The sequence below is a fragment of the Methanoculleus sediminis genome (assembly GCF_001017125.1).
GTDB lineage: Archaea > Halobacteriota > Methanomicrobia > Methanomicrobiales > Methanoculleaceae > Methanoculleus > Methanoculleus sediminis.
Window position 1 is genome coordinate 1 of record NZ_JXOJ01000003.1, and the last position, 56830, is coordinate 56830.

Annotated in this window: 54 protein-coding genes, 2 tRNA genes and 1 pseudogene (1 of these 57 cut by a window edge); 22 read left to right on the forward strand and 35 right to left on the reverse strand. The window is 57.1% G+C overall.

All coding sequences use genetic code 11. The features are described from left to right. Window positions 1-198 precede the first annotated feature (198 nt). On the reverse strand, window positions 199-693 hold the full coding sequence (msrA, locus tag SZ63_RS07560) for a peptide-methionine (S)-S-oxide reductase MsrA (RefSeq protein ID WP_048183855.1): 495 nt from the start codon (window positions 691-693) through the stop codon (window positions 199-201). An 85-nt stretch (window positions 694-778) separates the two neighbouring features. Between msrA and SZ63_RS07565 the strand changes: the two genes are divergently transcribed. Continuing rightward, a complete protein-coding gene (locus SZ63_RS07565) occupies window positions 779-1330 on the forward strand; it encodes a ferredoxin domain-containing protein (RefSeq protein WP_048183858.1) in 552 nt (183 codons plus the stop codon). 12 nt (window positions 1331-1342) lie between these two features. Continuing rightward, window positions 1343-2425: a GHMP family kinase ATP-binding protein gene (locus tag SZ63_RS07570; RefSeq protein ID WP_048183861.1), complete on the forward strand. Its 1083-nt coding sequence runs from the start codon at window positions 1343-1345 to the stop codon at window positions 2423-2425. Window positions 2426-2922: 497 nt separating this feature from the next. On the opposite strand, the gene SZ63_RS07575 is transcribed toward SZ63_RS07570, so the two are convergent. The 3 genes from SZ63_RS07575 to SZ63_RS07585 all read right to left on the reverse strand — a co-directional run bounded on the left by SZ63_RS07575 (window position 2923) and on the right by SZ63_RS07585 (window position 4996). Beyond that, window positions 2923-3321, reverse strand: coding sequence for a hypothetical protein (locus tag SZ63_RS07575; RefSeq protein WP_048183863.1), 399 nt, complete (start codon window positions 3319-3321; stop codon window positions 2923-2925). A 201-nt stretch (window positions 3322-3522) separates the two neighbouring features. Next, window positions 3523-3711, reverse strand: a complete 189-nt coding sequence (locus SZ63_RS07580; RefSeq protein WP_048183866.1) for a hypothetical protein — start codon at window positions 3709-3711, stop codon at window positions 3523-3525. Between the two features lie 103 nt (window positions 3712-3814). Further along, on the reverse strand, window positions 3815-4996 hold the full coding sequence (locus SZ63_RS07585) for a bifunctional 5,6,7,8-tetrahydromethanopterin hydro-lyase/3-hexulose-6-phosphate synthase (protein WP_048183870.1): 1182 nt from the start codon (window positions 4994-4996) through the stop codon (window positions 3815-3817). 239 nt (window positions 4997-5235) lie between these two features. Between SZ63_RS07585 and SZ63_RS12425 the strand changes: the two genes are divergently transcribed. Next, window positions 5236-5733 carry a DUF421 domain-containing protein gene (locus tag SZ63_RS12425; RefSeq protein WP_052959095.1) on the forward strand — a complete coding sequence of 166 codons (498 nt, stop codon included), beginning with the start codon at window positions 5236-5238 and terminating at the stop codon, window positions 5731-5733. 280 nt (window positions 5734-6013) lie between these two features. Here SZ63_RS12425 and SZ63_RS07595 read toward each other — a convergent pair. After that, a tRNA-Trp gene (locus tag SZ63_RS07595) sits at window positions 6014-6167 on the reverse strand. 94 nt (window positions 6168-6261) lie between these two features. Between SZ63_RS07595 and SZ63_RS07600 the strand changes: the two genes are divergently transcribed. Beyond that, window positions 6262-7962 (forward strand): AMP-binding protein, encoded by a 1701-nt coding sequence (locus tag SZ63_RS07600; RefSeq protein ID WP_048183874.1) that lies wholly within the window; start codon window positions 6262-6264, stop codon window positions 7960-7962. A 20-nt stretch (window positions 7963-7982) separates the two neighbouring features. On the opposite strand, the gene SZ63_RS07605 is transcribed toward SZ63_RS07600, so the two are convergent. Together SZ63_RS07605 and SZ63_RS07610 are read right to left on the reverse strand one after the other, a co-directional pair. Continuing rightward, the gene (locus SZ63_RS07605; RefSeq protein WP_048183877.1) at window positions 7983-9290 is read right to left on the reverse strand and encodes an amidohydrolase family protein; all 1308 of its coding nucleotides are present in this window, start codon (window positions 9288-9290) and stop codon (window positions 7983-7985) included. After that, a complete protein-coding gene (locus tag SZ63_RS07610) occupies window positions 9287-9958 on the reverse strand; it encodes an MTAP family purine nucleoside phosphorylase (protein ID WP_048183880.1) in 672 nt (223 codons plus the stop codon). The genes SZ63_RS07605 and SZ63_RS07610 overlap by 4 nt, the downstream gene beginning before the upstream one ends. A gap of 154 nt (window positions 9959-10112) precedes the next feature. On the opposite strand from SZ63_RS07610, the gene SZ63_RS07615 reads away from it, so the two are divergent. Together SZ63_RS07615 and SZ63_RS07620 are read left to right on the forward strand one after the other, a co-directional pair. Next, a complete protein-coding gene (locus tag SZ63_RS07615; protein WP_048183883.1) occupies window positions 10113-11240 on the forward strand; it encodes a nicotinate phosphoribosyltransferase in 1128 nt (375 codons plus the stop codon). 58 nt (window positions 11241-11298) lie between these two features. Then, window positions 11299-11370, forward strand: a tRNA-Ala gene (locus SZ63_RS07620). A 280-nt stretch (window positions 11371-11650) separates the two neighbouring features. Here the strand turns inward: SZ63_RS07620 and SZ63_RS12950 are convergent. The 6 genes from SZ63_RS12950 to SZ63_RS12720 all read right to left on the reverse strand — a co-directional run bounded on the left by SZ63_RS12950 (window position 11651) and on the right by SZ63_RS12720 (window position 23763). Then, on the reverse strand, window positions 11651-14986 hold the full coding sequence (locus SZ63_RS12950; RefSeq protein WP_156168427.1) for a hypothetical protein: 3336 nt from the start codon (window positions 14984-14986) through the stop codon (window positions 11651-11653). Further along, a complete protein-coding gene (locus SZ63_RS12705) occupies window positions 14983-15786 on the reverse strand; it encodes a phospholipase D-like domain-containing protein (protein ID WP_082122702.1) in 804 nt (267 codons plus the stop codon). The genes SZ63_RS12950 and SZ63_RS12705 overlap by 4 nt, the downstream gene beginning before the upstream one ends. Beyond that, window positions 15786-17726, reverse strand: a complete 1941-nt coding sequence (locus SZ63_RS12955) for a DUF1998 domain-containing protein (RefSeq protein ID WP_156168429.1) — start codon at window positions 17724-17726, stop codon at window positions 15786-15788. The genes SZ63_RS12705 and SZ63_RS12955 overlap by 1 nt, the downstream gene beginning before the upstream one ends. Further along, entirely contained in the window at window positions 17719-21003 is a 3285-nt protein-coding gene (locus SZ63_RS12710; protein WP_082122703.1) for a DEAD/DEAH box helicase, read from the reverse strand. Before SZ63_RS12710 ends, SZ63_RS12955 begins: the two co-directional genes overlap by 8 nt. A 247-nt stretch (window positions 21004-21250) precedes the next feature. Next, window positions 21251-22660 carry a DGQHR domain-containing protein gene (locus SZ63_RS12715; protein ID WP_162199196.1) on the reverse strand — a complete coding sequence of 470 codons (1410 nt, stop codon included), beginning with the start codon at window positions 22658-22660 and terminating at the stop codon, window positions 21251-21253. Window positions 22661-22677: 17 nt separating this feature from the next. Then, entirely contained in the window at window positions 22678-23763 is a 1086-nt protein-coding gene (locus SZ63_RS12720) for a B12-binding domain-containing radical SAM protein (protein ID WP_082122705.1), read from the reverse strand. Between the two features lie 208 nt (window positions 23764-23971). Between SZ63_RS12720 and SZ63_RS07635 the strand changes: the two genes are divergently transcribed. From SZ63_RS07635 to SZ63_RS07645, 3 genes are all read left to right on the forward strand, one after another. Then, a complete protein-coding gene (locus tag SZ63_RS07635; RefSeq protein WP_048183891.1) occupies window positions 23972-24289 on the forward strand; it encodes a ribonuclease III family protein in 318 nt (105 codons plus the stop codon). Window positions 24290-24325: 36 nt separating this feature from the next. Continuing rightward, window positions 24326-24673, forward strand: coding sequence for a putative dsRNA-binding protein (locus tag SZ63_RS07640; RefSeq protein ID WP_162199197.1), 348 nt, complete (start codon window positions 24326-24328; stop codon window positions 24671-24673). A 147-nt stretch (window positions 24674-24820) separates the two neighbouring features. Next, window positions 24821-25039: a type II toxin-antitoxin system HicB family antitoxin gene (locus SZ63_RS07645; RefSeq protein WP_048114588.1), complete on the forward strand. Its 219-nt coding sequence runs from the start codon at window positions 24821-24823 to the stop codon at window positions 25037-25039. 70 nt (window positions 25040-25109) lie between these two features. Here SZ63_RS07645 and SZ63_RS13285 read toward each other — a convergent pair whose 3' ends face one another. The 9 genes and pseudogenes from SZ63_RS13285 to SZ63_RS12965 all read right to left on the reverse strand — a co-directional run bounded on the left by SZ63_RS13285 (window position 25110) and on the right by SZ63_RS12965 (window position 31660). Continuing rightward, the gene (locus SZ63_RS13285) at window positions 25110-25463 is read right to left on the reverse strand and encodes a hypothetical protein (RefSeq protein ID WP_048183896.1); all 354 of its coding nucleotides are present in this window, start codon (window positions 25461-25463) and stop codon (window positions 25110-25112) included. After that, window positions 25460-26962 (reverse strand): ATP-binding protein, encoded by a 1503-nt coding sequence (locus SZ63_RS07655; RefSeq protein ID WP_048183899.1) that lies wholly within the window; start codon window positions 26960-26962, stop codon window positions 25460-25462. The genes SZ63_RS13285 and SZ63_RS07655 overlap by 4 nt, the downstream gene beginning before the upstream one ends. 181 nt (window positions 26963-27143) lie before the next feature. After that, window positions 27144-27518 carry a hypothetical protein gene (locus SZ63_RS07660; RefSeq protein WP_052959096.1) on the reverse strand — a complete coding sequence of 125 codons (375 nt, stop codon included), beginning with the start codon at window positions 27516-27518 and terminating at the stop codon, window positions 27144-27146. After that, entirely contained in the window at window positions 27515-27772 is a 258-nt protein-coding gene (locus SZ63_RS07665; protein WP_241481284.1) for a hypothetical protein, read from the reverse strand. Before SZ63_RS07665 ends, SZ63_RS07660 begins: the two co-directional genes overlap by 4 nt. 342 nt (window positions 27773-28114) lie before the next feature. After that, window positions 28115-28477, reverse strand: a pseudogene (locus SZ63_RS13265) (HepT-like ribonuclease domain-containing protein). Then, window positions 28437-28766 carry a type VII toxin-antitoxin system MntA family adenylyltransferase antitoxin gene (mntA, locus tag SZ63_RS07675; protein ID WP_048183905.1) on the reverse strand — a complete coding sequence of 110 codons (330 nt, stop codon included), beginning with the start codon at window positions 28764-28766 and terminating at the stop codon, window positions 28437-28439. The pseudogene SZ63_RS13265 and the gene mntA overlap by 41 nt, the downstream one beginning before the upstream one ends. Before the next feature lie 117 nt (window positions 28767-28883). Next, entirely contained in the window at window positions 28884-30053 is a 1170-nt protein-coding gene (locus SZ63_RS07680) for an ORC1-type DNA replication protein (protein ID WP_052959097.1), read from the reverse strand. A gap of 90 nt (window positions 30054-30143) precedes the next feature. Further along, window positions 30144-30650, reverse strand: coding sequence for a hypothetical protein (locus SZ63_RS07685; RefSeq protein ID WP_048183907.1), 507 nt, complete (start codon window positions 30648-30650; stop codon window positions 30144-30146). Window positions 30651-31492: 842 nt separating this feature from the next. Further along, on the reverse strand, window positions 31493-31660 hold the full coding sequence (locus SZ63_RS12965) for a hypothetical protein (RefSeq protein WP_156168431.1): 168 nt from the start codon (window positions 31658-31660) through the stop codon (window positions 31493-31495). 381 nt (window positions 31661-32041) lie between these two features. Between SZ63_RS12965 and SZ63_RS07690 the strand changes: the two genes are divergently transcribed. The 7 genes from SZ63_RS07690 to SZ63_RS07720 all read left to right on the forward strand — a co-directional run bounded on the left by SZ63_RS07690 (window position 32042) and on the right by SZ63_RS07720 (window position 38107). Next, complete coding sequence (locus SZ63_RS07690; protein WP_048183910.1) at window positions 32042-32692, forward strand: B3/B4 domain-containing protein; 651 nt, start codon at window positions 32042-32044, stop codon at window positions 32690-32692. Window positions 32693-32746: 54 nt separating this feature from the next. Next, window positions 32747-33139, forward strand: coding sequence for a VOC family protein (locus tag SZ63_RS07695; protein ID WP_048184194.1), 393 nt, complete (start codon window positions 32747-32749; stop codon window positions 33137-33139). Between the two features lie 144 nt (window positions 33140-33283). Further along, window positions 33284-34471 (forward strand): ATP-binding protein, encoded by a 1188-nt coding sequence (locus tag SZ63_RS07700; protein WP_048183913.1) that lies wholly within the window; start codon window positions 33284-33286, stop codon window positions 34469-34471. Next, complete coding sequence (locus tag SZ63_RS07705; RefSeq protein WP_048183916.1) at window positions 34455-36008, forward strand: AAA family ATPase; 1554 nt, start codon at window positions 34455-34457, stop codon at window positions 36006-36008. The genes SZ63_RS07700 and SZ63_RS07705 overlap by 17 nt, the downstream gene beginning before the upstream one ends. A gap of 73 nt (window positions 36009-36081) precedes the next feature. Further along, window positions 36082-36825, forward strand: coding sequence for a 4Fe-4S binding protein (locus SZ63_RS12430; protein ID WP_052959098.1), 744 nt, complete (start codon window positions 36082-36084; stop codon window positions 36823-36825). 154 nt (window positions 36826-36979) lie between these two features. After that, window positions 36980-37567, forward strand: a complete 588-nt coding sequence (locus SZ63_RS07715) for a class I SAM-dependent methyltransferase (protein ID WP_048183919.1) — start codon at window positions 36980-36982, stop codon at window positions 37565-37567. A gap of 60 nt (window positions 37568-37627) precedes the next feature. After that, window positions 37628-38107, forward strand: coding sequence for a GNAT family N-acetyltransferase (locus SZ63_RS07720; protein WP_052959099.1), 480 nt, complete (start codon window positions 37628-37630; stop codon window positions 38105-38107). A 14-nt stretch (window positions 38108-38121) separates the two neighbouring features. On the opposite strand, the gene SZ63_RS07725 is transcribed toward SZ63_RS07720, so the two are convergent. Beyond that, window positions 38122-38424 (reverse strand): DUF4405 domain-containing protein, encoded by a 303-nt coding sequence (locus tag SZ63_RS07725; protein WP_162199198.1) that lies wholly within the window; start codon window positions 38422-38424, stop codon window positions 38122-38124. Window positions 38425-38737: 313 nt separating this feature from the next. On the opposite strand from SZ63_RS07725, the gene SZ63_RS12435 reads away from it, so the two are divergent. The 3 genes from SZ63_RS12435 (at window position 38738) to SZ63_RS07740 (ending at window position 41802) form a co-directional block, all read left to right on the forward strand. Further along, window positions 38738-40921, forward strand: coding sequence for a BMP family ABC transporter substrate-binding protein (locus tag SZ63_RS12435; RefSeq protein WP_052959100.1), 2184 nt, complete (start codon window positions 38738-38740; stop codon window positions 40919-40921). A 99-nt stretch (window positions 40922-41020) separates the two neighbouring features. Continuing rightward, window positions 41021-41407 carry a hypothetical protein gene (locus SZ63_RS07735; RefSeq protein ID WP_048183924.1) on the forward strand — a complete coding sequence of 129 codons (387 nt, stop codon included), beginning with the start codon at window positions 41021-41023 and terminating at the stop codon, window positions 41405-41407. Window positions 41408-41490: 83 nt separating this feature from the next. Next, window positions 41491-41802 carry a hypothetical protein gene (locus tag SZ63_RS07740; protein WP_048183925.1) on the forward strand — a complete coding sequence of 104 codons (312 nt, stop codon included), beginning with the start codon at window positions 41491-41493 and terminating at the stop codon, window positions 41800-41802. 80 nt (window positions 41803-41882) lie between these two features. Here SZ63_RS07740 and SZ63_RS07745 read toward each other — a convergent pair whose 3' ends face one another. From SZ63_RS07745 to SZ63_RS07755, 3 genes are all read right to left on the reverse strand, one after another. After that, a complete protein-coding gene (locus SZ63_RS07745) occupies window positions 41883-44276 on the reverse strand; it encodes a DUF362 domain-containing protein (RefSeq protein WP_162199199.1) in 2394 nt (797 codons plus the stop codon). Window positions 44277-44518: 242 nt separating this feature from the next. Further along, the gene (locus tag SZ63_RS07750; RefSeq protein ID WP_048183928.1) at window positions 44519-45127 is read right to left on the reverse strand and encodes a hypothetical protein; all 609 of its coding nucleotides are present in this window, start codon (window positions 45125-45127) and stop codon (window positions 44519-44521) included. Continuing rightward, a complete protein-coding gene (locus SZ63_RS07755) occupies window positions 45124-45759 on the reverse strand; it encodes a hypothetical protein (protein WP_048183931.1) in 636 nt (211 codons plus the stop codon). The genes SZ63_RS07750 and SZ63_RS07755 overlap by 4 nt, the downstream gene beginning before the upstream one ends. A gap of 368 nt (window positions 45760-46127) precedes the next feature. Here SZ63_RS07755 and SZ63_RS07760 point away from each other — a divergent pair, with 368 nt between their 5' ends. The 3 genes from SZ63_RS07760 to SZ63_RS07770 all read left to right on the forward strand — a co-directional run bounded on the left by SZ63_RS07760 (window position 46128) and on the right by SZ63_RS07770 (window position 49052). Then, entirely contained in the window at window positions 46128-46889 is a 762-nt protein-coding gene (locus SZ63_RS07760) for an acetoacetate decarboxylase family protein (protein ID WP_241481287.1), read from the forward strand. 15 nt (window positions 46890-46904) lie between these two features. Beyond that, window positions 46905-47735: an SDR family oxidoreductase gene (locus SZ63_RS07765; RefSeq protein WP_048183947.1), complete on the forward strand. Its 831-nt coding sequence runs from the start codon at window positions 46905-46907 to the stop codon at window positions 47733-47735. Between the two features lie 156 nt (window positions 47736-47891). Further along, window positions 47892-49052 carry a PQQ-dependent sugar dehydrogenase gene (locus tag SZ63_RS07770; RefSeq protein ID WP_048184204.1) on the forward strand — a complete coding sequence of 387 codons (1161 nt, stop codon included), beginning with the start codon at window positions 47892-47894 and terminating at the stop codon, window positions 49050-49052. A gap of 4 nt (window positions 49053-49056) precedes the next feature. Here SZ63_RS07770 and SZ63_RS07775 read toward each other — a convergent pair whose 3' ends face one another. From SZ63_RS07775 to SZ63_RS07805, 9 genes are all read right to left on the reverse strand, one after another. Then, entirely contained in the window at window positions 49057-49530 is a 474-nt protein-coding gene (locus SZ63_RS07775) for a VOC family protein (RefSeq protein ID WP_052959101.1), read from the reverse strand. Between the two features lie 56 nt (window positions 49531-49586). Next, on the reverse strand, window positions 49587-50207 hold the full coding sequence (locus SZ63_RS12440; RefSeq protein WP_052959102.1) for a GNAT family N-acetyltransferase: 621 nt from the start codon (window positions 50205-50207) through the stop codon (window positions 49587-49589). Window positions 50208-50453: 246 nt separating this feature from the next. Further along, window positions 50454-51542, reverse strand: a complete 1089-nt coding sequence (locus SZ63_RS07785) for a hypothetical protein (protein ID WP_156168435.1) — start codon at window positions 51540-51542, stop codon at window positions 50454-50456. Between the two features lie 59 nt (window positions 51543-51601). Further along, window positions 51602-53122 carry a PEGA domain-containing protein gene (locus tag SZ63_RS07790; RefSeq protein ID WP_156168437.1) on the reverse strand — a complete coding sequence of 507 codons (1521 nt, stop codon included), beginning with the start codon at window positions 53120-53122 and terminating at the stop codon, window positions 51602-51604. A gap of 95 nt (window positions 53123-53217) precedes the next feature. Further along, complete coding sequence (locus SZ63_RS07795) at window positions 53218-54681, reverse strand: MFS transporter (RefSeq protein ID WP_048183956.1); 1464 nt, start codon at window positions 54679-54681, stop codon at window positions 53218-53220. Window positions 54682-54745: 64 nt separating this feature from the next. Further along, a complete protein-coding gene (locus tag SZ63_RS12970; RefSeq protein ID WP_156168439.1) occupies window positions 54746-54922 on the reverse strand; it encodes a hypothetical protein in 177 nt (58 codons plus the stop codon). Further along, window positions 54909-55685, reverse strand: a complete 777-nt coding sequence (locus tag SZ63_RS07800; protein ID WP_048183959.1) for a CPBP family intramembrane glutamic endopeptidase — start codon at window positions 55683-55685, stop codon at window positions 54909-54911. The genes SZ63_RS12970 and SZ63_RS07800 overlap by 14 nt, the downstream gene beginning before the upstream one ends. A gap of 1 nt (window position 55686) precedes the next feature. Beyond that, window positions 55687-55848 (reverse strand): hypothetical protein, encoded by a 162-nt coding sequence (locus SZ63_RS12975; RefSeq protein WP_156168441.1) that lies wholly within the window; start codon window positions 55846-55848, stop codon window positions 55687-55689. Between the two features lie 154 nt (window positions 55849-56002). Then, on the reverse strand, window positions 56003-56830 hold the 3' portion of the coding sequence (locus SZ63_RS07805; protein WP_048183962.1) for an alpha/beta fold hydrolase. It continues 144 nt past the right edge of the window; 828 of the gene's 972 nt are visible here — the last part of the coding sequence; its start codon lies off the right edge, out of view — the gene reads right to left on this strand; it ends in the stop codon at window positions 56003-56005.

Below are 56830 nucleotides of genomic sequence, written 5' to 3' on the forward strand. Positions count from 1 at the left end.
CCACCCCCCTGCGTGGCGATATTCCCACGGTCCACTGCATCGGATTTACTCTCGTTTCTACTATCCGAGAAGCATGAGAATGGCTAGACGGAGCGCGGGAATCCCAGCACCGGGTCATAACCCTCTAGCATAAGAACGCCCGATCCCTCTAACCGCAGCCCGACAGAGATCCAGCCTAAACTTACCCCTCCTGTCCCCCTACCACACCGTCCGGCACTGCCCGCCCCCGCGCTTCGCGAAGTACTGCTGGTGGTACTCCTCCGCCCGCCAGAACGTCCCCGCGGGCTCGATCGCGGTGACGATGGGGCGGCGGAACCTCCCCGAGCGTTCCATCTCTTCCTTCGACGCCCGGGCCTCGGCCTCCTGCTCGGGGGTGCGGTAAAAGATCACCGACCGGTACTGCGTCCCGATATCGGGCCCCTGCCGGTTCGGGGTGGTCGGGTCGTGGGCGTTCCAGAATACGTCGAGGAGCTCCCGGTACGAGACCCTGCCGGGATCGTAGGTCGCCTGCACGACCTCGGCGTGCCCGGTCCTTCCGGTGCAGACCTCGGGGTAGGACGGATTCTCGACGGTGCCGCCCATGAACCCCACTGCGGTATCCACGACGCCCGGCACGCGCCGGAACGTCTCTTCGACGCCCCAGAAACATCCCGCGCCGAACGTGGCGGTTTCAAGACTCTTCTCCGGTGCCATGACAGATCCGCCATAGATGGATCTGTAAAAAAGGTATCGACCCCTCCGGGCATACCCTTATCTGGGGTCGGGGCCACGTACACACATGGTCTTTGAATCAGACGCCGTAGAGGTGGTCGCCCGGCTGATGGCGCTCTCTGCCCGCACCGCCCCGAAGGCAAAGGGCACCGACGTCATCAGGACGATGATCGTCACGGGTGGGGAGAAGGAGCAGCTCGCCGGGGCGATGCGGGAACACGGCGAGAAGCACGATTTGGGTTTCTTCATCAGGGACTCGGGCAACGTCGCGGCAAGCGACGCCTGCCTCCTCATCGGCTCGCTCCTCGCCGACGCCGTGGGCCTGGACTGCGGCGGGTGCGGCTACGCAACCTGTGCGGAGATGCTCGACGCCCAGCGCGAATTAAACCCGCCGGCCACCCCGTTCCGGGGCCCGAACTGCATCGTCAGGATGGCGGATCTCGGGATCGCGGTCGGTTCCGCGGTGAAGACCGCGAGCCTCCACAACGTCGACAACCGGGTCATGTACTCGGCCGGAGTCGGGGCGCTCTCGCTCGGGTGGCTGGACGGCTGCGGGGTAGCCTACGGCATCCCGCTCCGGGCATCGGGAAAGGATATCTTCTTTGACCGTACACGCTAACCGGGTATCAGCATGCCTGTTATGAAGATCCGGGGCGGGGACCTCGACCTCGTCGAGTACGAGTTCACCTCCTTCTCCCCCGGCGAGAATATCCGCCCGTGCGGCCTCAAAAAGGACTACCGGCTCGCGCCGGTCTCCGGAACCGTCGTCGCACGCGCCCCGGCGAGGATTCACCTCACCGTGCTCGACATGAACCGGTTCTCTCCCGACCGCCCCGGGGGAGGCGGGATCGGGTTTGCGATCGGGGTCTACTGCACCGCCGAGGTCGAGTGCACGGATTCGGGGCTCGAGATCGACTATACCCGCGAACCGATCCTCCGGCACTTCGCGGAGGCCTTCCGGCAGGTCGTCGGATACGAGGGCGGTTTCAAGATCCGCGCACGCGACCACCAGTACGAGCACGTGGGGCTCGGGTCGACGAGCACCATCCTGATCGCGGTCGCGAACGCTCTCAACGTCGCCGTGGGCTCGCCGCTGACGAGCGACCAGCTCCGCCTCCTCCTCGGCTGCAACTTCGTCGAGGAGACGGTGGCCGGGAACGTCGCGTTCGGGTTCGAGACCGGTGTCGGTCCCGCGGCGAGCACCCACGGCGGCATGGTGGTAATGGGCGACGAACTGGCGCTCATCTACCGGCACGCCTTCGGGATGGGCAAGAACGTCTACATTGCCATCCCGTCCTCCGAGATCTCGTCGGCGGGGGAGAAGGAGTTCGACCTCCTGATGAACAAGGCCCGGACGCTCGACTACCGCGACCGGGAGCTGAAGTCATACCTCGTCCTGATGGACCTCATCCCCGCGCTGGAGCGTGGGGACCTCAGAAAGATCGGCGACGTTATCTGGGAGATCGAGTTCCGGGGCTCGAAGCGCGCCGAGGTGGAGCACCACGGGTTCGAGATCTACCGCTACATGGCGGCGCTCCGTGACGCCGGCCTCGAGTTCGTCGGGATGAGTTCGGTCGGCCCGTCGATCGCGGTCATCACCGGCCGGCCCGAGGAGGAGGTGGCGAAGATCCTCGCGTCGGCAGGCCTCCGGATCGCGATCGCCACGACGGTCGAGAACGAGGGGCTGAAGGTCCACCTGGAAGAGCGGGCGTGAGGGGGGGCCGTCAGCCCGAAACCTCTTTTTTGAACCTTAACGGCACGTTCTACCCGTCCTCTGCCAGAAGAGCCTGCACCTCGCCGGCGAGAACCGGGAGGTATCCCTCGACGACACCCCAGACAACTTCGTCCGATACGCCTGTGGACAGTCGTCAGGGTTGGTCGCTCGTCTAACTTCCCCCGCGCCTCGCACTGAAAAGAGCGATGCCAATCCCGGCAATGGCCGCAACCGCCCCGCCCGCGGCTCAAGAGGGTGATCCGCCCGCGATGGGCTCACAATCCGCGACACAGAGTATCGGGCGCATCTCAATTATTTGCCATACCCTGGAGAAACCGGAGCAGACCCGGAGTTCCAATAAAGGCGCCGGCGAGCACGCCCACAACCTGTATGAATCTCATTCCCAACCCGGCTATCCCGGCTTGTTTTTATTAATATTACGAACATCGCCGATGCCATCCACACTGCAGTCTCCGGACTGCAAAAAAAGGGTTGAGTCAGGGGAGAACCGTGAACGATCTCGTCTGGCTTATTGCAGGGTTCGGAAGATTCCAGGGCGGGAATCCGACCCAGGGAGCCGAAGCCCAGACGCTCCACCTCCCCTCGCCCAGGTACCTGGAATCGATAGTGGCCGTGTAGCGGTTGTTGACGACAGGCGCCGAGAGCGGTACAACGGACTTCTGTGCACTCTCAAAGTTAAGGTCCAACATATATCCGTCAGGGATATTCTTCGTCTTTCCGGATATCACAAAGAAGTCCCCGACATGGCATGTGCCTTTTATCGGGTCCATCTTCACGTGACATTTCTGCCCGTGCTGTGCTGCCAGGCAGGGCGTGACCAGCAGCAGAGCAACGCATACGCACACGATCCCTGCAAGGAGAATCTGTCTCTTCAAACCATCGTCCTCCTGCCCCCACGGGGCATACCCTGATGCGCCACCGGGACATAATACTTACCGGCCAACCGGTAAGCCTGTTTTAAACCGGCCCCGGCAATGAGGTAGACCGGCAGGGGAGAAGGCCTTGCCGGGGCTTGAATGTCGGGCCTTCTGATTTTTCGGGGCGGGTACTCTGCCGGAACCCCTTTTCCGCCCAGATCAGATACTGTTCTTCCGGCAACCCTCCTCCCCGCTCGCGATCCGCTCCATAACGGTCTCGCCGATGGCGGCAAGGCGGCTCCCGGAGAAATATCCCGAAGATATGCTCGCTTTCCCGACCGCCGAAAGCAGGTACACCTCCCCCCGGGCAACGCCGAAGAGCCGGGCTACCTGGCCGGGAAACGACATGGTTATCCGTTGCCGTTTCGCTCACGCTAACCTATTGTCCGGGACGGTTTCTGTCGCCGCAACACCGGCTCCTCTCCGGCGGGAAAAAAAGATATCGGCCGACTTAGAAGTCGGTCATGATTCTGAACTGGTCGATCTCTTCGGTGCTCAGTTCCTGGAGGAACTCTTCGGCCGCGTGCTGGATGTTCTTGCTCGCGGTGATGGCGCGGCCGACGACCAGGATATCGGCGCCCGCCTTCCTCGCGTCCTTCACGACGCCCTGCCGGATGCCGCCCGCGGTCGCGACCAGCAGCCGCTCGCCGCCGGCCTTCTTGATCGCGGGGATGTCTCCCCAGGCGTAGGCGGTATCCTCGACGTCGATGCCCCGGTGGAGTTCCACGACGTCCGGCTTCACCTTCAGCTGCTTGACGACGGCGACGGGGTCTTTGACGTTGAGCATGTCGATGACGGTGTAGATGCCGGTCTTCCGGGTGTCTTCGATAGCCTTCTCGATCGTCGAGATGGGCGCGAGACCGGAGATCACGACGGCGTCGGCGCCGGCGTCGGCGGTCATCCGGGCCTCGAGGTTGCCGGTGTCGAGGGTTTTGAGGTCCGCAACGATGAACGCGTTCGGGCGGCGTTCACGGATCTCGGAGATGATTGAGAGGCCGAACTTCTTGATCAGCGGCGTCCCGGCCTCGATGATCAGGTGGTCGTTCTGGGGCAGTTCGTCGAGAACCCTGTTCATGTGGTTTCTGTCGACGAGATCCATAGCAACCTGGAGGTACGGCGGATCCCAGAGCCGCTGGACCTTGAATCCCATGACCGCGTGGGCCGCCCGGTCCTTCTCGTGCAGGAGCGTCTCGACGTCGGGGAACCGGTCGAGCGCCCGGCGGAGCGCGAGTTTCATTGCGCCGTAGTTGAACCGGTAGATCTTGTTGTAGTCCTCTGCGGTCGGGTGAACGAAGACGCTCGCCATGACGACGGTGTCCTCGATGTCGATCCCCTCAAAGACGCCCTCCTCGACCGAGTCGGCGACGGCTTTCGCCACCGCGGCCTGGACGGGCCCGAACATCTGGTTCACCTGGTACTCTTTCTTTAAGGTGACCTTCGGGATGATGAGCGTCGAGGGTTTCGCCGGCAGGTTCGGCCTGACGACCGCGAGGAGCGGTGTGTGCCCCTTCGAGAGCTGCGAGATGGAATTCGCAAACGCCTGCCCCACCGCGCCCTCTTTGTTTCCTATTAACAGATCTATGTGCGCAAGTTCTGCGCCGTCTCCAACCAATGCTTCACCGATGAGATACATATGGATGCCCTCAGATAGTGCTGAAATATTGGTGAAGCAGGTATTAAAGACCTCCCGGTCAGGGCGAAACCATTATGTGCGGGACATCCGGTTTGAGAGGAAGCGTATCCTGCCTGTGGGTATAGGTAGGCGTCTCCGGGACGGGTTGCCGGGTTTCGCATGCCCGCACCCCGGCACCGGACGCGAACGTCTCTCTAAAACAGGGGAAGGTATAATCCGGCCCCGGTTCACTCACGCTCATGTCGGAACTCTTCGTCCTCCAGACGCCGCTCCCCGAACTCATCCTCCGGGCGGCGGTGATCTACTTCTTCCTCCTGCTTGTCATGCGGGTCATCGGCAGGCACGAGTTCGGGCGGCTGACGCCCTTCGACCTGATCCTCCTGCTGATCATATCCGAGAGCATCTCGGAGGCGCTCACCGCGGGCGACGACTCGCTCCTTGCCGGGCTGGTCAGCGCATCGACGCTGCTCCTCCTCTCGGTGCTCGTCTCCTTTGGGCAGTTCAAGAGCAGGCGGTTTCGCAGCATCGTCTCCCCGGACCCGCCCAAGAACGGCCACGTGATCGAAAGAAGCCTCAGGCGGGAACTGATGACCCACGACGATCTCTTCGAACGGCTCGCACTCTTCGAGTGCTCGAGCTCCGGACGTCCCGTCCATCGCACTCCGTGCCCGGGGCATCGAGAAGGTGCGGGTGGCCTATATCGAGAGCGACGGCGACATATCGGCGCTCACCTATAAGGAGAGCCGCCGGCACCGGGCGGCCGCGGCCGCAGAGGAGGAGAAGGCGGAATGATTTTTTTAGGATATCTTCGCGTTCTTCGCGGCTTCGCGTGAACTAATTGGTGCCGATAACGATACGGTCTCACGCGAAGGACGCGAAGCCGCGAAGGGTATTACAGAACCCCTCTACCGATCTTCGCGTGAGTCATTAGTATAGATAAACGATACAGCCTCACGTGAGGTACGAAGGAGAAGTTCCCGGGATACCCTGCGGTATCGGATTAAGATCGTAAGAATGTGGGGTCGGTGAGATTTGAACTCACGATCGACGGGTCTCTCCGAACATGCATCAGTGCTCCAACGGGTCATCATCTCGTTATCAGGAGACCCATTGTTCATCACGTGCAAAGACCGCTGGAGCCCGTCGCCATTCCGGACTAGGCCACGACCCCCTTGCCCTCTATACCTTTGACGGCCATGCAGTATAAGGATTGCGCCGGAAAAAACCAGTAATCATATAACCGTCCCGGCACCCATTTATATAGAATGGTTGAGGGCAGTTACGCGTGTGGGAACTCGCAGATACCCCTGCTCGGCATCACCATCGGTGAAATGCTGAACCGTATAGCGGCGGAGCATCCGGAGAGCGAAGCACTCGTCTCCGTCCACCAGGGTACCCGGTGGACGTACGCGGAGTTTCTCGAGCGCGTCGATATCCTCGCGCGCGCCCTCATGGCGCTCGACGTGGAGCGCGGTGACCGGGTCGCCATATGGGCGCTGAACTACGCGGAGTGGGTGCTCGTCCAGTTCGCCACGGCAAAGATCGGCGCCATCATGGTGAACATCAACCCGGCATACCGGACCTACGAGTTCGAGTACGCCATGAAGCAGTCGGAGGTGCAGACGCTCTTCATCCAGGGGCGGTTCAAGACCTCCGACTACGTCGGGATGTTCTACGAGTCCTGCCCGGAGGCGTTCGAGGCGAAGCCCGGCCGGATCAACAGCGACAAGTTCCCGTTCCTGAAAAACGTCGTTTTCCTCGGCGACATCCCCTACAACGGGATGTACACCTGGGACGATCTCATGGAGAAGGCCGACCTCATCAGCCCCGAGGAGCTCCGGGAGCGGGAGGTCTCGCTCGACTTCGACGACGCGGTCAACATCCAGTACACCAGCGGGACGACCGGGTTCCCGAAGGGGGTCGTCCTGACCCATCACAACATCTTAAACAACGGCTTCATCATCGGCGAAGGGATGAAGTTCACCCACGAGGACCGGCTCTGCATCCCGGTGCCGTTCTACCACTGCTTCGGTATGGTCCTCTCGAACATGGCGAGCGTCACCCACGGCGCCGCGATGGTGCTCCCCGCGCCGGTCTTCAACGCCGAAGACGTCCTCCGCGCCATCCAGGACGAGCGGTGCACGGCGGTCCACGGCGTGCCGACGATGTTCATCGCCGAACTCTCCCACCCGGACTTCCCGAAGTACCGGCTCGAGACGCTCCGCACCGGGATCATGGCCGGGTCGCCCTGCCCGACCGAGGTGATGCGGGAGGTCAACAGGAAGATGCACATGTCCGAGATCGTGATCGTCTACGGGCAGACGGAGACCTCGCCCGGCGTCACGATGACGACGACCGCCGACCCCCTGGAGCGGCGGGTCTCGACGGTGGGCAAGCCCTTCCCCCACACCGAGATCAAGATCGTCGACCCGCACACGAAGAAGATCGTCCCCCGCGGGGAGACCGGCGAGATCTGCGCCCGCGGCTACTGCGTGATGCGGTGCTACTACAACAACCCGAACGCCACCCGGGCGACGATCGACGAGCACGGCTGGAACCATACCGGCGACCTCGGGACGATGGACGAGGAGGACTACGTCAAGATCGTCGGCCGCCTGAAGGATATGGTGATCCGCGGCGGGGAGAACATCTACCCGCGCGAGATCGAGGAGTTCCTCCACAACCACCCGCAGATTGCCGACGCCTACGTGATCGGGGTGCCGGACCAGAAGTACGGCGAGGAGCTGATGGCCTGGATCAAGACCGACAACGGCGCGGTCCTGACGGAGGCCGGGGTGAAGGAGTTCTGCCGCGGCAGGATCGCGCACTTCAAGATCCCGCGCTACGTCAAGTTCGTCGACGACTTCCCGATGACGGTCTCGGGCAAGATCATGAAGTTCAAGATGCGCGAGATGGCGATCGAGGAACTCGGGCTCGAGAGCGAGTCGAAGATCGAGACGGCGTAATCACTTTTTTAAAAATAGGGTCAGGAGGCCTCTTCTGCCCGGTCGACAAGCGACCGTGCCGCGGCGGCGGCTTCCCGGACGATCTCCTCTTCTCCGGGGACCTCCCGCTCGTGCATCAGGATCCTTCCTCCGCAGAGGACGGTCATGACCGCGCCGCCGTTGCAGGCGTAGACGGCGTTCGAGTCGGCGTGGAAGAGCGGGGTGTTGCAGACCGCACGGGCGTCGAGGAGGACGATGTCGGCCGGGGCCCCCACGGTCAGGGTGCCGGGGCCGGTGCCGAGCGCCCGGGCGCCTGCACTCGTCGCCATGCCGATGGCCTCGCCCGCAGGCAGCAGGGTCGGGGAGTTCCAGGCGAACTTCTGCAGGAGCGCTGCGAACTTCATCTCCTCGAGCATGTCCAGGTTGTTGTTCGAGGCGCAGCCGTCGGTCCCGAGAGAGACGTTCGCCCCGTACTGTTTCAGCCAGTGGTAGGGCATCGCCCGGTTGACGGCGAGTTTCATGTTGCTTGCGGGGTTGTGGGAGGCGGAGACGCCGCGCTCCCCGAGGAGCCGGCACTCGGCCTCGTCGAGCCAGCAGCAGTGCGCGGCGACCGTCCGGGGGGTGAGGCAGCCGCACTCGTCGAGGAGGTATGCCGGGCGTTTGCCGAACTGCGCGACGCAGTCGACGACCTCCTTCTCGGTCTCGGAGAGGTGGACGTGGATGCCGATATTCTGTTCGGCCGCGTATTCGCCGCACCAGCGGAGGCCCTCGGGGGAGACGGTGTAGATGGAGTGGGGGCCGACGGCGGCTTTGATCCGCGGGTTATCAAGCGATCGGATCCGGGCGACCAGGGCTTCCGTCGCTCTTATCTCGGCCTCCCGCTTCTCCTCCATCCCGAGGTCGATGAACCCGTAGGCGAACGTCGCCCGCATGCCCATCTCGTCGACCGCCGCTGCCGCCCGGTCCATGAAGAAGTACATGTCGTTGAACGCGACGGTGCCGCTCCTGATCATCTCCAGGCACGCGAGTCTGGTGCCGGCATAGACGTCGTCGCCGGTGAGGTGGGCCTCGAGCGGCCAGATCTTCTGCGAGAGCCAGTCCTGCAGCAGCATATCGTCCCCGTAGCCCCGCAACAGGGTCATCGCGGCGTGGGTGTGGGTGTTGACCATGCCGGGCATGGCGAGCCGGTCGGAGCCGTCGATGACGGTATCGGCGTCGATCGTCTTCCTCGCGTCCTCGCCGATTCCCGCGATCAGGCCCTCCTCGTCGATCGCGATATCCGCAGTCGATCCGTCGATGATGACCCCGGCGATCAGGACCGATCCCGGGGCGGTGAATATCTCGTTCATGCAAGTCGCTCCACGATATTTTCGAGGATGATCTCGGTTCTCCGGCAGTTCGCCCGGGAGGTCGCGAGGATGTGCTCGTAGGTCAGGGTCTCTTCCCCGAGGCCGTTGGCGTAGTTGTCCACGGTGCAGACGGCGGCAAACCGCATCCCGAGCTCGAGGGCGAGCGTCGCCTCGCTTGCAACCGTCATCCCGACGATATCCGCCACGCGGGCAAGCGCGTTGACCTCGGCGACCGTCTCGATCCGCGGCCCGCGGGTCTGGGCGTAGACGCCGCCGGTCCGGGCGTCCGGCACCAGTTCGGCGAGGGTGCGGATCAGGTCTGCGTCCAGTTCCGGCCGGACGTGGTCGATGGTGCACTCGTGGATGGACGGGATGTCGGTGACGCTTAAATAATCGGTGGGGATGACGATCGAGCCCGGCGGGATCTCGTGCTTCAGGGACCCGGCGGAGCCGAAGGCGACGACTTCGTCCACCCCGAGGACGGCGAGCGCGGCGAGGCACGCGCGGTAGTTGATCCGGTGCGGGGGGAGGTTGTGCTGGTGGCGCAGGAGGAGCGCGAACTCTCCGGTATGCACCTCCGCCTTCCCGTAGGGCGTGGCGACGGCCGTCTTCTCGAGCGGCGGCAGGTCGGCGAAGAGGAGGCTCGTGCCCCCGATGATCCCGAGCATCAGGCCCGCCCCCGGCCGGCCGGTATTGCTGTGTACGCTTCTCCGTGCGACATTCTCGTTAGAGTGTGTGACGTCCTACTGCAAAAGATTCACCTTTGCGCCGGCGCGGGATCGGTTCAATAAGGATTTACGCCATCGCGATAACCGGAATATCATGGGCTGGTTTGAGGTGGTCGGCGAGGACGCCATCAAGAACGGAAAGTGCACGGATATCTACTTCCGGCGGGTCGTGGAGGTGATGGAGCGGGACGGCATCAACCCGCACGTCACGATGGAGGTGACGGCGTCGATGCTCCCCGACCCATGGGGGGTCTTCTGCGGGCTTGACGACGTCATAAAACTGCTCGAAGGCCTTCCGGTGGACGTGGACGCGATGCCGGAGGGCTCGATCTTCTTCAAAAACGAGCCGGTGCTCCGGGTCTCCGGGCGCTACCGGGACTTCGCGGTCTACGAGACGGCCATCCTCGGGTTCCTCTGCCACGCCTCGGGCGTGGCGTCGGCGGCCGCCCACATGAAACTGGCCGCGGGGGGCCGGCCGGTCTTCTCCTTCGGCTCGCGCCGCCAGCACCCGGCGATCGCGGCGATGATCGAGCGGGCGGCCTGGATCGGCGGGGCGGACGCCGTGAGCAACACCTGCGCGCCGGACGGGATCCCGCTCGCGGGCACGATGCCGCACGCGTTCGTGATGTGCTACCCGGAGCAGGAGGACGCCTGGCTCGCGTTCGCCCAGGGGGCGGGCCCGGAGGTGCCGCGGATCATGCTCGCGGACACCTTCTCCGACGAGACGGACGAGGCGGTCAGGGCGGCGGCATGCGGGGCGGCGGCCGTCCGGCTCGACACGCCGCGGTCGCGCCGCGGCGACATGCGGGCGATCATCGAGGAGGTGCGCTGGGAGCTCGACGTCAACGGCTACCCGGACGTGAAGATCTTCCTCTCGGGCGGTCTGTCGCGCGCAGAGGTCGCCGCCTACCGCGACGTCGCCGACGCCTTCGGGGTCGGGGGCGCGATCGCGAACGCCCCGGTGATCGACTTCGCGATGGACATCGTCGAGATGAAGGGCAGGCCCTACGCGAAACGCGGGAAGCGCAGCAGCGCAAAGCAGGTCTACGACCTCCCCGGCGGCCGGCGCCTCGTGCTCCCCGCCCGGACCCCGGCGCCGAAGGGCGCGGTGCCGCTCCTCGCCCCCTGCATCAAGAACGGCATCGCCGTGGTGCGCCCGAAGATGGAGGATGCGCGGGAACGGGTGCTCTCCCGGCTTTCCGGCCTTGCCGGGGAGGGATAGGGGGGCGGCCCGCCCCAATCCTTATTATGTGATCACGATCAACATTGTAGGGTAACAGGGGCCGATAGATCAGGGGTAGATCGCTACCTTGGCATGGTAGAGGCCGCGGGTTCAATTCCCGCTCGGTCCATCTTATTTTCTGCAAGAATTGTTATTGATGGTTGAATCGATAGAGTAGCGTTGCGGATAGCCGTACCGATGAATTAGCTGAGGTTGCTGGCGCGGTTTTTCGGGTGGTCGTGGACGTCGGGTGTCACGGTGATGTGGAGCCGTTTCTGTATACGGTGCTCTTGGGATTTGTTGTCATTCTTTGGTAATTAGGGCTTGATGGTTGGGAGGGTGAAGAGAGATTGGATGCGCTATGACATGCACTCGGATGCCCGTACTGGGTTTTTCTTGGAATGACTGTCTCATGAGTCAGTTTCATTAACGACCACACATTTTTTGATTAAGCCCTCAATACCCATATCCAATTCACTAAGTAATTCGGAATTCCCGCTGGTTACTCTTGAAATGCTTCGACCAATTATTTGTAATATCCTACCAACTTTTCGGCCCATTTCGTTAATCATTTCATAATCGTCACAGATTTCTGTATGCCCAATTAACCGGCCGAGAGCAAATAGATCATCCGGGTTTTTGAAGTAATAGTGATTTTGTTCATTTAACGCTAGAGAGCAGTACTGCTTAAATGTATTTTCTGCGATTGAAATCCCTAATTTCTTCGCAACTTTATACAGTTTTGAATACGTTATGATATTATTCCCTTCGCCAAATATTTCCTCTAATTCATTAAATGAAATAACTGGAGCCCAAAATATATTTTTCTCAACTTCGTTGATCAGGTTGTCCTCGTTATAGGGATTTACAAGAGATGTAATTGTAATAACTAACTTTTCTTTTTCTTCGTCAGAGAGCCAGTAAATTTTTTCCAGTTCGGACATAGTATTTGTTTCTTGCTGGTTTATGGATTTTAAGGCATTATAGAATATTTTAAGGCATGTGAATGGTTCTAAAATTTGCTCAATCGATAAATCTTGGGTATCAAAAAAGTCGTTCAATACATAGTTGTCAATGGTTAGCTTATCGCTCGTTTCGATGTATAGAATCTCGTCACCTGTTTTTAAATCCTCTACTGGGCAAAGTAGATAGAGGCCATCAGTTTTCCTTCTAATGAGAGTGTCTTTTGAAAAGGCGATTTGTTCCGTTGTCCCATTATCAAATTGGACCTTAATGGACAACATATCACGGTTGGAATGAGGGCAGTATCTATTCGAGAAAGAGAGTTTTTCCTTTCGTGCGGATCTATCTTTCAACCTATCCCAAATACTTTTTAGGGTTATTATCTCTTGCCTTTCATCATCATCGTGCGCATTGCGCTCATTAGTTAACTCTTCCCTTACTGCAACATCAAAAGATGTATCTTCGATAATTAGTTGGTCAATAGGTTCATCCAACTGCTCTATTGGCTTTGGCAAGTCGATAGTGTGACAGTTGTGTGTTTGCTGAAGTGAATACGAAAGGTCTCTAATGGAGATGTCGGTGAGTTCTTTTTTGAAGAATGGGTCAATTGCCTTTAATTGACGAGTTATTCGTTTAAAATTGATGCCTGGATATGCTAAGAAGATAATTTTTTTGAATGGCAATAATAGCGATGCATATCCTTTGGTAATTATGATGCCTCTATCAGTTATCGTTTGAAATGGAATAGGGCCTGGAATCAACAAGATAGATTGTTTTATTTCATCCTTATCTAATGTATATAAATCTGATAAATCATGATGTGAAAAATGCATAGAGGCCATTGTTTTCTTTGTGCCTCTTGGATCTTTCACGCTTATGTCAAGAGATACTTCAAATGTTTTGGTGTTGAGGTTAGATTTCATCATTGTGTTTGAAAGGGTATATTCAGAATAGTATCCATCTGTTTTTATGTGCAATCTGTAGATATCCAGCCTGTCAAGAATTTGTCTCGTTAATTCTGGATTTTCGGATATATTCTTGATTTTTATAAATCGTTCATCGAGTTTAATCGAAACGGAAATGATTAGTGAACCATCACAGATATATTGAGAGACTTCCACGGGGAACCTTAAATATCGATTTAATTCTTGCTTAACAAAAATATTTTTAGGCGTCAGTTTTCTTCCATCAAATATTTCTGCCTCTTTTTTATGAACCTTTAGAAATATCCTCTGCCCTCTCTTGATTATTCTTGGTAGTTCTGAAGAACTGAGTATATCATTAAGACCTGAGAAAAAATAACGAATCGAATCGAAAATGCCTTTACGAGTTTCAAAATAGGGATGATTTTTTGCGATAACGAATTTTATCAATGGACCTTGTAACTGTTCATCATGACTATTCTCATCCAATAGATTTTCAATGCTACTTTGAAGCCACTCAAATACACACATTTGAAAAAGCGTTTTTTTACTCGGTGAAGCATTAGTATGGAGGCCCCGCAGATAGCGGGAGAGATCCTTACAGGAGTCTAATTCTGAAAAGATGCCAAAAACAGGGCGTAAAAACTTTTCATCAATCGTTGTTTGACTTAGTAAGTAATCCCTTATTGGAATATATCTCCAGGAGTGAATATCCTCAATATAACTCCTAACTTTAAGTTCAGACGGGTGAAGAAAGACATCTATTACTGGAGGGAATCTTAGAATGTTCTTTGCCACGTTTGAAGATATATCTCCGCTTGTATCCATTTTCCATATATCACGTAATCGCTCATCAATGGGCCACGTTGTATTAATGATACTAGCAGCGCTGCTTTCACTATTAATTCGGTCGGTATAAGGCAAATAGACCTCTACCAAAAATCTACCTGTATCATTTGGATAATATAGTTTATCCCACTGATTTCCCTCTAATGAGAGATGTAAAATAGACTCTGGAGGTTTTCTGAATTTCTCTCTCATCTCAAAACAGAGTCGCTTCCCAAGATGAAACACTGCAACATTGTGCCGATGAGTTTCTTTTAGTTCACTTAAAAGAGAATTGAGCCCTCCTAAATATGGCCAAGAGAAATGAAGAACAATCTTTTTACCAGAACCGATAATGTTTTCAGAAATTTTTAAGAGGTGCTCAAATTCAAATCTTCTTTCATTAATTGATTCGAGGAATATCAAATGGGGGTCGTAGTTGAGTGGCTGATACTCCTCGCTGATAAATGTGATCTCTTTTTCTCCAGTCATATTTGAGGGTATAGATGTTTCAATTGGTATGCTCAATATAATTGGATTTTGAGTCAGTTGGCTGTTAGTGAGCCTTTCTCTCATTAGGAGATTATATTTCTCTTTGAACTCTCGTTTACCCTGAGTAGGATATGTCTCGATATCGATATTATTTACAGCATCAGTAGAAAGATCAATTTTTCCCTTACACCAAAATAGATCACTATAGAAGAAAAAAGGGTTGGAAATAATCCTGTTAATAATTTTTTGATACGTAAGGGAAAAATAAGCCTGAGTATATCCCTTATATACTTCGTTGAATTTCTTTTTTGGTATACCAATTAATACATCATGGTTTTGTTTATATGCGTATAAACACGCAATTAAGGGAGTGATATTTAGTGAACTCTGGGATAATATTATTGTAACCTGATGTTCAAAAATTGCATTCATGATTTCCAATGAAAAAGGGGATAAGTTCGAAGAAATGCCATTACTCTCTGTTTTCAATAATACTTCAGAACAATCCTTGTCAATATACTCTATCGAACGTAGTTTCTTCATAGAATAACACGTCCATTAGAATACATTGAATCAAACACTTCACAAAGCCCAAACACAACGGGGCCAGAGAGTAAACAACCGACTTCAAAGTTAGCAATTAAACTATTACGTCTGAACTCCGCACTTCCGATGTACGCAACACCACTGTCAGCAATTAGCATCTTGGCGTGTGTACTTGAAACCACCTTCCCAGTATCAGAGGTATGATGATAATCAACAATTGTGACACTATTCTCTAACTCTAATGCTCTGGCGAGTTCTTTTATCCAGGACACTTCAGCATATCGCCTTTCAATAAGTTCTCGAGTCAATATCCGGATCTTTACACCCCTAAGCAGCGCCTCCGATAAGTGGTGCTCTAATTCAGGATATGCGTCCTCCTGAATTACGTCCTTTTGTAAAAATGGTGAACAGATCCGTAATACACGATGTGCAGATGAAATAACTTGTTGAAAGCACTCAGTAGTTTCAATAAACTGATTACGATACTCAATTCCAGATAAGCTAAGCTCGCGAAGTCTAGGTTTCGAAATTACAACGACAACTGAGTTTAGTAATTCCTCCGGTTGATAGATTTTAATTTGAGAGATTAAATTGCTGTACTTATCTATAGCATTTTTTTCAACTTTTAGGTACCCCTCCTCAATTCCTGTAGTTACTACTCTCTTTAATTCAAATTCGCTTATTGGAGTAGACTCACGGTAATTACGCAGCAAATCTTCTATCGTAGCAGAACCATGTTCTGCTAGGTACGATCGGATATACTCCATAATCCTTCTATAAACACTAGGATTGATCATTACGAAAGATACCCGCGAGTATACCTGGGTCCTCCAATTAAGGCTGATCGATCAAGATTTTGGTTGAAATTCGCACACACAAACTCCGGCAGATAACTGCAAGCGTTACAGGATCCACCTTCATGGATCATACATGCCGGGTCTTGTGGACAATCTGAAGCGAGGTCGACGGTTCTATTCAGCCAGTCTTCGAGATGATAGTGATATGTGTTTTCAAGTCCGCCAATGTTAATACTACTTGTTGAGTATATGAAGAACGATCCAGTTTTTGGATAAATGATCTCTGCAAGACTTTGAATATCTAATCCTGTGTTTATAGTTGATTGTTGGATTAACATATGAGAATACGTGTGCAGCAGAGTGTAAACAGCGTCTTTAAATTTATTGTTATAAGTTATTAAGGATCGATATAGAATCTCCTCATTATTGTCATCAAGATTAATTTGAAGACTTTCATCGATGTGCATTTTGTTTGCTTCTGCCCACTCCAAAATTTTGCCATAATCTAGATGGAAAAGGATTCCCTCGGTTAAAAATTCCCTTAAGAATGTAGTTGGTCTTCTAGAATCGCCGCTTCCTGTAAAAATTAGTTCAAAAAGCAGAGGATCTCGCCGTGTCGAACCTTTAATCGTTCCTAGAACGGCTTGGACCATGTTGAAATTCGCGACATGCATTATCTCCTTTAATCCAAACCTCTTTAGAAACTGAGAGTAGTCATTCGGTTTTAAATTTGGTGTGAGCTGCTTCCTCGGGAGCAATGGTGAATCAATATTCTGTTCCCCGGATGGATGCATACCCAAGTATATCCCCTGTAAATCATTTTCATCAAAGTCTACATCGTTCGTGTCGGTTAAAGCGCGTTCTATTAGATTAATGCCAAATCGCGCTATAACCGCGGCTGAATCGCCTCCAGCATCGATAAAGTGGTTGGCAGTTTTTATTATCGTTTTAATTAAATTAATAAATTGGATTTGTGACCATTGGTTTTTTATTTGAACTTCTAAATTTAAGTCTTCACATGAAGCGATGATTCTTGCTAGAACCCAGAATTCCTCAGTATTGATCATATTTGCCTTAAATTCGGGCAAAAACAGGTGGTGTTCTCCCTCTAAATTAGGAAATAAAGCATGAAATGATTCTGAAAAGATTCTCCCTTGTGTATTTCGCCTCCCGGAATTATCAATTTCCTCTCTACTAGGGATATCTGGAATAGAATGTACATATGGGTGAATTATTGTTGAAGCTCTTATTGCAACACCTTTGAAGTGTCTTCGTGGTTTGGTGGACAACGTTCTCTCTGAAGTTCTGATATAATGATCGCAATATATGAAGTTCAACTTTGTTTCGTGGCCACATTGAGTGCATTTTACTTTGTATGTAGATATTGAGTCCGATTTATCCCAGAGAAGAATATTTAGGCTTCTGTCTGCATGACATCCTGGACAGTCATTTCGAAGGTTTGTCATCGAATGGAGTGGAGCAGTTCTCCCGCACTCGTCACAGTATGCGACAAATGTAATTTGTTTAAAAGGATCAATGTCATTGTGCCCGCATCCTCTTGGTTTACCCAATTCGAAATAGTGATTACAATATTGGTTATTAGGTAATTTTTTTCTGCAAATTGCTGTTCTCGGTTCAATCCTATAGTAACCCGAAATCTCTTCTTCCAGGTCATCTACAAATTTTACTGCTTGTAGTTTGAGTTGGTCGGAGAGAATTTGATGTTGCTCCCAACCATCTCTGGATCTTAAAGCGATGAATTTATTGATTATTCTACAGAATATTGGACGGAATTTCGGGATATTAATATTATCGGTCTGAATTCGATCCTCAAAATTCAAAAAGACCTGATAACTCATCTTACTTTTAGAGAAGTACTGATCGACATGTCCCTGGAAGAAAGCACTACTCTCGGGGATAGAGTGTTCAAATTTATTCATTTGATTCCCTCCTTTCTGCCAAATATTGTCGATCTGCTTCGGCCAGAACTAGTCCCAGGTTTTTCTGTATTCCTCTCATCCCGGACTGATTCCTATATAGGGGATCTCCTGTTTTAGCTAGTAATTTTGGGAAGAAATCAGTGTTACTACCTTGACCTAAAACAACTTCATTGATCCGTTCTTCTACCTCCTTTCGAAGGTTTACATCCAGAGCGTTCCTACCGTACGCACTATGCATAAATTGTACAATTCGTTCCTTATCTTCTGGGGTAAGGTCAGCAATGTCTTGCTTATGATATAGCGGCTTTCCTTTAAGATTTGACATATATGTCAACACACTTGCACAAAACATTGAGTTTAATGTTTGATATATACCCAACCGAGAGAACCGATTTATAGGAACTGGTCTGACTTGATGATCTAATGTGTCATGATATCGAGAAAAATTCCTAAAAAAACTATCATCGCGAACCCGATTTGGGTAAAACCAAACAAGGACAATCCCTAGATGTTTCCTGCCAACCCTTGAAAGAGCTTGGATGTATTCAGCTGTAGAATACGGGAGTCCTTGAAATATCATAAAGTTTAACTCTTCAAGGTCCACACCGTGAGAGACAACAGACGTTGAGTAGATCGGTTTTAGAGTTAACTGATGATTTTCAATCAAGTCAGGAGAATATTCAGTAACATAACTCTTGATGTCATCGATAGTTTGCTTTAACTGCTCTAAAGAATTATCACCTGTTAACGGTACACCTTCGACACCTGCACCATAATGTTGGGTGAGAGGTTCTGCAACCACAGCATCCTGTAGGCGCTGCATGTCATATGCATCCTGTTTTTTCAAGTGATATGTTAAGGGGATAATGAATTGTTTTATCAATTCCTGTGCATTGTTAACATTCTCTAGTAAGTATTCTTCACAGAATCCATCTGGATCGGTGTTTAGGCTAGACTGCGCGTTGATTACGAATTCCGCATAGTGAAGTAAAGTTCTCAATGCCGCATAGTGGTTATCTCTTAGATTCGGCTTAAATCCATAGATAACCCTTTTTGGGCCAGTTCGTTTCTCAAAGAAAACATCATTACTGCTACCGACACCTTCAGGACACCTTCCCGGAATGACAAAGGTGTTCTTCAGATATAATTCCTGTATCTGATTGGATGTACCATTTAACGTCGCACTCATTGAGATGTGTTTTAACTGCCGACCAGACGTATGTTTGACTATCGATTCGATGAGGCCTTCAAAATGAGAAGATATTGTTCCGAATCCCTCTCGTAGTAAGTGCATTTCATCTTGAATTGACAAACGTGGCCCATCTGAACTAGGACGTGATTCACCAATGTGCTCACAATGGAATGCTTCATCTTTACTATTAGTTTGACACTTGTCTCCCGAGATTATGAACCCATGACCCTCTGAGCATAGACTGCCTCTACCTCCAAGGAGAGCTCTAACTCGCCTTTGCTGAGCTAAACTGGCCCATTTATCGACAGTAGATACTATAACAGTGGGTCTCCAACGGAAGATTTCGTAGTCGCTAAAGTAGATATAGAACTCCTTATTGCACTGATCACACTTATGAATCACTCTACTTCGTGCAGGGTCGTCAATTAGTCTTACTTTACTATTCAGTTCTGCTGCACATAAGGGACACTTCGATACAATCAGTGATTCTGGAGCTGGCGTTAAAAGCGATTTCCCAGAATATAACTTCTTCTTGACCTCCTTGTAGGTCTTTGGAAAATCATCACTTTGATTACCAACATAATAACCAAGAGAGAAGACTTCTCCTGGAAAAATTTGGGGATGTTGCGCACGGACTGCATCCGCATGAATTATGAGGCTAGACAATCTCTCTAGTTGTTGAATTGAGAGCATTCTCAAAGGAAATTTTACAATAGCGCTAACTCCATCTTTCTTGTTGTTGATTCTATCGTAAAATGCAGTGAATAACACCAACCCAAAATAAGCCTCAGATTTCCCTCCTCCAGTATCGACATGTAGTACATCAACTGTGTCAAGATATTTTTCTTGTACAACTGAAGGAAGGCTTGCAAGAATAAAGGTCAACTGAAATATTCGCCAACCGGATCCTGGAGTGCCATTATTGTTGTAATAGTTATCAAAAGACAAATTTGTCTTATAAAACGCTTCTTTGACTTTAGGGTCACACTTGATTAAATCAACTCCTTGACTGACGCGTCCAAGAAGGTTTTTAAAGTGAGATATCTGCTGTTGTTGCTCTCCCCAGGTTCTCTCCTTATGACCTTCCCGTGGCTTGTATTCGTTATCATTCACATCATCAGGACAGGCATTTTCGTATGTTTCATGCATTAAATGCAATTCACGTAAGAAGTTATCCAGAATTGGAATTGCTGTTTGATCGCTGGTGAAATCATTGAATCGGAACTTAATCTCCTTAATAGATTCTCTGGGTCCAATGTTTTCTTGCTCAAAATAACCATAGTGCTGCGTAATAAGGGACTCACCCTCTGAAACCCAACGTGCTTGGCAATTAATCGTACGGAAATCGTAATGGTACTTCTGGTGATATTCTTCGTAAAGATACTCATCTTGAAACTCACTCGGAATCAGAGAATGTAACTTGACTTTGATCACGCAATCAAATAATGTTCGTTCAAAGTCGTCTGCTGATTCTGGCTCAACACTTTTATTACAAAAAGTGATTGTGGCAATCAGCCGTTCTTCATCATATTCATGTATATGTACTGAGACCTCCGCTTGCCAAGTCCCAAATGGGATACTGGTTTTCGTTAACGGATCATTATTGATAACACTAATAGTTTCGGCAAAGTTGAGTCGCTCGCTAAACGAGCTCTGATTATCCTGAGTTTGAGAAACTAAATACAATATATCGACGTGGCATGAATGAGAGAAGGGGCACCTCTTCCAAAGGTAACTCTGAGTTGTTGCCTCTTCATTGCGATCTGGCCGAATCTTATAATATACATGACCAGTAGCAGTTATCGAAAGACTAGACTCTTCAGTTATGCTGCTTTTAGTTAATAATATGGATACTCTGATCTGTTGAGCTCGAATTGAGGCAGCTTTCTTGTCTGAATCATAGTTATCAGGCTCATCAACTTCGTTAACACGATCTCTAAGCCGTTGGGCCGCAAGGCATCCGAGAATGAAATATTTACTCGGCTTTTCACTAATGATCCCATCATCATCGTGGGTTCCAGACATTCTAGCTGCTATATACTGGACAAGGTTGTTAGCAAATCGAGATTCTGAAGCGACGTCCATATTTCACACAGTTAAACCTTCTCTTTGGTATATATAAATGCTACTTATTCGTATCGGAAATTTAGCATTGGGAATAAGATATACTGCGAAAAACGTGCTCATATAGAGCAAAAGGATAAGACTGTAGTGAATTTGAATGGTATCGGATCTGCAATTAGATCAAAGAATACCCTAGAGCATTCCAAACCCCGATCAAAAATGTTTAATGAGCTTATTCAAGGATCGTTTCTCCTTGATCATTTACTGACTATGCTTCATTTACTTCTGCAACTTTGACTAACTCTATCATCATCTCCTTGGCCCTTTTCACACCTTTCTTCCCCGCTAAGATAGCAAATGGGGAAGTTTCTATACTCCAGTCAAAGTTCTTCAATGGATATAGATAAGATCTCAAGTTCTCTTTCAAAAAGGGGTCCACATGTCTATTTAAACAATGATTAAAGATATCATTAGCCAGATTATTGAGCGAGTAGATACCTATCGATTTTGTTAGCAAAAATTTATTATAAGATTCTTTGTCAAAAGTCTCAGGGATAATTTCTCTAATCATTCCCCAATAGGCGTGCAGAAACTCTCTTTTCTTCTCGGCGGTTAAAGAAGTGAAATGCTCGTTGGAAAAGAGAGACTTTAACGAGGTCACAAAGCCATTCAATTGTATTGGTTTCTTCAGTCCAGGAACCCCACCTAAGTTAATAAGACCCTCCAAGGGCCCCTGCTCACCATTCAGAGAATTTGCGATCGGAACAACTTCTGTTCTCCATAACTCTTTTTCAATAACTGGTATTCCTCTTATCCCCGCAGAAATTGTTTTGTATGCCAATTCATCTTTTAGCGAGGCATTCACCGCTTTTTGCGTTTTATTGATAATGAAAAAGAAAGCTCTTTCAATATCAGTAGGATCAATATCTTCTGGAAGTTTCTTTTCAGTTCGAACTTTATCAGATATTTTTATTGAGTTGATTAACACAATTGGGAGTTCAAAATTAAATAACTCATAATATTGTTCTATAATTCCATTGTCTACATCAAAACCGTTGTTTTTGATAAATTCTTTGAACTCTTGAAACACAACTTCAAATCCACTTGTTCTCTGCTGGCCATCCAGAAGGGCGATTGACCCAGGTATTATCGGCAATTCCAAGTGTCCAAAGCAGTCACCATTTTCCGGTATGAACTGCCCATCTTTTATACTGCCAAGAATTGCAGGAACTAAGGGGATTGGACACTTTTGGAGATAATCTTTTATTTCTCGTTTCTTTGAGTTATATTGGTTCCTTTGATAACCCTCACAATCATTGTCGCTCCATTGATCAACCGCAGAGAGTAACAACAACTCATATGCCTTGATTTTACCAAAGTATAGTAAAATATTTTTCTGTCGTGCCCGCATTGCAGGTATTTTTATACGCTGCTTCCCAAGGACCTGCTCCCAGATGTCTGAAACCGCTCTATTTGGATTAATCGACTGTTGTCTATAGAGATCTATTATTTCAATTAGATTGAGTTCTTCGTTGGAAAGACGGGGGCCCTTAAAGGTACAACGTTGAATAATTTTCCCTGGTTTATCGGGAAAGAATAAACTCGGATCGTACCAACAGCGCTCACAATAATATTCATTATTCTGATATGGTCCAAATTTTTGTCCAAGAATTTCCATCCCACAGCATGCGCATCTCATAGTATGCCCCCCTCTTCTTTTGGCTTTCTTAGTTCGAAAGCTTCGTCAAAGTTACCCGCTCGCTCAAATTTGTCGATCAATGCCCTATAGGGCGGAAAAATTCCTCTAAAACCTATTACGCGGCGTGCCTTTTGAACTGCTTCCACTTGGCCTCTTGTCCAATTTGAGGAAATGTATCGATTTTTTTCCTTTGCTTTTAGTGGCTCGTATCTCATTGGATAACATATTGCTCCCCAATTGAGGATGTTGATAACTCTCTCTAAAAACTCTTCAGGAGTATCATGATAATTAAATAATGTGTATACGAAGATTTTTCTTTTTGGTATACCATTCTCGTTCAATAGTCGAATTGCCTTTTCTACTGAGTTTTTTTGTTCTTTTAAGTCGTATGCAAGTCTTACACTTGCTGCTTTATTCAGTGGAAGCATGCTGAGATTTTCTGCCAAGTCATTATCGATTAAACGAGCATCTAGACCCTGGTTAAAGTCTACAGTCTTATTTAACTCCCTTAACTCCGCGAAAATCTCGTGCTTATGGGGATTCCAGAGGAAGTTATTATCAAAGAAAAATATTCTTGAATGTGTTGGCCAAACAAATTCCTTAATAGACGACTTACATGCATTCAATTTTCCTTCGATTTTTGGAACAGCACAAAATCCACAGTTACGATTACATCCACGTGAAGAAAAGACGATACTTCCATCCCAATCTGGTTTCAGACTATAATCTGGTATCAAATCTTCGGTTTCATGGAAAACACCTTGGAAGATATGATCTGCTCCAGATAGCGCTGCGTGCTCAGGGTCTACGGAGGCATATATCCCTCCAAGCCAAATAGCAACTTTTGGAAATAGACGTTTATAATATTTGATCGCTGCCCATACTGGCTTCCAAGTCCATGTAAAAAGACTTGTTACGTAAATCAAATCGGGTCGCTTTGTAGGTGGCCTACAACCTGTGATCAATTCGACAGAATTTCCTTCTTGCTTGTGATATGAGGCTAATTTCAAGAGGCCTATCGGAGGAAACGGCGAATAGTAATCAGGCTCTACTAAAAGGATATGTTTTGGCATATACCTCATTTAATTCTTTATTGAGGATCCTATTTAAAGGGGATCCTTTACGAATAGTCAACCTATCGATACAGTATCAAAACCAACTGAGCTGCCTAATCTTTTTGTAATTCAGGAAATGTTGTATGCTATCAAATTGTTCATCAACTGCTAGCCGCCTGTATTCAGTCAGTATCAGATGTCAATGGTTAAATCACCATAGGTGCATCGTTTTCTTATGGAAGAGTCTCGTAAGAAGAAGATACTCGATATTCTCAGTGGTCCTTACTTCAGAATTGAGGCGACCACTGAAGAAGCTCTTGCTCTTTATGATACCACACTCACGCATAGTTCACTCGCCAATGAGATGAAACAGAGGGGGATAATGTGTGACGATTACGAGCGGTTGGAATTCTTCGGGAACTATCTCCTGGATTTCATCGTTGCAGAGCACCTGTATTCCACCACATGCCTTCCGGAAGGGGAGATGAATACGCGGATAAAGGTGACAGAAAATTACAATCTGGCGGACATTGTGATGGAATATGATCTGTGACTGGATGACGCCGTATTATTGTCAAAAAGCACACTGTTGACAGATTCTATCATTGCTGATGTCTTTGAGGCCTTTATTGGCGCGATATACCATAACGTAAGCCCGGAAAAAGCCAGAGAAGTGATACTTCGGATATTTACCCCTGAAATAGAAAAGGTTTCCGGGGATAAAAACGCGAAAGGGTTACTTCAAGAATATGTTCAGTCGCACCAACAAGAGAAACCGGAATATACGTATGCGAAATATGGTCCGGATCACGAACCAACATGGACTGCCAACGTCTTCATCGGCGGTAAGAATTATGGTGAAGGTTCCGGCCCGAAGAAGCGACAGGCCGCCATGAATGCCGCACGCGAGGCGCTACAGAAACTGAATGTCGTATAGCGACATCATGAAGGGCACGAACGTCGTCATGGGACCCGAGGTTGGATCGGAACGCAAGAAACATGAGCATCCTCATACAGTATTTCATACGGGGCAAGCGGGGATGGCAGCCCCCCGGCGCTCCTGCAGGGCTGAAAGGATTGAATAATGTATCGATTTCTTGTCATCGTCGAGCAGACCGACGGCAACTACTCGGCATACTCCCCGGACATTCCGGGATGCGTGGCGACCGGAGCGACTCGCGAGGAAGTGAAAGAGCGGATGCACGAAGCGATTGAGTTCCACATCGAAGGGCTCCGGGAGGATGGGCTCCCTATTCCGCCGTCACGGTCTTCAGCAATCTACGTGGCGGTCGGTAGAGGATAACGTCCTCCTGTCACCAAACCCCTTCTTTTCCAGAATCTTAACGGCTTTCCGGGCCGTGAGCGCCGGAAGTTCAGGCATGGGCCTCGACGGTGAGGGTGTATTCCAGGAGCCCTTCCTCGGTGGGGATTTCCTCACCTCTCGCTAGCATGCCCTCAATGTAGAGTTCAATTGCCTCCCGTGCCATCATCGGTTCGGTGAGGAGCGGGTTCGCCGGCACCGACCCGTGAGCCTGCCGGAGTTTTTCGAGAGGGACGGCGGGAGGGTACCAGGGTTCCAGATCTCCAGGCGGTCGGAGAAGAGCATCACCTGGACGCTGGCCGGTGTAGTCGCGGTGGGCAACGGCGTTCGCGATCGCCTCCGCTGCCACCTCCTTCGGGACCTCGTAGCGCACCGGGGCCTGTTGCCGGGTAGCGCAGGCGGTCACGGCGTATCCCTTCCGGCAAGCAGGGCACGGCCCCTCTCAGTGATCCGGTACTTCTGGTTGCTGCTCCGGGGCCTGTCGGGGATGGTCATCTCGATCAACCCCGCCTGCATCAGTGGCTTCAGTACGGAGTTTCTGAACTTGGTGCGGTTCGTCCTTCCTGCAACGTCCATAAGTTCGGAAATGGACATCTCCGCCACGCAGGTGCGCAGCACTTCGACTTGGTCCCCACTTAGTCCCAACTTGGTCCCCACCAGGTCCCCTGTTTGAGCACCTATCACCAGGTCTCGTCCCGGGCGCCATAGAACCTGGATGAATTGCCCGCCGTTCTGCCGGAATTCCGGGGGCGGCAGGCCGGCCCTGGCACACTGCTCGATCATATCGAGGGTTCCGGTGCCGGCTTTCTCGATATAGCGGGTCAGGAAGAGCGGCTCTGCGATGAGAGGGTTGCGCGGGATAGAGGGGTGCGGGACACGGAGTGCCTCGGGCGAAAGGGACGGCGGCAGCTGACCGGGATTCCACACCTCCAGCCGGTCGGCAAAGAGCATGACCTGAACCGAGGCGTTCGAAGCATAGTCGCGGTGCGCAATGGCGTTGATGATGGCCTCGCCCACAGCCTCCGGGGGGACCTCGTACGTCGCCGGTGCCGTTGGCCCCCCGACCCGGGTGCCGATAGAACGGGCAATCTTGGAGAGTACGAAGTCAAGCGATTGATCGACCAGCTCAAAGACGGTGCCCTTGTAAATCTGGTAGGAAGGAATGGGTTTACTCACCTCAGTGCCGTGGAAATGAAGGCACTTGACCTCGGAACTGGCGAGAAAACGCTGAGGCTGTTTCCCGAAGAGGAGCACGGCCGCGTTGTTGGGGAGACCCCCGTCAAGCAGGTTCAGGTGCGCAAGCGCTTTGGGCACCGGGGTATCGGGGCTGAGGGCATACCCTCGACTCTGCTGAGCCCGGGAAAGAAACTCCACGATCTTCTCCTGCGAGATATCGTCGAGCGTAGCATCAAGACATGCGGAGGCATCAAACGGGCGGGTTCGCAGTGTGCCGGTGCGGTCCAGGTGTTCGATAAGGCTGGCATAAACCTCCGCGGTCAACTCCGGCACACTGTTGAAACGGCGACGGATGAGCTGGCCGTCAACCTTGCGGAGAAGAGCCAGCACCTTCGGGTCGCGCACTGAGTCGTCACTGCCTTTGACGAAGACCAGGCGTTCCTTACCCCCGGCAGTGGCACGATCGAACTCGCGTTCGGTGGGCGAGCGACTGTCAGTATCCGCACGGCCGTACTCGTTGCCGAGCAGGCAGAGGTAGATGCCGCAGCGGTCCACCTCTGCCAGGTAGGTCTCGTCCGGCCGGCGCCCGGAAGCCGGCAGGTCTTCGAAGAGGAATACTTCGTAAAAACGACGCAGCAGGGGATCCTTCCTTATGTAATCGAATAGCGCCCGCCGCTCGTCGGCGAACTCCTTCTGCACACTGCTGATGAAGATGCGGACGGGGTTCATGCCACAGCTCTTATAGATGCTCCCAAATGAGTCCGAGCGCCGATCTTTTCGACTGCCATGTCTCCCCTCTATATGCCTCTGATTTCTTTCTGAGTAATCTCTCGGGAGTGAAGAAGAATCTAATGCCGGTCGATCACGGCATCCTCTCGCGAGAGGGGTATCGTTGCGCTACCATATCACATCATGTATCCGCCGCCGGCGAGGACCTCGATCGGCCGGTGAACTTCACCGCGCATTGGACAGCCCCGCACGAGGGGGAGAGCGGGGCAGAGACAGCCTCCCCGCACGCCACCCGCCGAAAGGAAACAAGCGGGACGATCCAGGCCCCCGCCCGGACCCGGATCACCACCGCTCTCCCGGCGGGGTTCACCGCCGCATACCCCTCGATCGTCAATCCGGTCCCACCTTCATGCCGCTCCCGCACCACCTGAGCCGGCCGGCCGGAAAAGATCAAACTTTTTACATCCCCGGCCTCGATCCGGTAGCGCTCCCCCTCCACGTCGACGACGAGCCCGCCCGCGGCGGTACAGGCGAGCGTGCCTGCCTCCGAAATCACGGCCGCCCCCGCTCGACGCTGACGATGTACTGGTGGTTCCGCGTCCGGCGGACGTTGATCTCCCGGACGGCCCGGCCGTGCCGCCGGATCTCGTCCGCGACCGCTCGCGGGACGAGGAAGAGCGGCACCGGGGAGACGTTTATCTCTTCCGGTGAGGATGTACCAGTGGCGGCCTGGCCGACGGTGCGGTCACACTTCCGGTTCGGGCTGCCGCCGCTGGTTCTCGGTTCGGTTCTTCTGGTTTCGTGCTGCATGGTTCTGTACCTCGCGCACCGGGAAGGTTCCCGGCGCATGCATCATCCTCGGGAACCGGGGGTTAAAAGGGTGAGCCGATGGCCCCGGATTAGACAACGGGAATTATATAAACGTTACTTTGCCGGAAACCACGATCCTGGAGGTACGGGCCGGGATCACGGATTCCGGGCAGGATCCGGTTGACGATCGATCCGGGTTTTTCCGGTGAGACGTCACCCGGTCCGGCACTCACTTTGGAGAACCGGATCTCCTATCCCGGGTTCTGCAAAAGATGTTGCCGGCCGTTGAGGATCCTGTCCTCCCGGCGGAGCGTACCCGGCGTGACCTGCATCTTCGCGATGCTACCCGGTGGAACGGATGCGGTCGATCTCATCGAGGATAGACCGGATCTCCCGCTTGAGCACCGGGAGATCATCCTGTATGGTCAGGAATACCGCTTCGTAGTCCACACCGAAGTAGTGATGGATGATTTTATCCCGCATCCCCGCGGCCTCTCTTCAGGGAGCCTCCGGATAACTCTCGCGCAACTCCGGGGAGATCTTCTTTGCCGCCTCGCCGATAATGGTCAGCATGCGCTCGATCCCGGCGCGTTCCAGCCGGCGGTTCCGGAGGTCCTGCGCCGACGAAATTCCTTTGGAGAACTCCTCGATGCTTATGATGGCATCAAGGATGTGGCGGAGATATGCGGGGTCCTCCGGCGTCATAGATCACCACGGCATCACGGTATATTGCATCGGCAAGGTAAGGGCTCACGGCGTTCTCGGTGACAAGATCCACGTCTCTCCCGAGAGCACGCCGGAGTTCGTCCTCGATTCGAACAAGCTGGAAGAGACTTTTTTTGCGGGCGAACCTGACCAGGATGTCGATGTCACTTGCTGCGCCGGCATCTCCCCGGGCATAGGAGCCGAAGACTGCAATCCAGTCGGCACCGTTCCGGGTGAGTATACGAACGATTGCCTCACGGGACTTCTCCGTTAACCTGCGTTCAGCCATTCGCTCACCCCTCATCCTTATGCTACTGTCAGTATTACCGCGCTCCGTCATCAGTCTTTTGAAAGGTGAAGCGAGTCCGGCCTGGTACAAACGCACCGGGCAAAACTCCGGTAACGATTAACGGTCAAAATTACGGGCCGCGGGCAGGATCCGGAGGTCTTCCTGGCCTGCACAGGCCGCGGCCACCTCGGCGGGATCGTAGCGGAGCCGGATCTCCCGCCCCCGCCCACGGCCGGTCCCGGGCACCAGGTCGACGATCCCGGCCTCTGCGAGCCTTTTCAGGTGCTCATGGTAGGCCGTTCGCCCGACCGGGAGGTAGTCCTTCACCTCCTCAAAGACCGCTCCCCCCGTCATATCGGAACCCGCAAGCGACTGCTCCGCGATCCGCGAGAGCAGCGCCCGCTCGCTCTCCGAGAGCCCCGCGGCCCTGGCCCGGAGCACCGGGGCCACCACTGCCCGGGCGGCGGCCGTCACGTCGGCCGCGGTGACCTGCCGGCGCCCGTCCCCCTCCGCCCGGAGGACCGCCAGCCGGACGAGGTCGATCCCGACCCGGACGTCCTGTTCGCCGGCGGCGATTCCCGCGATGCGGTCGAGCAGGGACTTCGGGACCACTCCCGGGTAGAGCCCCTGCCGGACGCGGTCGGCGAGGATCCCCCGGACCTCGGCCTTCCCGTAGGGCGGGAAGAAGACCTCCGTCGGGTGGAAGACCGATCGCACCCGCTCGTCGGCCTCCGCGTAGAGGTTCAGGGAGAGATCGCTCGCGACCGCAACGACCCCGGGCTTTCTGACGTCCCACTTCTCGTAGAGCCGGAGGATCTGGTAGAGGAGGGTGTTGTAGGTTCCTGCCGGGATGAGGTAGTTCGCGTCGTCGAGGCAGACGACGAGACGTGCGTCCTCGTCCCGGAGCCGGGCGGCGATCGCCTGTTTGATCCCGTCGAGATGCCGTGACGGTGGGGCGTAGCCGAAGATCTGCTCGAAGATGCATCGAAAGACCGCAAGCGCCGTGCGGTCATGCTGGCAGTTGACCCGGATCGGGACGACCCGGTGGGTAACCTCGGCGACCTCGGCGAAGATCCGGCGGACGGTGGTGGTCTTCCCGGTCCCCGGCGGGCCGCGGAGGACGGCATTTTCCGCGCTCCCGCCCCGGAGAGCCGGCCGGAGAAGGGAGGCGAGTTCCCTGACCTGCGCGTCGCGGTAGTGAACCTGCTCCGGAACGAACGTGAACTCAAAGACCTCGGGGTCGCGGAAGAGGGTCTCGTCGTGGCGGAGAAGCGCCGAGTGCGTCATACGTCACTCTGGAGAAGAGGGGGTAGTTAAAGGGGAGCCACGTGTGGGATGAAAGTGAAGGGGAGAATGAGCAGGGGGGTAGTCCCTGCTTCAGTCCAGCGTGCCGACGTTGTCGGCCCACGCCTCGACCGCAGTACGGATGGCGTCGTCCTGGTAGGACGAGATCCGGACGGTCTTCCGGGTGAAGGTGACGTAGTAGTCGTCACCCGAGGGGTCGTGGCACCGGAGCTGACAGTAGTAGGTCTCGCCGGGGCCGTTCCGGACGGCCTCGCCGCCCATCGCGGCCGCGATGGTTGCGTCCTCCATCACCGCGGCGGCGTTCGCCTCGAAGGCGGCGATCGTCGGGGACTGGAGCGAGACGGTCCCGACCCTCTTGCCCTCGCCGTCGAGGAAGTTCACCTTCGCGGTGTAGTGCTCGCGGTTGCGGACGACCGGAGCAACGGCCTCGCCGTCGGCACCCGTATACCCGACGCACCCGAAGGGGTTGTCGTCGATGACGGTCTCGACGAGGTTGTTAAACGACGTTACGTCGGCGATCGGGACGGCGAGGTCCCGGACCGCCGTTTTGTTCACGGTTGTCTGAACGAAGTCTGCCATGGTTTTTCACTCCTCACGGCACAACCCTCTGGGTCGTGCCTGACAGGAAGACGCGAAGCATCTTCCGTGGCACGGCTCAACCATCTGGTTGTGCCTGTTAGGAAGACGCGAAGCATCTTCCGTGGCACGGCTCAACCATCTGGTTGTGCCTGTTAGGAAGACGCGAAGCGTCTTCCGTGCCTGCATGTTCCCGGGAATATGACAGACAACTATAGGGTAGACCCGGAAGGGCATCAGCCTGACTTTATCGGGGAGCGCGGATCGGGCTCCGATTATGGAATATAACCGTTACGGTCAGCCTTTTTGTCTCCGGCTCCCTATAGCCCCCCGGGAGGGTAACCAGGATGACCGAAGAAAAAACCACCCGGGAGCCCGGTCTTACGAGACGAACCGCGATGTGAAGTGGAGGCGCCGGGCGTTGTAGCGGATGGAGGAGTGGGACGCGACCGGCCGAAGGGTGCGATGTTCCGTAGGAACGGAGCAGGAGCACCGAAGGTGCGGGGCGGGAGCGTGAGAAGACCGAAGGTCTTCGAACGAGGATTTCGAGGCCCGGCTCCGGGTGCTGGAGGGATGGCGGGCGGAGAAGGCCGGAGAAGAACGACTGGCCGAAGGTGCGACGTTCCTCCGGAACGGAGCTTGAGCGCCGGTAGGAACGACATTCCATGGGAACGGAGTTCGAGCACTGGGGGTGCGAGGGCAGGAGTTCGAGCACCGTAAGGTGCGAGAGAAGAGGATCTCGACGATCAGCGCCGGGCCGGCGGGGTCGTGGCGGTGCTGGTGAAGGTGCTCGGCGGGGGGTGAGCCTCCTGAATTTCAAGAAGCTTCTCCCCGCGGCACCATCTTCACACCGGAGGAGTATCGCCTTCCTCCCCACATTCCAGGATGAACGCTCCCTGATACCCGCACTGCTTGCAGTGATACAGCGTCGCATACAGGCCGCGGGCGTCCCAGTAGATATCGGTGCTCCGGCATACCGGGCAGCGGAGAACGTTCCTGGCCATCTCACTCATGCTATTCTCTCTGCTCCTCCAGGATTTGAGAGTATTGCATCTCTCCCGCTCAACCCGAACAACAGGGCCACAACGTCCGGCAAAGAGCAGGGCGAGGAGTAGGGGAGGAAAAATGTCCCTATTCCGCCGTCGCGCCCTTCAGGTATCTACGTAGCGGCCGGTAGAGGATAACCGCTGCCGGTCGCCAGACCCCTCTTCTCTGATTCACACGAACGAGGGCTTTTTCTGCTACATATTGGAGGTCTGATCACTCCCTGATTCAAAAAAGGTCAATACGGTTGAAGGCAGAAACGTTGACGCGAGCATCTCCATCGCCGGAACGGTTCGTTCCCCGGGGCAGCATGGCGATGTTCTCTCGATCCAGCAGGAACGGTGCGAGCCATGGAGATGCATAAGGAGATTCTTGCCGCCTTCCCCGGTCTCTCGGTTGCAGAAGGTGATGTCGGGCCGCTGTCGGTTCAGGAGGAGAGTCCGGCCCTGGAAGCCCTGAAAGACGGGATCGTCCGTCTGGCAAGAGAACAGTATACGCTGGAGAGGATCAAAGATGAACCCCTGTTCAGGGCGTACCGGGACTTCTTCTGGAGGGTGGGCGTCGATCCGACCAAGACGCGGCCCGCCTCGGAAGCGCTGGTGAGAAGGATCCTGGGCGGGAAGATGCTCCCGGCGATCAACACCGCGGTGGACGCCTATAACCTGGCCTCGGTCCGGACAGGCATACCCATTGCCGCGTTCGATGCCGACACCCTGGGCGGGGAGCTCGTTATGAGGTTTGCAGGAGAGGGCGAGGAGTTCCTCGGCATCGGGATGGCGGCACCCGTCGTGCTCCATACGAACCAGGTTATCCTGACGGATGAAGACGCGATCGTCGCCGTCTACCCGTACCGCGACTCTGATGCAACAAAGATCACCCCCGCCACAACGACGGTTCACATCGTGGCATGCGGCGTGCCGGGGGTTGAGCGGGAGAAGGTGTATTCGGCATACGAACTGGCTGCTGCATACCTGCGGGAATACGCTCCGGTCCGGGGATGATTCGGACCAACCGGTTGCCGAAACCTACATATGGTCCTCCGAATATGGGCGACCATGAAGATCATACTGACCAGGGTATTTGTCGACGACCAGGACCGGGCCCTGAACTTCTACACCGGAACACTGGGCTTTGTGAAGAAGAACGACGTTTCTGCCGAAGGCTACCGGTGGCTTACCGTCGTCGCCCCCGGCGACCCGAACGGAACCGAGCTTCTGCTCGAGCTGAACGATAACCCGGTAGCGCAGGCATACCAGAAAGGGATATTCGAACAGGGCATCCCCGCCGCGTCATTTGGTGTCGAAGACACCCATACCGAATACGAGAGGCTGAAAGCACAGGGCGTGAAGTTCACGATGGAGCCGACGGAAGTTGTCGACCGGGTGATCATAGCGGTCTTCGACGACACCTGCGGCAATCTCATCCAGATCCAGACACTGCAAAAATAAACTACTCTACTGGAGGCGGCCCGCTCCTGAACCGGTGGGACCTCTAATTTTTACCCGCACCATGAGCCGCCCTCCCGGATCCCAGTAACATAACAAAATCGTTATATAACACATCTGTTATACGACACTCTCATTGGGTGCAGCATGTTGCCTGTAGGTAGTCCCGCAACGGGAGACGACTTCATCGACCGCGAGCGCGAGACCGCGTTCATCCTGGACACGATTGAGAAAGACCACGTCATGCTCGTCGCTCCCCGGCGGTTCGGCAAGACCTCGATCATGCGTAAGATCGAAAGAGACCTCGAAAGCAGACATAAGCCGTGCGTCTTCCTCGAGGTCGAGAGCGTCAACTCGCCGGGGGAGTTCATCACCGATCTCGTTACGGCGCTCGTCGAGTGCGGGGAAGCAGGGCACAAGACCCGGATCTTCTCGGCGCTCGAGAAGGCGTTCGCCCGGCTGCAGGAGAACATCGACGAGATCGAGACCCCGGTCTTCAGGGCAAAACTCCGCAGCCGTCTCCGGGCGGAGTTCTCGGACGACTGGCACGAGAAGGCGAAGAGGCTGGATGCGATCTTTGCAGGGATCGACCGCCCGGTCTGCATCATCCTGGACGAGTTCCCGGTTGCCATACAGAACATGGAGGCCGACGACGCGAGAACGTTCCTGCACTGGTTCCGGCGGCTGCGGCAGGACTCCCCCGGGGTGAGGTTCATCGTCGGGGGCTCGGTCAGCATCGATCACGTCGTCTACGATGTCGGCGGAACCCCGGTCATCAACGACTTCCGGAGGGTCGGCATCGGCGGGTTCGAAGAGGGCGTCGCCCTGTCCGTCGTCGAACGCGTTTTTCAGGATGAAGGGTGGTCGTATTCCCCGGAGACCGGGCGGGCCGTCCTCGACTGCGTGGGCGACCCCTGCATCCCCTACTTCCTCATGATCGTCCTCTCCGGCCTGAAGGAGGAGATCGAGATCTCCGGCGGCGCTCCCTCCCCGGCGCTGGTCGATCGGGTCTACAACAAACGAATCCTCGGCAGCGAGGGGCGCCATTACTTCGAGCACTACTCGCGCCGTCTCCGGATCACCTACTCCGATGCGGAAGCGAAAGCCGCACGGGCCATCCTGGGCAGGGTGAGCGCCGCAGAATCCCTGTCCGTGGGCATCGCCTACGAGATCTTCAGGCGGAGCACCGCATCGGAGAGCGAAGATGCTTTTTTAGCGCTGCTCGCGCAGTTGAACCACGATTTTTACGTCGCCATGGATACCCCCGGCGAGTTGCGGTTCTACTCGAAGATGCTCCGGGACTGGTGGAGGATCTACCATGCCGGCACCGGGTAGTGCGGCCGCCTGCCGCTACTTCCCCGGGGCGCTGGACAACGAGACGCTCCGGCACCTCCTCGTCGGCCGGGAAGACCTCCTCGGGGAGATGCTGGAAGAACTGGACCGGGCGTCCCGGAGCGGAACGCCGCGGTTCTTCCTCCTGACCGGCTCCCGCGGCGCCGGGAAATCCCACCTGATGAGCCTGCTCTACTGCAGGGTTCGCGACGAGCTCTGTGGGCGGATAACCCCCGTGAAACTCGCGGAGGAGGAGTACTCGATATTCAGGGCGTCCGACTTCTTTCTCCGGGTGCTCGAGGAGATGGGAATCGATACTTCGGAGATCGTCGCGCTCGGCGACGACCCCCTGGTCCGCGACGCCGCGGTCGACACCCTCGCCGAAGCGGCCGCCGGAAGACGGATCGCGATATTCGCCGACAACGTCCACGAAATCTTCACCCAGATGGACAGAAGCGAGATCCGGGCGCTGCGGTCGGTATTCCAGCGGACGGATCTCTTCTCGGTGGTCGCGTCGGCACCGTCGCTCTTCCCCGGGATTGCAGATCACGACGAGCCGTTCTACAACTTCTTCCGGGTCTTTCGCCTCCGGGAACTCGAACCTGCCGAAGCGAAGGAACTCATGAAGAGGGTCGCACGGCTGGACGGCAACACCGCTTTCATCGAGAACTTCCCCGATTACGAGCCCGGCATCGAGGGGCTGCTGCACCTCGCCGGCGGCAGCCCGCGGCTGGCCGTCCAGGCGTACGAGACCGTCTCCCGATGCGGGACCGATGATATGGCGGCAGTCTTCTTCAGGATGATGGACGAGCAGACGCCCTACTACCGGGAAGTGTTCGGGAGGCTTCCCGGGCAGCGGAGGATCATCTTCGATACCGTCCTCGGTGCGGATACCCCCCTTACGCCGAAGGATATCGCGGAGCGTGCCCGGCTGAATCCGGCGACGGTGACCGCGCAGCTCCGGAGGCTGGAGGCGGACGGCTACGTCGTCTCCCGCCCGATGAGGAAGCGGACGTCGTACGAGGTCCGGGACCGCCTCTTCTGGCTGTGGCGGGCGATGCGAAGACCGGCCGGCCGGGACCGTGTCGGCGCTCTTATCGAGTTCCTGGAGGCCTGGCACGAGCGGGAGCCTTCGTATGCCGCCGGGACGCGGGCGCAAATGGCGCGGCTCTCGCTCGATCGCGCACGGGAGGAACTCCTGGACGGGAACGAGGCGAACGGCCTCTCCCTGATAGGTGAGGCATACGGGCACGCGGAAGGCCTGGACCCGGGCACGGTGCGGCGGATCACGGCGGATTTCCTGAAAGGGATCGTCGGTGAGGGGCGGGTCCCCGTGATCAAAAGCGCCGTTCGCGGGATCGTCGCGTCCGGGGGCGCCGGGTTCGAGCGGTTCTTGAAACCGGTCGCGGACGCCGTGGCAATCGTCGAAGCGAACGACACGCGGCTGTACTACACGAGACTGCAGCCGGAAGAGAGGTCGGTCGTCGCCGGAATTGTTCAAAAAATTACGAAGTGCGGTGAATTGTTACCCGGACTCTGATAATTTGATTCCGGGATGGCTCACCAATACCCTGATGAGGCATTCGCACCCATGCTCTCCAGGAAGTGCCGGGATGGATCTTGCGACGTTCTTTGGAGATGAGGGAATCGACGTCTTCTCCTGGGTTGCCGTCGAGGATATCCCCGATGCCGACAGGGCATCGGTGCTGGAGTTCTTCCCGCCCGCCCGGTCCGTGATCGTCTTCGGGAAAGAAGTCCCGGTCCCGGTGTACCGGATGCCGCAAAAGGAGAAGACCCGGGAGATGCTCCGGATTGCAGAGAGCCTGGACGACGCTGCCGGACGGCTCGCCGGCCGCCTGGATGCGGAGCAGATCCCGGCCCGCCCCGTCCCGCTCTACCTGCCTGTCCGGGTTGTCGACGGGAGGGTGCAGGGGGTCGTCCGGCTGAAGCATATTGCAGCGGCCGGGGGGCTCGGGGAGATTGGGAAGAATACCGTTCTCCTCACGCCCCGCTTCGGCCCGCGGCTGCTCCTCGCCGGTGTTGTGGCCGGCTCCCCGGTTCAGGAACCCGGGTACAGAAATAGCGGTGCGCCGCTCTGCACCGGGTGCGGAGCCTGCATCCGGGCATGCCCGGAAGGGGCGATCGGCCCGGACGGCGTCGATGCGTTCCGGTGCCGGACCGTGCGTGCATGGGTGCCGCCCCCGGTCGTCCCGGCCGTGAAGTGGCTGCTCCGGCGGCAGTTCCTGATCAGGAGTGTTGCCCCGCTTGCGCCGCTCGTCGCCCGGACGGCAACGATCCGGTGCAGCCTCTGCGTCACCGGGTGCCCGAAATTTCCCGGGGTTGAGGGGAAGGGATAAGGGTCCGATTGTTCCCCGGGTTGCGATGGACCGTGAGATCCGCTCCCCCGGTTGCGGCCGGACCGTATGGTTCGTGCACCCGGAACGGTTATCCGGTTTGCCACCCGTTCGCATCCTGCGGAACCGGTTAAATCGTTCCCGATCAATATAACATATGGATATCTTCGACTCGGTCTACCACGGCACGCCACCCTGGGAGATCGGCCGGCCCCAGAAGGCGTTCGTCGAGCTCGCCCGGGCGGGAGAGGTTGCCGGCTCCGTCCTGGACGTGGGATGCGGAACGGGGGACCATGTCCTCTTTTTTGCAGAGGAAGGGCATGAGGTGCTCGGGATCGACACCGCCGCTCTTGCGATCAGGAAGGCAGAGGAGAAGGCGGCCGGAAGGGGACTCCCGGCGCGTTTTCTCGTCCATGACGCACTGGACCTCTCCGGGCTCGACAGGAAGTTCGACACCGTCATCGACTCCGGGTTTTTTCATACCCTCTCCGACGAAGACCGGCCGGTCTTCGTGGAGAACCTCGCGGCCGTTCTCGCGCCCGGCGGGCGATACTTCATGCTCTGCTTCAGCGACCGGAACCCCGGCGAATACCCTCTGCCGAGGAGGATCGCGAAGGGAGAGTTGCGGGATGCTTTCCGGGACGGGTGGCGGATCAACTCCATCCGGCCGGCGGTCTTCGAGAACAGTATCCAGGCCGAAGGACACCATGCCTGGCTCGCGTCGATGACCCGGTCCGGGGAATGACGTGAGCGGCTGCCCCGGAACGATTATCCCGCAAGAAGCGCTATCTCTCTCGCGAGGATCATGGAAGATATTCCGCTCCGGAGGTTCTGCCCCGGAGATCTGGAGGGCGTGAGCAGGCTCGTCGTCGAGACGATAGAGGTTTCGTACGCGGAAAGCTACCCGCGGGAGGCAATCGATTTCTTCCTTGCATATCACACGAAGGAGGAAATCCTCGAGGATGCAACCCGGGGCTGCACCTTCGTCATCGAGCCCGGCGGCCGGATCGCCGGCACCGGAACCCTGCTCGGCACGACGATCAAACGGGTCTTCGTGCACCCTTCCCGCCAGCGCAGGGGATACGGCGCCCTCCTGATGCATGCCCTGGAGAGCGAGGCGATCCGCCGCGGCATCGGGAGAGTCGATCTCTCCGCTTCGCTGCCGTCGAAACGGTTCTATGACCTGCTCGGGTACGCGACGGAATGCGAGGATTACATCCCCGTCCGAAACGGGAAAAGGCTGGACTACTACACGATGGTGAAGGCCCTGGGCGAAGGCCGGTAGGCCGCCCCTTCACGTTATCGGTCGCCCGGCGGTTGTGCATCGCCTGTTTTATTCCGGGTAAGGTGCCTGCCGATATGCCGGAAGAACTTCCAGTGCAGGAGCAGGTGGACGATTACCAGGGCGGCAAACACGAGGCTTGAGTTGTCGTGCATGGCAACCCACTGGTTGCGGGGGATGTCGAGGAACAAGTCCCACCCGCTGCCGGGTCCTCCTCCGGAAGGCAGGACAAGATAGAGCACGAGTCCCGAGATGACCGAGGGAATGAACGTGATCAGGCATCCGATGTCGACGAGCGCGTTGATGGCGATCTTTTTCATGGCCATCCCTGTCATTTTCAGGATATATATCCCGCGCACCCCGATGGTACTGCGTCGGCGTTCCGCTGCCTGACCGGGCAGGGCGCCGGGCTTTCCGGGTTACGCTGCAGAAGACCCGGAGCACCCGGGTGCGGCAGACCGCCCCGGACGTGCCGGATTCGCCGGCGGTTCCCGGGAGACGGCCCGGCAGTACGCCATTGAACGGTATTCGTCAGGATCCCGCCGTATTCGTCGCCGGAAACGAATAAAAAACCATATCTGAACTATCGGCAAAGTACGATCAATCGCCGATCGCAGGCGCCCGGACACTGCCATGAATCCACGATCCCCGTTCCCAGGCCCCGGCCCCGTTCTGACTTTTGCGCTCCTCTGTATCGGTATCCTCGCAATCTGCTCCGCCGGATGCATCGCGGCGGCCGATCCCGGCCCCGTCCGTATCGGCGTCCTGCTGCCTGCAAGCGGCCCGTCTGCCGTGCATTCCGTGGAGGGACTCGAGTGGGCGGCGGATGCGATGACCCGGCAGGGCGGCCGCACGATCGAGCTCGTCTACCGGGACACGAGCACCGGCAACATCTCTGCATACGCGGAGGAACTCGCCGGACGCGCCGATATCGACATCATCATCGGCCCCGCAACGAGCGCGGAACTCGCACGGGTCGCTCCCGTCGTCACCGGACGGGGCAAGCTCCTCATCTCCCCGAGCGTCACGACGGGACTCGTCACGGCCGAGTTCAAAGAGAACGACCTCTTCTGGAGAACCTGCCCCGCCGACGGCCGGCAGGTGGAGGCAGTCTTCCGGCTCCTCCGCGAAGACGGCGTCGAAACCGTCTCGCTCGTCACGGCGAACACACCCTACGGGGAGACGTTTGCACGGCTTGCCCCGGCGGCGGCCGCGATGAACGGGATCCGGATCGCCGGAGCGGTATCCGTGGGGGCATCGGAGAACTTCACAGTGATTGCCGAACGGATCGGCGAAGAAGAGACCGGGACGGTCGTCGCTGCCGTGAGCCCGGAGGAGGCGGCAGGCCTTGCCGATGCTCTCGCCGCGGCGGGCTCGACCGCCGGCCTCTTCCTGACCGATGCCGGCCGCTCGCCCTACCTGCTCGCGAACCTGGGCGAACGGGCGGACGGCATCCGGGGGACGTCGCTCTCCCCCGACCCCTCGACCGGCTACGCCGTCGCCTACGAGGAGATCTTCGGCGAAGCGCCGCCGCCGTTTGCCGCACAGACCTACGACGCCCTCCTCCTCGCCGTCTACACCGCGGCACGGCAGGAGGCGGCCCCGACGGAGCCGCTCGCCGAATCCCTCCGGTGGGTCGTCTCCGGCGACGGCACCGCCAAAGGCTGGGACCCCCAGGAGGCGGGCGAAGCCGCGTCGATGATCCGGGCGGGCAAGCACCCGGCCATCACCGGCGCCTCGGGCCCCCTCCGGTTCTCAGAAACCCCCTCGGCAGGCCCGATCGTCGGCTACTACGCCCGCTGGACGGTCGAAGGCGGAGCGTTCTCGGAGGGCACCCCGGTGCCTTCCGCGGACGTGTCGGCGGCCCTGCCCGGCCTCTCCTGCGACCCGGCCGCAGGCACCGGCGATGAGCCGGTGATCTGGATGGCCTACCCGCTGGCGAAGGGCGACCGGTCGTTCGCCGACTCCGCGTACCGCGGCCTCTTCCGGGCGCAGGAGTCGTTCGATTTCACCAAACGGGAGTTCTCCTACGACGATCTCGCCCTCCTCGACGCCGTCTTCTCGGAACGAAACTTCACCGAGAAGCCCGGCCTCGTGATCACCGAGGGGTTCCAGTTCACCGACGCCTCCCGGGCGTGGGCGGAGAAGAACCCCGACATCCGGTTCTTCACCCTCGAGCAGGCGGACTTCGGTCTTGCGAACGCCTGCGACGTCGTGATGGTTCCCTACGGGGCGTCCTACCTCGCGGGCGTGATGGCGGCGGATATGACCGAAACCGGGCGGATCGGAGCGGTTGCCGGTGCGCCGGTTGCGGTCATCGATCCGTTCGTCGAAGGGTTCCGGGCGGGGGCGAAAGCCCGTGATCCCTCCGTGACCGTCACGGTGGCGTATGTCGGCGAGAGTTTCGAGGGATTCGGGATGCCGGAGCGTGCGGGTGACCTCGCCCGGGAACTCCGTGCGGATGATGTCGACGTCATCCTGATGATCGCGGGCTCCGGAAACACCGGGATCGTGGATGCCGCCCGGGAGACCGGTGACGTCTACCTCATCGGCGAGGACACCGACCAGTCCTACCTCGCCCCGAACCTCGTCGCCGCGTCGGTGGTAAAGAAGATCGACGCGATCGTCCACCACGCGGTGGAGAACGAGATCGACGGCACGTTCACGCCGGGACAGGAGGTCTGGACGCTTGAGAACGGCGGCACCGGGCTGTTCGTCTCGCCGGGATTCGATGAGAAGTATGCGAGGATCCCCGTCGAGTGGCGGGAGAGGGCGATCGCCGCGGAGAACGACTACCTGAAGACGGCGGTGCTCTGATCGGGCTGGGGAAACGCCGCGCACCCGGCCGCGGATCGGATGGACTGATATGTTCATAGGTCGATATCTCCAGGCTGCACCGCGCGTGCACGGGACGGCGTGATCAAAACGACCTGGCAGGACTTTGCAATAACCGGCATCACGATACTCTTTGCGGTCATGCTCCTGCCGCAGCTCCGCGACGTGCTGTCGCGCGGCGCTGTGCTGAACTTCTTCTCGGCGCTCTTCACGAGCATCCTCGGCTACAGCATGGCGCTGGTCTTCGCCACCCTCGGGCTCTGGATCTCGATGGTCGGCCAGGGGCTCGTTGCAACCGTATGGATGCTGCTCGCGTGCTTTTCGCTCCGGAACGTGCGTAACCGCATGTTCCCCGAACAGTCGCTCGCATCCGTTGCCCTGGATTTCTTCACGGTCTGGGTGCGGGGCGTCGCCTTCATCGTTTCGGGAAGCGTGAAGGATATCTTCTCGCGGATCAGCCGGGAATGACCGGTTCCGGCCCGCAATCCTGCCGGTGAAGCAGGCTGCCGTCGTTCCGGAAAGGATAACTCCTCGTGCGGTGAGGGCGTAGTATGGAGCGCACCACTTCCGGGGCAGGCCGGTGCACGGCAGGATCGCCGGAGCAGAGGGCAGGAACGGATCGAATGGCTCTCCTCGAGGAGATCGCCGCGTTCGTCCGTGAACATGGGGAGATCCTTGCCCGATACCATCTCTATTCGATGGACGACCTCAAGCGCATCGAGCAGGAGTGCTGGAGGCTGCACGACGAGGCGTGCAGGAGGGGTGCCTGCGGGAGCGCCGGGGGACTCGTCGAACTGGAGTACCTCATCGGCCGGGCGAAGGAGATGAAGGCGAAGAGGATGGAGGAGGAGAGGGGCCCTTGATCGGGGGTCACGGGATCTGCGCCCGCGGGCTATGCAGCCCCTGGCGGGGCCGGGCGGATATATGGCCGCCCACACCCTTCTTACCAGACTTCGCGGCCCCCGGCGAAACGGGCGGTGAAGATCCTGCCCGGATCGTCCGTCTCTTCTACGTTGGGGATCTTCATACCCGCGAGACGCCCGAACCCCGCGGGCACGTAGAGGGTGAAGTCCAGGGGGGCCGCACCGTTTGAGGCGGCCTCGATGTATAGAGCGACGGCACGGGGGTCGGAGACCGCCTGATCGACGCTTCCGGTGTATCCGCCGTTGTTCAGGGTCTTATCGGCGTACCTGAACGCCGTCCCGTAAAGAGAACCGGGGCTGACCAGGTCGGGGGACATTCCGCCGTATACGAACCCGGAGAGCAGGTGCCGGGTCGCGAGGCTCCAGCCCGGCCACATGCCCTTCCCCCACTTCATCCCCGGCACGAAGGGGTCGTCGCTCACCGTCCCGGCCTTCGACATCTCGTAGGCCCTCGTCGCGATCCAGACCAGCATATACTCGCGTGCGAAATCGTGGCCCCGGGGGTTCCATCGCGGATCGGTATGCTTCAGGGAGTAGTTCGCCGTCCGGTAGAAATCCCCTTCGAGCATACCGTAATCCCCGGCCATCTGGAGGTCCAGCGCATGGGACAGGATGCTGAACCCCGGCGTCCAGAATCCCTTTCGTCCGTTCTCGTCGTAATCGATGACGCCGTCGCGGTTCTCATCGAACCCCTCCATGAACTGCCCGACGAGCGAGGAGCCGGTCAGGCGATCGTGCGCCTCTGCGTAGCTCAGGAGCGTCTTCTGCATGTCCCAAAGCATGCAGGAGGGGTTGTAGTACATCGTCGTTGTCATGAGTTCGACGAAGGCCGCGCCCTCGATCCTCCCCGGGTGGCCGGCGAGCGACGCGAGCGGCGTCCCGGTGGTGCCGTCCCACCCGGTGACGTAGTACTGCTGCCGGCCCACCCCCCGCTCTTCGGCATACCGGTAGAGGTTGTACCGGAAAAGGGGCGAGTCGAGCCCTTCTGCGGTCACGATATTCTGCCCTTCGATGGCCGCCACCGGAACGTGACGGACGAACTCCGTGACCCAGCCGTTCTCTTCTTTGAGCCTCAGCCCTTCGGCCATGGGAACGGTCTTGAAGCAGTACCGCGAGCAGAGATGATCCATCGCAACACAGTCGAGAGACGCCCAGATGTAGCCCTCGGGGATTCTGACGGCGATGCCCTCGGGGTTGTGGTTGAGGTTGATCATGTCGATAGCATCGGAGACGTGCACCATGAAGACCCCCTGGTTCTGCACCGCCCTGATGACGTCGGCCTGGGTTCCCGGCATCCCTGCGGTCTTCGTCGCGGCGTATGCTCCGTTCCCGTCCTTCACCGGCAGGTTGGCGGCGGTATCCATCTCGACGACCCAGGGCATATGCGGCAGTTTCGCCTTGAAACTCGGCGTCGCGGAGGGGGGCAGCGCGTACTTCCACGAGGTCCGCCCGTGGGATGCGCCCGAGGGGCACTGCGTCGGGTAAAGGCCGATACCCAGGTTCTTTATCGCGTTGGTGATGAGGTCCTGGGCGTGGATCTTCAGTTTCGGGACGTTGACCAGGACGCAGCCGGGATAGTCCCCGCGATCGTCGGCGTCGCCGCCCACGATCGCCTTATGGAGGGTGATCTCCGGGAAGTTCGCCCCTCCGGGAACGCCGACCGTCCTCCCCCGCGACGGGTCGTCGCCGAGCTTGTTCAGGTCGTAAACCATCAGCCGGTCCCCCGCCCTGCCCGGCGGGAGGTACCTGCCGGCCACGCTCTCCTCGTACCCTCTCATGGGGTCGTCGGTATGGGAGGGAGGGTGGCGATCCGCGAGGTAGCGGCGAACGAAGTAGAAGCCCCAGCCGCCGTAGAAGTCCCCGCTCCGCCCCTCGAAGATCGCCTCGGAGGTGATGGTCCGCCCGGCCTGCCGGCTGAAGGCGCTCTCGAGGAGAAGCGAAGATGTCGACGCTTCCCCGAGAGCCATCCGGTGGTAGTCGATGCCGAGGTTGTCGTGGAACCACCGCATCAGGGCGGCTATCACCGACCAGTCGGTGCAGACGGGGGCGCCGAGGTCTTCACCGTGCGTCCCGGGATCGATCACCTGCGGTCCGACCAGGTTGGGCTTGAAGAGGAGTTTCTTGCCGGATCGCACCTGCGACTCTACCCCGGCGATGAAACCGGTCTCCCGGTCGAGGCTGTCCAGGGCGTAACCGATATGCGTGTAGATGTAGTCGATCTTCTCCGTAATCTCCGCCCAGGCGGCGGTGTCATCATCATCGATGACTTTTTGGAGCAGCGCGGGGATGCCGGCATAGGCCCGCGAAGCGTCCATCCTGGCTCCGCATACGGGAGATCCCTCCGCGTCGGTAGGTCTCTTCCCGATATCCGTCTCCACCAGGGCCCCTTTTACATACTGTTCGGTTGCAGTCATGGTATCGCCAACTTCGGCAGGGGCACTCAAATTATTCTCAATATCGCCCGGATACTGGCTCTTCCGGGGTTCAACCCGGTCTGCGGCGCATTAAGCCGTCTTTGATCTGCCCGGATAATTTCAATATCCACATCAGGCTTATACTTTCTGCTTTTCTCCCTCCATTAATCACGGCGATAACGCGAACCGGGACGTTTCGGGAGGGCCTTTTGGGAAAAAAGGGTGTCGTAACCCCGGTTTCTTCACCCCAGCTTCAGAAGGATGGATGCCAGGACGAAGAGGAGCAGGCCGTTGATCACGACGATTCCCGCAATGATCATGCCCGGGACGAGGCCCGGCAGCAGCATGCTGATACCGAACGCGATCGCCACGACGTTTAAGACCGTCAGGGTGACCAGGAGCCGTTTGAGGATGGGCGGGAGAGAAGCCGCCGGTTCGGCGGCACCCTGCAGCATCGGGAGGAACCGCTTCGTAAGGAGTATCGCTCCCCCGGCGATGTTGAGGGTCGCAAGAAGGAGCTGGATCACGCCGGTCAGGATGCCCGGAACGATGCAGGAGAAGATCCCCATGGCGGCGAAGACGATCCCGATGACGATCAGCAGCCACGAACGTCTGTACTGGCCCATCGGGGTCTCCCCCAGGGCCAGCATCTGGATGGCCATGATGACGAGCAGCAGGCCGAGCTGGCCGTCCGGGGAGAACGGGAGCGTCCCCAGGTTCACCGGAACGAGCAGCAGCCCGAGGAGCACCAGCAGCACTCCGACCGGGATGACCAGGGCAATCGAGAGGGGGAGGGAGGCCTCCCTGAAGAATCCGAACCCGTCTTTTGCGTGAAGGTCGTCTGTTGTCATGCCGGGTTTTCTCCGGGAGGATACGTCCGGGCAGCCTTCTGGATGCCCCAGGAGAGGTAGAAGAAGCCGATGCCGTAGACGATGAGGAGGACTGCAGTCTGTGGGTCGGTCGTGATCCCGGGAAGGAGCGTGACGAGACCGAGGATTATCGAGAACACGTATACGATGATGCAGGCGATCGTCAGGTGCCGGAGTACGCCGGGGATCTTCAGCCACAGCCGGGCCTTATCTTCGGAGAGGAACAACTGCGCGAGAAGAGCGATCCCCCCGGCAAAGAGGAGTAATCCGACGAGGATGCGGACCGGTTCGGCCAGCAGTCCGGGAATGAAGCAGGCGGCCATCCCGATAACCGCAGTGCACACCCCGATGAGTATGGCCGCCCACGAGCGCCGGAGATCGCCGAACGGGGTCTTTCCCATCGTGATCACCTGAAACGAGATGATGACGAGGAAAAGCCCGTAGGTGCTGTCCGGGGCGTACGGGAGTTCGCCCGTATGAATTCTGAAGAGGACCAGGCCGAACAGGAGCATGAATACCCCGTAGACGAGCAGGATGACGACTTCGAGGGAAAGGTCGGACTCCGCTCTCGTAATCGCCCCGGTCTTTCCTTCCGGCTGGCTGATATGTCCCATAATTGTACCTCCCTGGTTCTATCCAGCGACAGATGGCTAAATAGCGTTAATCGGGTAAATACTCTGATCTGCATTCGGCATTTATTTATAGATATGTATTTCCGCTCCCGTTGAGCCTCTGTCGCATTGCAGGCGCGACTCGCCCCCGATCTGCGTTCTCTTCTCTCTGTTATAGTATTACGCCGATTCGGCAGCCCCATTTCAAATCATGAAAATTTTCCGCATTTCGGGTTATAACGATGTAAAAACACGCATTTTCCAGATCAGGCGCAGGAGGAACAAGATTCAAAAGGTATATGCCTAATGGGATAGCATGCAATTGATTGGAGAACGTTATGTTCCGACCGCAAGACGATTTTACATACCTGATGCCGGTCCATTTCGGGGGCGGCAAATTCGACCCGGAAACCCTGGTCACGCAGAAGGCAACCGGCCTCTCCGTCAGTTACGAAACCGAGAGAGACCTTCTTGAGAACTACATTCCGGAGGGATTCGAACTCCTGGCCCCCGAGGTGCAGGTCGCGTTCAACAAATTCACCGAGATCAACTGGATGCACGGCGGCCAGTACAACCTGATCAACGTGGCGGCGCCGGTCCGGTTCCACGGCAAGAAGGACGAGCTCGACGGCGCCTACACGCTGGTGGTCTGGGAGAACAAGACCGCACCCATCCTCGGCGGGCGGGAGCAGACCGGCATCCCGAAGATCTATGCGGATATCGAAGACCTGCACATCGTCCGGCCCAACTACGCCACGACCGTCAGCTACGAGGGGAACACCTTCCTCAACATGGACTTCGAGGCCACGGGATCGATAACCGGGCGGGATCTCGATGCCCTGAAGTCGCAGTTCCTCACCATGAACACCCTCGGGTGGCGGTACATCCCGAAAGTCGGCGCTCCGGGAGCGGAACTCTCCCAGTTCGTCCTCTACCCCCAGGGCATGGAGGTGGAGACGGCGCAGGTCGGAAAAGGCAGCCTGAAGTGGACCGAGCTGACTCCGATGCAGAGTCCGGCCCAGTACTACATCGTCAACAGCCTCGCGGCCCTGCCGATAAAACGGGTGACGCAGTCGGTAATGGTCGAGGGAAGGGCCATCCTCCGTGCGATGGGCGCAAGGGTCATCGAATAAGGGCAGGTAGGGATTATGGTCGATTACTATACGGGCAAAGTCTGCCTCGTCACCGGCGCGAACTCCGGGATCGGGTATGCGATCAGCGAAGAACTCTTAAAGAGGGGAGCAACCGTCTACATGGCCGGCCGCAGCCGGGAGAAGGTTGCCGAGGCCGTCGCCCGGCTCTCCGCATACGGGGATCGGGCACGCCCGCTCGTTATGGACGTGACGAAGCAGGAGCAGGTGCAGAAGGGTATCGAGGATACGGCAGCGGAGGCGGGCAGGCTGGACTTCCTCTTCAACAACGCGGGCGTCGGGGGAACCATCCCGTTCGAGATGGCCACCCTCGACGACTGGAAGGCGATCATCGACACCAACATCTGGAGCGTCGTCTACGGTGTCCATGCCGCCGTGCCGATCATGCTCAAACAGGGGTTCGGGCATGTCGTGAACACCAGTTCGATAGCGGGCATCGTCCCGCCCCCGTTCCAGGCGCTCTACTCCCTGACGAAGTACGGCGTCACCGGCCTCACCGAGTGCCTGAAGTACGAGTATGCGGAGAAGGGACTCTACTTCTCGACGATCTGCCCGGCAAATATCGCGACCCCGATCTTCAACAAGGGTATCGACGGGCAGGCCCGCGGCGAACTGCGGATCCCCGACGACGCGTATCCCGCCGATAAAGCGGCGTCGCTCATCCTTGATAGGGTCGCGGAGCACAGGGGGATCATCGTCGTGCCCGAAGAACCCTACACCGACCTCTGGAAGGGGTACATCCTCGGCACCCCGGAGGTGGAGGAGCGGCTATCGCAGATGGCACGCGAGCGGCGGGAAGCCTTCGAGAAGGGCGGGACGTACTTCTGATCCTCTCTTTTTGCCCCGGGTCCTGGTACCGGCCGGGTACCTTTAAGTAATTCTATCCGATCCATCCTCGATAGAGGTGAGATTATCAATCGCGAAAAGCCCGGAACGGCTGCTCCGGAACGCGTGGGTCTTGAGCCGGTCGCCGATGGATTCACCATGCCCGTTGCGCTCGCGTCTCCCGGCGACGGGACCGGACGCCTCTTCGTCGCGGACCTCCCCGGCACCGTCCGGGTCATCGGCGCCAGTGAGCCGTTCCTCGATATCACCGACCGGGTCGTCGACCTCCGCACCGGCTACGACGAACGCGGGCTCCTCGGTCTCGCGTTTCACCCGCGGTTCGCGGAGAACGGCAGGTTCTTCGTCTACTACAGCGCCCCGCTCCGGGCCGGGGCGCCGGAGGGCTGGGACCATACGAGCCGGATATCGGAGTTTGCCGTCTCCACCCCCGACCGGGCGGATCCCGGTTCGGAGCGGGTGATCCTGGAGGTCGACCAGCCGCAGGCGAACCATAACGGCGGCTCGATCGCTTTCGGCCCCGACGGCTGTCTCTACATCCCGCTCGGCGACGGCGGCGGCGCCCGCGACGTCGGAAGAGGCCACCCGCCGGGGGGAAACGGGCAGGATATCACCACGCTGCTCGGGAGCATCCTGCGGATCGACGTCGACGGCCCCGGGCCCTACGGGATCCCGGAAGACAACCCCTTCGTCGGAAGAGAGGGGCGGGACGAGATCTACGCCTACGGGCTCCGCAACCCGTGGCGGACGGCCTTCGATGCCGGAGGCGGGCACCGCCTCTTCGCCGCCGACGCCGGGCAGTACCTCTGGGAGTCGGTGAAGATCATCGTCCCGGGCGGCAACCACGGCTGGAACCTCCGGGAGGGCAACCACGCCTTCGACCCCGAAAACCCCCGCGAGTCGCCGCAGGACGTGCCCCGAACCGGCCGGCGCGGCGAGCCCCTGGTCGACGCGATCGTCGAGTACCCGAACGCCGGCCAGCCCGGCGGGATCGGGCAGGTCGTCATCGGCGGCTACGTTTACCGCGGCAGCGCAATTCCCGGTCTTTTCGGGCGCTACGTCTTTGCAGAGTGGAACCGGGCGGGTGCCGACGGCGACGGGATCATCTTCGCCGCGACACCGCCCGGGACCCCCGGGGGGATGTGGGAATTTGCCGGGGTCGAGGTGGCCGGAAGCCGGACAGTCGGGTCTTACGTCCTCGCGTTCGGAGAGGACGCGGAGCACGAACTCTACGTCCTGACCTCGAAGAGCCGGGGGCCGGCCGGGAAGACGGGGCGCGTCCACCGAATCGTTCCGTCCTGAACACCTACTTTGCGAGATCCTCCCGGACAGCCCGCATCGTCGCCTCGAAGTCCCGCATGCGGGCGAAGTCCGGCGTAGTGAAGACCAGGCGGTAGCCGTCGGGGTCGCGCACCACGACGTCGCGGGTGTTCCAGGGCCGGTCGACCGGGCCTTCGATGACGGCCCCGGCATCTGCTATCCGTTCGGCAAAGGCGTTAAGTTCGGGGATCCGGTCGACCGCCCCGGCGGAGAACGCGAGCGTGACGGCGACGCCGGAGCACGGTTCGGTGCGATCGTCACGGCGGGGCACGAGGAGGATATCCTGGTGCTTCAGCCGCCGGAGATGCGCGAGGTGCGTTCGCCCCCCGGGGTCCTGCATCCGGTAGACGAGGGAGAATCCGAGAATCCGGGTGTACCACTCCACGGACGCCTCGATATCCCGGACCTCGAAGGTGGGAAAGAGCATCATCGGGTAGATCTCGTGCTCGGTCGGTTCCATGTGGTTTCTCTCTGTTTTCAAAAGACATCTGGTTATCGAACCGTTCCCGGCAGGCTCTACGGATCCGTCGTTGTATCGCAGACCATGGTCAGGACGCCGAGAGTCCGATGCGGCACCCACGCCCTGTGGATGGATACGATGCGAAACCCTGCTCTCTCATACAGTCGCACCGCTGCCGGATTGGGGGCGATGACGTTCAGGGTTATCGTTTTGCCCCCGCGGGACCGGACCTTCCGGACGGCGTCTTCGAGCAGAGCCGTGCCGATCCCGCTGCCCCGCTCTGTCGAAACGACCGAGAGGCTTGAGATGTAGTATCCGGGTTCCGGCTCTTTCATCAGGTAGTCCGGCGCGAAGATCAGCCACTCGGCGAGAAGGAACCTGACGGCGGTGGCGAGGCCGGCCGCACGGGCGACGGCGAACAACTCCTCCCGGAGTCCGGGAGCATCCGGGGTCTGCATGACCAGGACACCGACGACCCTGCCTGCCCGGACGGCGCAGGCGATGTTCTCGCGCCCGAAGGCGTTGCCGCCCGCCAGGACCAGTTTTGCAATTTTTCGGAGGGCTGGTGTGCGATCTCTGCCGAAGACGAGGGGGAAATACACCGGCCCGGTATCGTAGATGAGGGCGGCAACCTCTCGAATGGAGTGCTTTTCCGGGCTGAATGGTTCGAGGATCATCGATGGCGTTCCAGGTGCTCTCGTGGCGGAATCCGGTATGGATTTCGATGGAGGGGATGTATTCGAGCGGTCTCTCTGGGGGTATGGTATTGCGGGTCGCGATGACGGATAAGGGATGTCCGTGCGATGTATCTATATCACCTGCCCGAGCTGTTTTCCGCCGATTCGTGGAGATGCGTGATCACGCGGAGGAGTTGCTTTTCGACCGTTTTTATCATATGCCGGAGATTCCCGAAGCTGTGCGTTCTACTTGGGGAAGAGGACATCAACTGCAAGATATATCTTTTCAAAAATCGCAATTATCGGAAGGATGAAAGAACTTATAAATTGAACGACAGTTTTTGGGTTGTACCCTTTACTCTGATAGTAAAGGGAGAGCAATCTTTCTCTCTCCGTGTACAGGGTGTCCAGTGAGATTTTTATTCGCGTGATTTCATGCTCGATATCGCTTTCATTTTCTTCCGATATAAGATCTAATAGTTTCCGGTGCTGACGACCGTATTTCTCATTGATTCGCTCAATCTGATCTTCGAGGTGTCCCCTCAAAATTTTCCTGATACTTCCTATGCTGGAAATAACGTAGTAAAAACTCAGAGCATAGAGCGCCAGTAAAATATAGGTCTCGTACAATATGCTGAACGGGTTGACGTATGAGAGAACCAGGAACGCTATTACAATGGAATACGTCACATGGGATGTCACGATATAATTCCTCAACTGCTGCAACCCCCCGAGCCTGTCGATACACAATATATCCAGGGCTAGAGAGCGACGATACTCCGTGTTGCTGAGCGTCATGAGAGTCCGGACAGTATTCAGTAAAATCCAGACCATTGTCGCCAGTAAAAAGATATTGATGAAAGAAACCGCTTGATTGACGAAGTCGAGAATAGCACTCCAGATCGTTGGCTCCTGTAGATAAAACAGATGAGTGAGGCCTTGCAGCAATTCGACACCTTTGATCAGGATAAATAAAGCCATAAACGGCACAACCGTCATGAGATAGCCTTTTGCAGACCCAACCCCTTCCTTAAATGTTGAGCGGATATGACCCGGATCGCAACTGTTTTGAGAAGCAACTACGACCTTTGAGAACGCATGCTCCGCTCTGCTAAGGATATAGTTAATACCAAAGATCTGAAAGCCGACCAGAATACTCATTGAGAAGAGCTCTGTGAGAGTCCACGGGTTTAAAGGGAACCATTTTACATTTACGCTCAGAATCAAGAAGATTATGGCGAGAGCACCCGACACCGATACCGATAATACGGGATAGGAGAGAGAACTCCGACAGAAGATCCTTTCGATCCAGTTCTCATATTCTCTTCCGGTCATTTCGCTACCGCTGTTTGCTTTCAAGTGCGGGATCCACAAAAATTTGTATGGTATGTCCCTCAAAAAAAGGGGAAAAGTGACGTTTCGGCGGGAATAGTTGTCAACGACCAGATTTGATGCTCGTCACAGGTTACGTTGACCGTCATGGATTCCTGCACATCGATGGTCTGGTTATAGGGTGGATAACCTTCCAGGCTTAAACCCAGTTCGTAGGATCCCTTTTCACTGAGCGTTTTTATGAACGGAGTTTGCCCCAGTACCTTGTTATCCAACGACACGGTTGCTCCGCTTGGCACCGATTCGATGTTCAACGTAATCTGCGGCATAAGGTCGTAAAAAACCCGGGGTGCCGGCCTGACGATGGTTGTGTTATAATGAGCGATATCAGGATAGGACTCCCAGACGACAGTGCTTTCGTCCATATCGGTCCAATAGAGATCTGCCGGACCGGTCATCAACGTTGTACCTCTTGCGCTCATGTTGTCAAGATAGATCTCCGTCATGTATTCGCCGGACGAGAGATTCAAGGATAAGCGCTCCGTAACGATCGATCCGCCGGATATGGAACAACCTAACAGGGGATCCGATGACGATTGGAGGACGGTCTCTCTGCCGGAAGAAGCATTGTGCCCGTAGAGCGCATACTCGTCCCCCTGCATCGTCCCCCATATTATTACGTCGTTTGACATACGGAGAAACTGCGGACGGTAAATCCCGTAGTGGGTCAGTTCGGAGGAGGTGTTGCTCGAAATGTCGTAACTGTGAAGGTCATAGATCAGGTTGTCGGCGTCAGCCGGATCGGACTTTTCCCACCAGATAACCCGCTCCCCGGAGATCTTTGGACAACCGCTTACCGGAGAAGAATCCGAATAGTGCGTGATCTGTGTCACTGAATCGGTAGCGATGTTGTACAGGTATATGTTCGAACTGTTGGAATCTCGATCGATCCCGTGCCAGACCACATAGTCTCCGCTGATGCCCGGGGGCTCACCGATGACTCCGTGTGCCCACGTATCCCCGGTCGGGATGGTGTCGGTGAACGCTTTCTCTTCATTGCTTGTGAGGTTCAGCAGGGTTAGGCCTGGAACGGCTTTACAATCTGTAACTGGCGTATCCATGCAGTAGTCTACCCAGACAGCGTAGTTCCCCGATGCTTCCACACGCTGAGGATTGAACACGTTCTCCTTTAATTTAAACTTCCGACCTGTCGTCAGGTTGTATACGGCCAGATCGAACCTGTTGTTGTCACTCCCAGGACCTTCGGTATATTCCCACCAGAAAACCCGGTCGCCCGATATCGATGGGAGCGAGCGGGTGGCGTTGTCACCCGGGTCACGCGGGATGGTGGAGTAGCCCGGGTCTTCCGTTTGAGGTTCGTCGGATGAATTTTGCCCAATAATGTCTGTTGCATCTACTGTTGTGGCAATAAGGGTGCAGGATACTATCACGAGCGCTACGGAGCAGAATAGCAATGAGATTATTTTTGTCATAGCGAACCCCTCCGAGGGGCAGGGGAGGTTGCTGGGGAGATCTATTATATAATCATAACCTCCCCCAATTTCCGCCGTCCCGGTACTCACCTGCCATGCATCAGCATGCCAGGTGAGTCAATCCTGGAGATGAATGCTCATACTGCTTGTATGGTGCAGAACTGTCGCCTGATAGAGAGACCCGATCAGAAACCGGGATCGCAGGTTCGATCATCCGCCGGCACCGGCCCCGGATCCTGCGTCTCGCTTCGTCGGCCGTGCGCAAAATAACTGCAGATCAGTGCCGGAACGGTGAGGGCAGCGGCAAACAGGAACGTGGCAGCGTAACCGCTCCTCATGAGTGCCGGGGTAAGCCGCGGGATGATATCGCTGCCGTCATCCGGCAGGCCCGCACCGTAGACAACGGATTCGAAGACCAGGAGAAAGAGAGCGATCCCGATCGTGTACGCCGCATACCGGCCGGTCAGCAGGATCCCCGACCCGCTTCCCACCCGGTCTTTCGGGCAGCTGTCGAGGATGAGGGTCGTGGCCGGGGCATAATAGAGGGCAAGGGCGATGCGAAAGAGTGCGATGAGAACGATCCCGTGCAGGAGGGAACCGTGCAGAACCTCGACGAAGCCAAAGAGCGTACAGCCCGTGAGAATCACTGCCGCAATGCAGACCGGCCGCGGACCATACCGGCCGGCGAGATATCCCGCAACCGGCGCAACGAGTATCCCGGCAACCGAGGCCGTCATCAGGATGATGCCCGCGGTAATCACCGACTGGTGCAGGCCCATGATGAGAACGAACGGCAGAAGGAACATGATGCCGCCGAAGATGATGTACATGAGGAAGGATGAGGCAAGCCCGGCGGAGAAACGCCGGTCGCGGAAGAGGGCGAGGCTGATGACCGGGTCCTCGACCCGGCGAACGTTCAGGATGAACGCGGCGGCGCACAGGATCGCGGACCCGTACAGGATCCGGGGTATCGTGTCCGAAACGCCCGGGTGGTAGTCCAGCGACAGGCCGGAAAGGAGCGTGGTCAGGGTACCGAAGAGCAGGACCGAGCCGGTATAATCGAACGGCGCCGACCCCGGCCGGGGTGCCGGACCGGCGAGGCATATCCTGCCGATCAGGTACACGCCGACACCCAGGACGATCATGATGACGAAGAGGGGACGCCACCCGACAAGGCCGCTGATGACCCCTCCGGCCCCGATGCCGGCGGCGGTCCCGAAGAGAGAGGCCGAGGTGACCCACGACTGCCCGACCGCCCTGCCCGACCCGGCGATGGTGGCAGAGATCAGCGCCGGGCCGCCGGCGATGAACATCGCGGCGCCGAGGGCCTGCAGGGCCCGGGCCATGATCAGGGTCAGGATGTCCCATGCAAGGAAGCAGAGGAGCGATCCGATCGAAAAAAGAAGAGTGCCTTCGAGGAAGGTGCGTTTCAGGCCGCGGGTATCCGCACCCCTCCCGATGATGACGCAGAACCCGGCAAGGACGAGCATGTACCCGTTCAGCACCCAGGAGACCACCCCCAGCGTCGAATCGAACTCCTGCATGATAAGGGGAAGGGCGATGTTGACGCTGCTCATTGCCGCCGTCCCCATGAACGCACTGAGTGCGATGACGAATACGCTGAGCCGGTCGTTCTCTGTCGGGGCCATGGGACGGTCACTCTATGGGGAAGGATCGTGTGCAGTTATGGTGAGGGTTTTGGTTTATAGTTCATTAAACGTGCAGGTTTGCTGCTGCAACGTATCCGGGCGCTCCCCGGCATATGAGCGGGACGCGGCTCCCGGCAATGGTTCCCGATGCGGGGATCGCCTGTGATCCGGCAGCGCCGGGTGCGCGGGCCGCCTGACCGAGGAAGGCGAACTCCCCCGGGTCTTCGTCACCGGTAAGCACGCCTCCACCGGGCAAGCGTCTCCGGGCCCCAGAGGAACGTCACGACGACCGCGATCGCCGCCGCGATCGCCCCGGTGACGACCGGGTCGTAGTGGGAACCGTAGTTCGGGAACGAGAATTCGGCAACGTTCATCATGCCGTGGAAGAGGGTCGCGGCAAAGACGCTTCCGCCGGTGTTGTTGTAGAGCCAGACGATCAGGACCCGGAGCGCGACCGTCGAGAGGGCCTGCCCCGCCGCCCAGACCGGGGTATTGAGCAGGAGCCAGGGGATGGAGTGCCACGCCGCCCAGACTACCCCGAGGATGAGCGCGGTGAAAAGAGCGCTGCGCCGCTCCTGCAGGGGGTCGGCGGCGTAGCCCATCCAGCCCGTCTCCTCGAACGCAGCGGTGATGAAGAAGAGAACGATGAAGACCGGGATCAGGAGATACGGAACAAAAGGCCCGGCGGGGAGCGGCCGCCCGGAGAGGAGCATCACGGCGTAGGAGAGGAGCATGATGCCCGGCATCAGGAGGAGGATGGGAAGATACCAGAGCGCACGGATCTTTCGGAAGTCGGCGACCCGTGCAAACAGCCGCGCGACACCGCTAGCCCCCTCCTCCCGAAAGACCAGGATCGCGGCCGCCAGGCCCGGACAGACGAGCATGAGGGCGCTCACGGGGAGGTTGAACGGTCCCGGGAGAGGCGTTCCGGAAAAGATGAGGAACGGGATGGAGAGAAGGAAGATGAGGAGGAAGAACGCCGGGGGCGACCGCCCGGTGCTCACGCTACCCGCCCTCCGGCACGGGCGCGTCGAGGAACTCCCCGATCATCTCTAGCAGCCGGTCGGTGCGGTCGATGAGCGTGATGTGGGTCGTGCCGGGGAGGACCGCGAGCCGGGAGCGCGGAAGGCCCGCGGTTCGCGGCCCGCGACGGGAGCATCCTCCCAAACGAGCTCTCGATCGTCGTGAGCGCCCCATGAAGGAGCACGAGCGGGCGGCCGGTGCCGTGGACCTCGTAGTAGATCGAGAGACTGTTCACGGGGGCGTAGCGGCCCGGGGCTGTTTCCATCTTCGTTGCCATGATCGTTTCACCAATTCACTTTCAGGGTGGAGTGCGACCGGGAATGCCGTTGTCGTGCAGGAACTCCGTGATCCCCTGCCTGACGTCTTCGTCATGCCCGAGCAGCATGTGACCGCCCCCCGGCACGGCAAGGAGGCGGGCGTTCGGGATCTTCCCGGCAAGGGCACGCGCATTCTCGTGGAGAGCCAGCGGATCGTCCACGGCGCTGACCACCAGCGTGGGTGCCCTGATGCTGCCGACCGGATAATCGTTGCCCTCCTGGTCGTTGAGCAGTCCGGGGGTTGAGACGTAGATGTCAAATAAACTGCCGTCTATCCGGGCGCTGACCGGCAGGAGACTCATGAGCAATGCCCTGACGTCGCCCTTGTCTTCCGGGGTGAGCCGCTTTCCCCGGGGGACACCGGCCCATGCTCCCCCCACGATCGGCTGGAAAAAGGTGACCGTTGCCCAGTAGATGAAGTTGTTCTTGAAGAAGACGGTGAAGATGGGCTTTTGCATGACCGGCCCCTTTCCCGGGGCGACGGGCTCGACGAGGACGAGAGCCGGGACGCGCTCCGGGTGGCGAACGGCGAACTGGAGCGCCGATGCGGACCCCGCCGAGTAGCCGACGACGGCTGCCTCCCTGATGAAGAGGGCGTCCAGCAGAGCGGCAAAGGCATCCGCCTGCATGGCGACGCTCGCGCGCGAAGGCATGGGCGAGCCGGGGTAGCCGAACCTCGAGGGCGTGATGACCTGGAACCGCGGGTCGATGGTCCGGCCGGCGAGCATCAGTCCCTGGTCGAACCCGCCCGCGTTGCCGTGGACGGCCAGCACCGGATACCCGGATCCCACCCGGGCGTATGCGATGCT

What these genes read in the sequence shown, in the direction of transcription:
- SZ63_RS07580 (WP_048183866.1), bottom strand. Translation starts at nt 3,711, where the DNA reads ATGTCGTTTCCCGGCCAGGTAGCCCGGCTCTTCGGCGTTGCCCGGGGG.
- SZ63_RS07615 (WP_048183883.1), top strand. Translation starts at nt 10,113, where the DNA reads ATGGGCTGGTTTGAGGTGGTCGGCGAGGACGCCATCAAGAACGGAAAG.
- SZ63_RS07680 (WP_052959097.1), bottom strand. Translation starts at nt 30,053, where the DNA reads ATGACGCACTCGGCGCTTCTCCGCCACGACGAGACCCTCTTCCGCGAC.
- SZ63_RS07635 (WP_048183891.1), top strand. Translation starts at nt 23,972, where the DNA reads ATGGAAGAGTCTCGTAAGAAGAAGATACTCGATATTCTCAGTGGTCCT.
- SZ63_RS07600 (WP_048183874.1), top strand. Translation starts at nt 6,262, where the DNA reads ATGGTTGAGGGCAGTTACGCGTGTGGGAACTCGCAGATACCCCTGCTC.
- SZ63_RS07765 (WP_048183947.1), top strand. Translation starts at nt 46,905, where the DNA reads ATGGTCGATTACTATACGGGCAAAGTCTGCCTCGTCACCGGCGCGAAC.
- SZ63_RS07795 (WP_048183956.1), bottom strand. Translation starts at nt 54,681, where the DNA reads ATGGCCCCGACAGAGAACGACCGGCTCAGCGTATTCGTCATCGCACTC.
- SZ63_RS07695 (WP_048184194.1), top strand. Translation starts at nt 32,747, where the DNA reads ATGAAGATCATACTGACCAGGGTATTTGTCGACGACCAGGACCGGGCC.
- SZ63_RS07740 (WP_048183925.1), top strand. Translation starts at nt 41,491, where the DNA reads ATGGAGCGCACCACTTCCGGGGCAGGCCGGTGCACGGCAGGATCGCCG.
- SZ63_RS07605 (WP_048183877.1), bottom strand. Translation starts at nt 9,290, where the DNA reads ATGAACGAGATATTCACCGCCCCGGGATCGGTCCTGATCGCCGGGGTC.
- SZ63_RS07775 (WP_052959101.1), bottom strand. Translation starts at nt 49,530, where the DNA reads ATGGAACCGACCGAGCACGAGATCTACCCGATGATGCTCTTTCCCACC.
- SZ63_RS07750 (WP_048183928.1), bottom strand. Translation starts at nt 45,127, where the DNA reads ATGACAACAGACGACCTTCACGCAAAAGACGGGTTCGGATTCTTCAGG.
- SZ63_RS07645 (WP_048114588.1), top strand. Translation starts at nt 24,821, where the DNA reads ATGTATCGATTTCTTGTCATCGTCGAGCAGACCGACGGCAACTACTCG.
- SZ63_RS12965 (WP_156168431.1), bottom strand. Translation starts at nt 31,660, where the DNA reads ATGAGTGAGATGGCCAGGAACGTTCTCCGCTGCCCGGTATGCCGGAGC.
- SZ63_RS07655 (WP_048183899.1), bottom strand. Translation starts at nt 26,962, where the DNA reads ATGAACCCCGTCCGCATCTTCATCAGCAGTGTGCAGAAGGAGTTCGCC.
- SZ63_RS07610 (WP_048183880.1), bottom strand. Translation starts at nt 9,958, where the DNA reads ATGCTCGGGATCATCGGGGGCACGAGCCTCCTCTTCGCCGACCTGCCG.
- SZ63_RS07690 (WP_048183910.1), top strand. Translation starts at nt 32,042, where the DNA reads ATGGAGATGCATAAGGAGATTCTTGCCGCCTTCCCCGGTCTCTCGGTT.
- SZ63_RS07785 (WP_156168435.1), bottom strand. Translation starts at nt 51,542, where the DNA reads ATGACCGGAAGAGAATATGAGAACTGGATCGAAAGGATCTTCTGTCGG.
- SZ63_RS12705 (WP_082122702.1), bottom strand. Translation starts at nt 15,786, where the DNA reads ATGATCAATCCTAGTGTTTATAGAAGGATTATGGAGTATATCCGATCG.
- SZ63_RS12435 (WP_052959100.1), top strand. Translation starts at nt 38,738, where the DNA reads ATGAATCCACGATCCCCGTTCCCAGGCCCCGGCCCCGTTCTGACTTTT.
- SZ63_RS07705 (WP_048183916.1), top strand. Translation starts at nt 34,455, where the DNA reads ATGCCGGCACCGGGTAGTGCGGCCGCCTGCCGCTACTTCCCCGGGGCG.
- SZ63_RS07755 (WP_048183931.1), bottom strand. Translation starts at nt 45,759, where the DNA reads ATGGGACATATCAGCCAGCCGGAAGGAAAGACCGGGGCGATTACGAGA.
- SZ63_RS07715 (WP_048183919.1), top strand. Translation starts at nt 36,980, where the DNA reads ATGGATATCTTCGACTCGGTCTACCACGGCACGCCACCCTGGGAGATC.
- SZ63_RS12430 (WP_052959098.1), top strand. Translation starts at nt 36,082, where the DNA reads ATGGATCTTGCGACGTTCTTTGGAGATGAGGGAATCGACGTCTTCTCC.
- SZ63_RS12950 (WP_156168427.1), bottom strand. Translation starts at nt 14,986, where the DNA reads ATGAAGAAACTACGTTCGATAGAGTATATTGACAAGGATTGTTCTGAA.
- SZ63_RS12425 (WP_052959095.1), top strand. Translation starts at nt 5,236, where the DNA reads ATGTCGGAACTCTTCGTCCTCCAGACGCCGCTCCCCGAACTCATCCTC.
- SZ63_RS12710 (WP_082122703.1), bottom strand. Translation starts at nt 21,003, where the DNA reads ATGGACGTCGCTTCAGAATCTCGATTTGCTAACAACCTTGTCCAGTAT.
- SZ63_RS12715 (WP_162199196.1), bottom strand. Translation starts at nt 22,660, where the DNA reads ATGGAAATTCTTGGACAAAAATTTGGACCATATCAGAATAATGAATAT.
- msrA (WP_048183855.1), bottom strand. Translation starts at nt 693, where the DNA reads ATGGCACCGGAGAAGAGTCTTGAAACCGCCACGTTCGGCGCGGGATGT.
- SZ63_RS12440 (WP_052959102.1), bottom strand. Translation starts at nt 50,207, where the DNA reads ATGATCCTCGAACCATTCAGCCCGGAAAAGCACTCCATTCGAGAGGTT.
- mntA (WP_048183905.1), bottom strand. Translation starts at nt 28,766, where the DNA reads ATGGCTGAACGCAGGTTAACGGAGAAGTCCCGTGAGGCAATCGTTCGT.
- SZ63_RS07685 (WP_048183907.1), bottom strand. Translation starts at nt 30,650, where the DNA reads ATGGCAGACTTCGTTCAGACAACCGTGAACAAAACGGCGGTCCGGGAC.
- SZ63_RS07720 (WP_052959099.1), top strand. Translation starts at nt 37,628, where the DNA reads ATGGAAGATATTCCGCTCCGGAGGTTCTGCCCCGGAGATCTGGAGGGC.
- SZ63_RS07760 (WP_241481287.1), top strand. Translation starts at nt 46,128, where the DNA reads ATGCCGGTCCATTTCGGGGGCGGCAAATTCGACCCGGAAACCCTGGTC.
- SZ63_RS07565 (WP_048183858.1), top strand. Translation starts at nt 779, where the DNA reads ATGGTCTTTGAATCAGACGCCGTAGAGGTGGTCGCCCGGCTGATGGCG.
- SZ63_RS07585 (WP_048183870.1), bottom strand. Translation starts at nt 4,996, where the DNA reads ATGTATCTCATCGGTGAAGCATTGGTTGGAGACGGCGCAGAACTTGCG.
- SZ63_RS07745 (WP_162199199.1), bottom strand. Translation starts at nt 44,276, where the DNA reads ATGACTGCAACCGAACAGTATGTAAAAGGGGCCCTGGTGGAGACGGAT.
- SZ63_RS12720 (WP_082122705.1), bottom strand. Translation starts at nt 23,763, where the DNA reads ATGAGGTATATGCCAAAACATATCCTTTTAGTAGAGCCTGATTACTAT.
- SZ63_RS07570 (WP_048183861.1), top strand. Translation starts at nt 1,343, where the DNA reads ATGCCTGTTATGAAGATCCGGGGCGGGGACCTCGACCTCGTCGAGTAC.
- SZ63_RS12955 (WP_156168429.1), bottom strand. Translation starts at nt 17,726, where the DNA reads ATGAATAAATTTGAACACTCTATCCCCGAGAGTAGTGCTTTCTTCCAG.
- SZ63_RS07725 (WP_162199198.1), bottom strand. Translation starts at nt 38,424, where the DNA reads ATGAAAAAGATCGCCATCAACGCGCTCGTCGACATCGGATGCCTGATC.
- SZ63_RS07665 (WP_241481284.1), bottom strand. Translation starts at nt 27,772, where the DNA reads ATGCAGCACGAAACCAGAAGAACCGAACCGAGAACCAGCGGCGGCAGC.
- SZ63_RS07700 (WP_048183913.1), top strand. Translation starts at nt 33,284, where the DNA reads ATGTTGCCTGTAGGTAGTCCCGCAACGGGAGACGACTTCATCGACCGC.
- SZ63_RS07770 (WP_048184204.1), top strand. Translation starts at nt 47,892, where the DNA reads ATGCCCGTTGCGCTCGCGTCTCCCGGCGACGGGACCGGACGCCTCTTC.